Annotated in this window: 45 protein-coding genes (1 of these 45 cut by a window edge); 15 read left to right on the forward strand and 30 right to left on the reverse strand. The window is 52.0% G+C overall.

What is annotated here, in order from left to right; genetic code table 11:
- The 4 genes from OGW16_RS16680 to OGW16_RS16695 all read right to left on the reverse strand — a co-directional run.
- A protein-coding gene (locus tag OGW16_RS16680; RefSeq protein WP_047409173.1) for a CheR family methyltransferase crosses the window boundary here: on the reverse strand, nucleotides 1-474 show its beginning. Its footprint begins 939 nt before the window's first position; only the first 474 of its 1413 coding nucleotides appear in the window; it begins with the start codon at nucleotides 472-474; its stop codon lies beyond the left edge, outside the window.
- On the reverse strand, nucleotides 471-1538 hold the full coding sequence (locus OGW16_RS16685; protein WP_043017363.1) for a chemotaxis protein CheB: 1068 nt from the start codon (nucleotides 1536-1538) through the stop codon (nucleotides 471-473). Before OGW16_RS16685 ends, OGW16_RS16680 begins: the two co-directional genes overlap by 4 nt.
- Complete coding sequence (locus tag OGW16_RS16690; RefSeq protein ID WP_047409170.1) at nucleotides 1535-3625, reverse strand: methyl-accepting chemotaxis protein; 2091 nt, start codon at nucleotides 3623-3625, stop codon at nucleotides 1535-1537. Before OGW16_RS16690 ends, OGW16_RS16685 begins: the two co-directional genes overlap by 4 nt.
- Nucleotides 3626-3687: 62 nt before the next feature.
- On the reverse strand, nucleotides 3688-5880 hold the full coding sequence (locus tag OGW16_RS16695) for a sensor domain-containing phosphodiesterase (RefSeq protein WP_181231127.1): 2193 nt from the start codon (nucleotides 5878-5880) through the stop codon (nucleotides 3688-3690).
- Nucleotides 5881-6491: 611 nt separating this feature from the next.
- Between OGW16_RS16695 and OGW16_RS16700 the strand changes: the two genes are divergently transcribed.
- The 5 genes from OGW16_RS16700 to OGW16_RS16720 are packed head-to-tail and all read left to right on the forward strand — an operon-like array spanning nucleotide 6492 to nucleotide 13125.
- On the forward strand, nucleotides 6492-8684 hold the full coding sequence (locus OGW16_RS16700; protein ID WP_100194774.1) for a putative bifunctional diguanylate cyclase/phosphodiesterase: 2193 nt from the start codon (nucleotides 6492-6494) through the stop codon (nucleotides 8682-8684).
- The gene (locus tag OGW16_RS16705) at nucleotides 8677-9609 is read left to right on the forward strand and encodes a transporter substrate-binding domain-containing protein (RefSeq protein WP_181231126.1); all 933 of its coding nucleotides are present in this window, start codon (nucleotides 8677-8679) and stop codon (nucleotides 9607-9609) included. Before OGW16_RS16700 ends, OGW16_RS16705 begins: the two co-directional genes overlap by 8 nt.
- 16 nt (nucleotides 9610-9625) lie before the next feature.
- Entirely contained in the window at nucleotides 9626-10486 is an 861-nt protein-coding gene (locus tag OGW16_RS16710; RefSeq protein ID WP_233602720.1) for a transporter substrate-binding domain-containing protein, read from the forward strand.
- 56 nt (nucleotides 10487-10542) lie between these two features.
- A complete protein-coding gene (lapG, locus tag OGW16_RS16715) occupies nucleotides 10543-11181 on the forward strand; it encodes a cysteine protease LapG (RefSeq protein ID WP_052128084.1) in 639 nt (212 codons plus the stop codon).
- 9 nt (nucleotides 11182-11190) lie between these two features.
- The gene (locus OGW16_RS16720; RefSeq protein WP_286518633.1) at nucleotides 11191-13125 is read left to right on the forward strand and encodes a bifunctional diguanylate cyclase/phosphodiesterase; all 1935 of its coding nucleotides are present in this window, start codon (nucleotides 11191-11193) and stop codon (nucleotides 13123-13125) included.
- Nucleotides 13126-13208: 83 nt separating this feature from the next.
- Here OGW16_RS16720 and OGW16_RS16725 read toward each other — a convergent pair whose 3' ends face one another.
- Together OGW16_RS16725 and OGW16_RS16730 are read right to left on the reverse strand one after the other, a co-directional pair.
- Complete coding sequence (locus OGW16_RS16725) at nucleotides 13209-13484, reverse strand: hypothetical protein (protein WP_075145710.1); 276 nt, start codon at nucleotides 13482-13484, stop codon at nucleotides 13209-13211.
- Between the two features lie 62 nt (nucleotides 13485-13546).
- Nucleotides 13547-22636 (reverse strand): retention module-containing protein, encoded by a 9090-nt coding sequence (locus OGW16_RS16730; protein ID WP_286518634.1) that lies wholly within the window; start codon nucleotides 22634-22636, stop codon nucleotides 13547-13549.
- A 332-nt stretch (nucleotides 22637-22968) separates the two neighbouring features.
- Between OGW16_RS16730 and OGW16_RS16735 the strand changes: the two genes are divergently transcribed.
- The 3 genes from OGW16_RS16735 (at nucleotide 22969) to OGW16_RS16745 (ending at nucleotide 27954) form a co-directional block, all read left to right on the forward strand.
- Complete coding sequence (locus tag OGW16_RS16735) at nucleotides 22969-24312, forward strand: TolC family outer membrane protein (protein ID WP_075145708.1); 1344 nt, start codon at nucleotides 22969-22971, stop codon at nucleotides 24310-24312.
- A gap of 89 nt (nucleotides 24313-24401) precedes the next feature.
- Entirely contained in the window at nucleotides 24402-26594 is a 2193-nt protein-coding gene (locus OGW16_RS16740; protein ID WP_286518635.1) for a type I secretion system permease/ATPase, read from the forward strand.
- The gene (locus OGW16_RS16745; protein WP_075145706.1) at nucleotides 26581-27954 is read left to right on the forward strand and encodes an HlyD family type I secretion periplasmic adaptor subunit; all 1374 of its coding nucleotides are present in this window, start codon (nucleotides 26581-26583) and stop codon (nucleotides 27952-27954) included. The genes OGW16_RS16740 and OGW16_RS16745 overlap by 14 nt, the downstream gene beginning before the upstream one ends.
- 41 nt (nucleotides 27955-27995) lie before the next feature.
- Here OGW16_RS16745 and OGW16_RS16750 read toward each other — a convergent pair whose 3' ends face one another.
- The gene (locus tag OGW16_RS16750; protein ID WP_043017374.1) at nucleotides 27996-28601 is read right to left on the reverse strand and encodes a helix-turn-helix domain-containing protein; all 606 of its coding nucleotides are present in this window, start codon (nucleotides 28599-28601) and stop codon (nucleotides 27996-27998) included.
- Nucleotides 28602-28940: 339 nt separating this feature from the next.
- Here OGW16_RS16750 and OGW16_RS16755 point away from each other — a divergent pair, with 339 nt between their 5' ends.
- The 3 genes from OGW16_RS16755 (at nucleotide 28941) to mutS (ending at nucleotide 33126) form a co-directional block, all read left to right on the forward strand.
- Nucleotides 28941-29840, forward strand: a complete 900-nt coding sequence (locus OGW16_RS16755; RefSeq protein ID WP_227093582.1) for a winged helix-turn-helix domain-containing protein — start codon at nucleotides 28941-28943, stop codon at nucleotides 29838-29840.
- Complete coding sequence (locus OGW16_RS16760; protein WP_043017376.1) at nucleotides 29840-30352, forward strand: YqeJ family protein; 513 nt, start codon at nucleotides 29840-29842, stop codon at nucleotides 30350-30352. Before OGW16_RS16755 ends, OGW16_RS16760 begins: the two co-directional genes overlap by 1 nt.
- Before the next feature lie 206 nt (nucleotides 30353-30558).
- Nucleotides 30559-33126, forward strand: coding sequence for a DNA mismatch repair protein MutS (mutS, locus tag OGW16_RS16765; protein WP_286518636.1), 2568 nt, complete (start codon nucleotides 30559-30561; stop codon nucleotides 33124-33126).
- A gap of 120 nt (nucleotides 33127-33246) precedes the next feature.
- On the opposite strand, the gene OGW16_RS16770 is transcribed toward mutS, so the two are convergent.
- The 5 genes from OGW16_RS16770 to OGW16_RS16790 form a co-directional block, all read right to left on the reverse strand.
- Nucleotides 33247-33399 (reverse strand): Hok/Gef family protein, encoded by a 153-nt coding sequence (locus OGW16_RS16770; protein ID WP_043017378.1) that lies wholly within the window; start codon nucleotides 33397-33399, stop codon nucleotides 33247-33249.
- Nucleotides 33400-33701: 302 nt separating this feature from the next.
- Entirely contained in the window at nucleotides 33702-34244 is a 543-nt protein-coding gene (locus tag OGW16_RS16775; RefSeq protein WP_047409081.1) for a hypothetical protein, read from the reverse strand.
- Between the two features lie 90 nt (nucleotides 34245-34334).
- Nucleotides 34335-34571 carry a non-oxidative hydroxyarylic acid decarboxylases subunit D gene (locus OGW16_RS16780; RefSeq protein WP_038633131.1) on the reverse strand — a complete coding sequence of 79 codons (237 nt, stop codon included), beginning with the start codon at nucleotides 34569-34571 and terminating at the stop codon, nucleotides 34335-34337.
- Nucleotides 34572-34581: 10 nt separating this feature from the next.
- Nucleotides 34582-36009 carry a non-oxidative hydroxyarylic acid decarboxylases subunit C gene (locus OGW16_RS16785; RefSeq protein ID WP_003825816.1) on the reverse strand — a complete coding sequence of 476 codons (1428 nt, stop codon included), beginning with the start codon at nucleotides 36007-36009 and terminating at the stop codon, nucleotides 34582-34584.
- Nucleotides 36009-36602 (reverse strand): non-oxidative hydroxyarylic acid decarboxylases subunit B, encoded by a 594-nt coding sequence (locus tag OGW16_RS16790; protein ID WP_043017381.1) that lies wholly within the window; start codon nucleotides 36600-36602, stop codon nucleotides 36009-36011. The genes OGW16_RS16785 and OGW16_RS16790 overlap by 1 nt, the downstream gene beginning before the upstream one ends.
- Before the next feature lie 157 nt (nucleotides 36603-36759).
- Between OGW16_RS16790 and OGW16_RS16795 the strand changes: the two genes are divergently transcribed.
- Nucleotides 36760-37164, forward strand: a complete 405-nt coding sequence (locus tag OGW16_RS16795) for a MarR family winged helix-turn-helix transcriptional regulator (RefSeq protein ID WP_080626161.1) — start codon at nucleotides 36760-36762, stop codon at nucleotides 37162-37164.
- Between the two features lie 142 nt (nucleotides 37165-37306).
- Here the strand turns inward: OGW16_RS16795 and rpoS are convergent, their stop codons facing one another.
- From rpoS to cysD, 12 genes are all read right to left on the reverse strand, one after another.
- Nucleotides 37307-38299 (reverse strand): RNA polymerase sigma factor RpoS, encoded by a 993-nt coding sequence (gene rpoS, locus OGW16_RS16800; RefSeq protein WP_000081498.1) that lies wholly within the window; start codon nucleotides 38297-38299, stop codon nucleotides 37307-37309.
- Between the two features lie 62 nt (nucleotides 38300-38361).
- The gene (gene nlpD, locus OGW16_RS16805) at nucleotides 38362-39444 is read right to left on the reverse strand and encodes a murein hydrolase activator NlpD (RefSeq protein WP_286518637.1); all 1083 of its coding nucleotides are present in this window, start codon (nucleotides 39442-39444) and stop codon (nucleotides 38362-38364) included.
- Between the two features lie 163 nt (nucleotides 39445-39607).
- Entirely contained in the window at nucleotides 39608-40234 is a 627-nt protein-coding gene (locus OGW16_RS16810) for a protein-L-isoaspartate(D-aspartate) O-methyltransferase (RefSeq protein WP_003034172.1), read from the reverse strand.
- On the reverse strand, nucleotides 40228-40989 hold the full coding sequence (gene surE, locus OGW16_RS16815; RefSeq protein WP_003825728.1) for a 5'/3'-nucleotidase SurE: 762 nt from the start codon (nucleotides 40987-40989) through the stop codon (nucleotides 40228-40230). Before surE ends, OGW16_RS16810 begins: the two co-directional genes overlap by 7 nt.
- Nucleotides 40970-42019 (reverse strand): tRNA pseudouridine(13) synthase TruD, encoded by a 1050-nt coding sequence (gene truD / locus OGW16_RS16820; RefSeq protein ID WP_043017385.1) that lies wholly within the window; start codon nucleotides 42017-42019, stop codon nucleotides 40970-40972. Before truD ends, surE begins: the two co-directional genes overlap by 20 nt.
- Nucleotides 42016-42495: a 2-C-methyl-D-erythritol 2,4-cyclodiphosphate synthase gene (ispF, locus tag OGW16_RS16825; RefSeq protein ID WP_003034167.1), complete on the reverse strand. Its 480-nt coding sequence runs from the start codon at nucleotides 42493-42495 to the stop codon at nucleotides 42016-42018. Before ispF ends, truD begins: the two co-directional genes overlap by 4 nt.
- A gap of 66 nt (nucleotides 42496-42561) precedes the next feature.
- Nucleotides 42562-43257 carry a 2-C-methyl-D-erythritol 4-phosphate cytidylyltransferase gene (ispD, locus tag OGW16_RS16830; RefSeq protein ID WP_047409074.1) on the reverse strand — a complete coding sequence of 232 codons (696 nt, stop codon included), beginning with the start codon at nucleotides 43255-43257 and terminating at the stop codon, nucleotides 42562-42564.
- A gap of 18 nt (nucleotides 43258-43275) precedes the next feature.
- On the reverse strand, nucleotides 43276-43587 hold the full coding sequence (ftsB, locus tag OGW16_RS16835; protein WP_003034163.1) for a cell division protein FtsB: 312 nt from the start codon (nucleotides 43585-43587) through the stop codon (nucleotides 43276-43278).
- A gap of 215 nt (nucleotides 43588-43802) precedes the next feature.
- The gene (locus OGW16_RS16840; RefSeq protein ID WP_043017387.1) at nucleotides 43803-44126 is read right to left on the reverse strand and encodes a DUF3561 family protein; all 324 of its coding nucleotides are present in this window, start codon (nucleotides 44124-44126) and stop codon (nucleotides 43803-43805) included.
- A gap of 47 nt (nucleotides 44127-44173) precedes the next feature.
- On the reverse strand, nucleotides 44174-44779 hold the full coding sequence (cysC, locus tag OGW16_RS16845) for an adenylyl-sulfate kinase (protein WP_043017388.1): 606 nt from the start codon (nucleotides 44777-44779) through the stop codon (nucleotides 44174-44176).
- Nucleotides 44779-46206 carry a sulfate adenylyltransferase subunit CysN gene (gene cysN, locus OGW16_RS16850; protein WP_087052059.1) on the reverse strand — a complete coding sequence of 476 codons (1428 nt, stop codon included), beginning with the start codon at nucleotides 46204-46206 and terminating at the stop codon, nucleotides 44779-44781. Before cysN ends, cysC begins: the two co-directional genes overlap by 1 nt.
- Nucleotides 46207-46215: 9 nt before the next feature.
- Nucleotides 46216-47124 (reverse strand): sulfate adenylyltransferase subunit CysD, encoded by a 909-nt coding sequence (gene cysD, locus OGW16_RS16855; RefSeq protein WP_286518638.1) that lies wholly within the window; start codon nucleotides 47122-47124, stop codon nucleotides 46216-46218.
- 254 nt (nucleotides 47125-47378) lie between these two features.
- On the opposite strand from cysD, the gene OGW16_RS16860 reads away from it, so the two are divergent.
- Nucleotides 47379-48422 carry an aminopeptidase gene (locus tag OGW16_RS16860; protein ID WP_047409063.1) on the forward strand — a complete coding sequence of 348 codons (1044 nt, stop codon included), beginning with the start codon at nucleotides 47379-47381 and terminating at the stop codon, nucleotides 48420-48422.
- A gap of 45 nt (nucleotides 48423-48467) precedes the next feature.
- On the opposite strand, the gene cysH is transcribed toward OGW16_RS16860, so the two are convergent.
- From cysH to cysJ, 3 genes are all read right to left on the reverse strand, one after another.
- Nucleotides 48468-49202 carry a phosphoadenosine phosphosulfate reductase gene (cysH, locus tag OGW16_RS16865; protein WP_043017391.1) on the reverse strand — a complete coding sequence of 245 codons (735 nt, stop codon included), beginning with the start codon at nucleotides 49200-49202 and terminating at the stop codon, nucleotides 48468-48470.
- Between the two features lie 83 nt (nucleotides 49203-49285).
- The gene (gene cysI, locus OGW16_RS16870; RefSeq protein WP_047409056.1) at nucleotides 49286-50998 is read right to left on the reverse strand and encodes an assimilatory sulfite reductase (NADPH) hemoprotein subunit; all 1713 of its coding nucleotides are present in this window, start codon (nucleotides 50996-50998) and stop codon (nucleotides 49286-49288) included.
- On the reverse strand, nucleotides 50998-52797 hold the full coding sequence (gene cysJ, locus OGW16_RS16875; RefSeq protein WP_080626160.1) for an NADPH-dependent assimilatory sulfite reductase flavoprotein subunit: 1800 nt from the start codon (nucleotides 52795-52797) through the stop codon (nucleotides 50998-51000). The genes cysI and cysJ overlap by 1 nt, the downstream gene beginning before the upstream one ends.
- A gap of 438 nt (nucleotides 52798-53235) precedes the next feature.
- On the opposite strand from cysJ, the gene queD reads away from it, so the two are divergent.
- Nucleotides 53236-53598 (forward strand): 6-carboxytetrahydropterin synthase QueD, encoded by a 363-nt coding sequence (gene queD / locus OGW16_RS16880; protein WP_043017394.1) that lies wholly within the window; start codon nucleotides 53236-53238, stop codon nucleotides 53596-53598.
- A 91-nt stretch (nucleotides 53599-53689) separates the two neighbouring features.
- On the opposite strand, the gene queE is transcribed toward queD, so the two are convergent.
- The 3 genes from queE to OGW16_RS16895 form a co-directional block, all read right to left on the reverse strand.
- Nucleotides 53690-54361, reverse strand: coding sequence for a 7-carboxy-7-deazaguanine synthase QueE (gene queE / locus OGW16_RS16885; protein WP_043017395.1), 672 nt, complete (start codon nucleotides 54359-54361; stop codon nucleotides 53690-53692).
- Between the two features lie 71 nt (nucleotides 54362-54432).
- On the reverse strand, nucleotides 54433-55122 hold the full coding sequence (locus OGW16_RS16890) for an N-acetylmannosamine-6-phosphate 2-epimerase (protein WP_047409050.1): 690 nt from the start codon (nucleotides 55120-55122) through the stop codon (nucleotides 54433-54435).
- Nucleotides 55122-56678: a maltose/glucose-specific PTS transporter subunit IIC gene (locus OGW16_RS16895; RefSeq protein ID WP_075146365.1), complete on the reverse strand. Its 1557-nt coding sequence runs from the start codon at nucleotides 56676-56678 to the stop codon at nucleotides 55122-55124. The genes OGW16_RS16890 and OGW16_RS16895 overlap by 1 nt, the downstream gene beginning before the upstream one ends.
- Nucleotides 56679-56843: 165 nt before the next feature.
- On the opposite strand from OGW16_RS16895, the gene OGW16_RS16900 reads away from it, so the two are divergent.
- Entirely contained in the window at nucleotides 56844-57668 is an 825-nt protein-coding gene (locus OGW16_RS16900; protein WP_213733568.1) for a MurR/RpiR family transcriptional regulator, read from the forward strand.
- Nucleotides 57669-57671: the final 3 nt, after the last annotated feature.

The raw sequence follows: 57671 nt of genomic DNA on the forward strand, positions 1-57671 counted from the left end.
GACGCCACGAAACGAGTAGCTTGAATAGCAGGCGTTACGGGCTTTTGCGAGGATTGCCGGGTCAATATCACAGCCGTAAATTTCAATACGCTGCGCCATCGCGCCGAGGAATTTCTCATGCAGCTTGATAGCCAGCGAGTAGGCTTCTTCCCCCGAGGAGCATCCGGCACTAAGAATACGCACCGGGCCGCTACGCTGTTGCAGCAGACGTGGGATCCACTTGTCACAGATTAAATCCAGCGTATCGCTTTCACGGAAAAAATAGGTTTCGTTAATCGTAATCAACGTAATGAAGCTATCAAACTCGTTCTGCGAGATACGCAGTTGCTCGTAGTATTCATAGTAATCACTGATTTTTCGCTCAGCCATTCGCCGACTCAGCGCCGTTTTCAGCAGTGCTTCCATGGCGTTATCGAAGTGTAAACCGACCCGTTCTTTGATCAGACGGGCATAATCAGGAAGATTGGGGATCATGGCAATTTACTCTCAAAGCGCCCGTGACACGCCATTGCAAGCAACACTTTGGCAAGGCCATCCAGTGGGATCGTGCGGTGTATCAGCTGCTTGTCGATCGCGTTCTTATTCATACCAAATACCACCGAACTCTCTTCGTCCTGCGCCAGCGTTCTGCCGCCTCGCCGGAAAATAAGCTCGATGCCGCGACAGCCATCGCTGCCCATCCCCGTCATAATCAGTCCGACGGCTTTTTCGCGAAACACTTCAGCCACCGACTCCAGCAACAGATTGCAACTGGGATGGTAAACGTCACTTTCCTGTCTGGGGATCGCCGCCAGACGCTGGTTGTTTTTGACGATCAGATGCTGCTCCGGCGGTAATATATATACATACCCGGCCTGTACCCGATCGTCTTCCTGCGCCAGTCGTACCTTCAGCTCGGTCACGCTGTCCAGCCAGCGCACCATATCTTTTGCGAAACCATCAGCTATATGCTGGGCGATTAGCACCGGACACGGGAACGTACCGGGGAGTTCCTGCAATAGCTTACTCAGCGCCTGCGGCCCGCCCGTCGAGCAGGCAATCGCCAGCACAAAAGGCCAGTCCTGCGGCGACTGTGCGGCATCCGTTGTCGGTCGTGCAGTTGGCATCACCGGTTCACCTGGATGGCGTAATCCCTTGATATGACGAATAACTTTCACGCCAACCAGCAATTCTACTTTGCGATGCAGGGCGTCCGTTGATAGCGGGAAATCACTGCTATGATGCAGCACCGCCAGCGCACCGCGTGAAATGTAATCATCATCCCATTGTTTTTCTGGGCAAAATCTCATGACCAAAATGGGGATGGCGCTGGTTGCCATAATCGTTTCGACAACCTCGACGTTATCGGCGCTTGAGGTATCCAGCGTCAGAATCAGCAGATCGGGCATCAGCTGTTGCAACAACCGAATCGCCAGCCGGCGATGGGCTGCTTGCCCCACCACCTTAATATGCGGGTGATCCTCCAGTTGCCTGACCAGCTCATTACGCGACGCGCTGCCCAGGTCGAGGATCAGCACCCGAATGTTGCCGCTATTCATGCTTCTGCTTCCGTCAGAGTGAATGAGGACGACGCCTCTTTCAGCGCTTTCGACAACTGCGTCATGTCCTGGCTGACAACCAGAATGTCTTTGATGGACTGCGAGGTATAGTTACTGGCAACGACAATCTCTCGCAGCGCCATAACCACCTGATTACTTGCTGTTTTCTGCTGCTGGGTAGACAGGGATATTTGCAGCGCCGCCGTCGAGGTTTGCTCTGCAGTCACGACGATATCATTCAGATGCTCGGCGCTGACTTTGCACGCTCTGGCGCCCGCTTTGATGCTCTCGCCGCCTTTTTCGGCGTTCAGCACCAGGCGATTGATTGCGTTTTGGATCTCGCTGATCTTATTCTCAATCTCAACCGTCGATTCCGTTACCGAGTCGGCCAGACGGCGGATTTCAGCTGCCACCACCGAGAAACGCTTACCGGCTTCCCCGGCGCTGGCCGCTTCCAGCGCGGCGTTAAAGGCGATCAGTTTCGTTTGATCCGCGACGCTGTTAATGATTACCATCACGCGACTGATTTCCGTCGACTTATTGCCGAGCATCATGATTTCACGCATGTTTTGCTGATTGTCGGTGTCAATATCCGTCATGCGCATCAGCAACTGCGACATCGATTCTGAACCTTTATTACAGTCATCAAGGGTCTGATTGGCGATATCCACAACCGCCCGCGAATGTTCAGCAATTTGCGTGGAAGACGCTGACAGTTCCTCCATGGTAGAGGTAATTTCAGCCACTGAAGAAGAGGTTTCCACGCTGGTTGACGCCTGACCATCTACCGCCTCGGTGATGTGCAGCGACGCCTGATGCACCGAATTCGCATGAGAAACCATACCACCGACCAGCGAGTGCAAACGCTGGCGCATCGTTTCTACCGCGCTCAGCAACTCGCCAATCTCATCGTGATGATCGACCTGCACATCCACCGTTAAGTCGCCTTCAGCGATACTCTGCGCAATCCCCAATACGCGGTTTAAGCGCCGGGAAATCAGGAAGCGGCTGGCAACGGCAATCAGCAATAAAATGATGGGCAGCAGCAGCGCGGTGAATAACAGCAGACCGTTACGCACCAGATTGCTGCTTTTGGCGACATCGTCAACGTAGTTGGTCGTTGCGATTATCCAGTTAATCCCTTCAACGTATTCATAAACGGCGACTTTGGTTTTCGGCAATGCGCCATAACCGCTCACCCAGTTGTAATAGGTGATGCCATTTTTATGTTCGAGCATATCGGCAAATAGCTTAAAACCATTGGCATCAGTAATATTAATGGCCTGCTGGTTGTTCAATGAGGGATGGACCAACATCCGACCCGGTTCAAATCCGGCATCCAGTACGTAGGCATAGCCATCTTTGCCAATATGCACATTCAGCAAACGCTGAATAATCGGTTGCAGACTTTGTTTGACGTCAAAACCTACCGCAACCGCCCCAACCACCTGGCCATATTTATCGGCAATCGGTTCATAGTGACTAATAAACTGCTTACCAAATAGCGTCACTACGCCGGAAAAAGGTTTATTCTTCAAAAGTAACGGTAATGCCGGGTTGTCGCGCCCCAACGCCGTTGCGGTTGCCGTATTGCCTGAACTTGCCAGCAAGGTGCTACTAACGCGCACAAACTGCTCGCCTTGCAGAATAAACGTGCTGGCAAATACGCTGGTTAATTCGGTGAAATGCGCGTTGGTGTTCGGGTTACTCAGGACCGCTTTTAATTCAGTAGAGTCCATGTAACGCAGCGGTTTATTAGCAACGTTTTGGTAGTTGTTGATATAAACATTGCTGTAATGCTCCGCATCGCGTGTCACTCGCTGGAATTCGTTAGATATGCTGTTGTGGAATATACGCGTGTTGGTCTTAATCATCTCCAGCGCATTGACCTGCAGTTGTCTGGAAAGATAAGACGATAATATAAAAGAGGCGCCAATCAGCAATGTTGCGATACAAACCACCAGAATCATGCCGAGCTTCATCGCTACACCGGGATGGATATTGTGTAGCCAGGATAGCACCCGAACGCGCGGCCCCACACCGCTGGCACCCGCCGTTCGATTTTTCACTTTAATAATGTCACTCATATTTTTTATTCTCTACCTGAGAAGAAATGACTCTTTTTGGTCATAAGAAGTTCGCGCTCTGCTTATTCCAGCGAAAGCAGCGGCGTAGGCTTGCCAATGTGATATCCCTGTAACCACCCCACATCCATTTTTTCCAGACACGCCTGAATCGTAGCGTTTTCAACAAACTCGGCGACAACCTGCATATTTTTCATTTCGGCAACGCGGCAGAATGACTCGACGATGTAATAGCTGATTTCACTTTCGGTGATCCGTCGAATAAAAGAGCCATCGATCTTCAGAATGTCTGCTTCGATATTCATCAGGCGGGCATGACTGGCAAACCCGGTACCAAAGTCATCAATGGCTACCCGACATCCCAGTTGGCGTATTAAACGAAGCGTTTCCACGGTTTGCTCTTTGTCTGAAAGCGTATCGGCTTCCGTTATCTCAAAAATAATTCGCTGCGGCTCCACCGCGTAATCGTGCAGGAGCTGGGTGAACTTCGCGATAATATTGGAGCGACATACCGTCACCGGCGCCAGGTTGATGGAAAAACAGCGCTGCGGATGGTTACGCATAAATTTCAGGGTATTTTCGATAACCCAGAGATCGATATCAGGCGCCAGCCCCGCATCATGAGCAACCGGCAGAAAGCTGTTCGGAGGAATAAATTCCCCCCGTTCGTTGAGCATGCGGATCAATATTTCATGATACGGCGCTTCACCATTGGTACTGACGATTGGCTGCGCCATCAGCACAAACGTGTTGTTATCCAGCGCATTTTGCAGCGCGGTGCGAATTTCCGTTTTATCGACAATGTGGTTGCCGAGGATCCGGCTATGCTGCGCCTCAATGTTTTCCGGCCTGCCGTTGGTCAGCGATAAACCCGCCACCATGCCCAGCTTCCCCACCAACTGATAAATGTCATCACTGAGATCGTTAATCAGGCAATAGCCCAAACCGCTGCGAAAACCCAGCCGATGGTTATTGTAAAAAAGCCGAAAACTATTGGCCGCCTGGTACAAGTCGCATAGCCGTTCCCAGGTACTATTTTCAAGCCGAATCAGCAGATCGTAACCCGCGTGGTAATAGACTTTCTCGCTTTTAACCAGGTGTTGGCGCAGATGGTCGGCGAGGATCTTCTGATAGCGGGCGCGAAAATGAAAGCCATAGCGGCGCGAAAACAGCTCCAGCTCCGGAATTTGTATCAGGCACACCGTCGCGTGCTCAGTCGTAAACAGCTCCGTCTTCAGCGCACGCAGATTCGCCATACCCGTCATCGGATCGGTCAGGCCGAGCAGAAGCGCCTGGTTAAATCGCTGGCGGGTAAATTTGGCCAGCACTCCCATGATCACGATGGTAAGCGTAAAGACAAAGATCAACGTTGAAACCAGCGCCTGATGCTGAATGAAGTCCACATCGCTGGCGATATAACTGTCGTTATGTTTGCCTAAAATGATCACCACGATGGTCCACACCAGCATGGTGAACAAATGACCAATTTTAATGGATCCCCACAGCATTAACGGGAACAGCAAGATCAGGCTATAGAGAGAGAAAAAGACGTTCAGATTGTCCGGTGATGTTAAAAAGAACATCAACAAAAAGAGTAAGGCGCACCATGAAATAGCGCCAAAGGCGCTGATATTGCCTTTACATTGTGCAGCAATTGCCCGCCAGAAAGTCAGCAGGAAAGATGGTCGACGGATGATTCGATAAATTTTGTAAAATAAAGGGATACCCGTCAGACAGCCGTTGATGCTCCCCTGAACGCGTACCAGCATACCCAGACTTAACGCCGGAAAGTTATCCACATCTGGTCGTTGGCCATGGGTGACAATCATCGCAAAAAGTTTACCCAGCACCAGATACAGCAGGACGTTATAGCCACACAGCCAGACCAGACGATTAAGGCTGATTTTGATACGACCAAAGCTAACGCAACTGCGTCTGCCCGTGACTCTGCGGTAAGCGGCGTAGCTTAAAGTTGCAGCTAAGATCAGGCACAACGCATCTACCCGTTGGTTTTGCGGGCCGATCGCAAACATGACGATAAGGAACAGAACAAATCCCGGTATCACCCGAAAACCAAACAAGACTAATGCGGCAGAAAATACGGCCAGTTTGAGATCGTAAACTGTTAAAATAGTATTATTGATAATACTGTAACCGTTAAGATATTGTGCCAGCGGGTAAAAAAGGCCAGGTAACGCAAGTGGCAGACACCATTCCCGAATGTTTTTTACCGTGTTTGTATTTATTATTGCGTCCAAATCAATTTATCCGCTATGCACTATACCAATAGGACTTTAATCCAGACTCGAATGTCACAAACAAATCCTTTTGGGTCAGTCGATGCACCATAGCAAAATTGTCAACATTGACCGCGCACTGAGAAAATAAAATAAGGTTCTATATTGAAGTGAGCATCTTATTCATATCAAATCAGGAAATAAATACCCATTTATAGACAAAAATGGACATCCCGCAGGGATAATGCCACGTCCTTCCCTGATAAAATAAAAGCTAATTCATTGATGCCACGTAAAAAAACAAGAACTCCAGTGAAAAGCCATTAGCACCTCCAACCAGTGTGCACAAAAAAGCTTCGCGGACAGCATTAATGTCAACATTAATATGTTGTCGAGGGCATAACGAAAAATGTATTTTTATGCACACTTTTGCCTGTTGACGAAAAGAGCAGCGTTATCTATATTCGCATACCGTATTTTTGTCATTACTCACCATGGTTCAATGTTATTTATTTGTTACGTCATTACGTTTCACCTCTTTCATCTACTTGTTTGCAACAATAATATTCCATTAAGTAATAACAGAAATTAAATTTAGTATCGCGTAATCTTTTCAGGAATTAACATAATCCGTGACAAAGTCTCTGTTTTCCCTTAAAGCAATAAAAGGGTGGCAACATTCCATCACTGGCAAAATAACGCAGTTCTTGCTGGCGGGTATCGTTATTGCTTTTAGCGCTGGCGCCTTTACTAACTGGAGCCTGATAGACAACTTTTCTTATCAGCAGTGGGTACAGCGAGCTGAAGCAAATGCGCAGATTATGACCTACATCATCCGTAGCGTGTATACCACCGTTTCGGTTGAGACCAGCGATGCGGGGCAGATATCCCGCATCGTCTCCGACAGACAGATTGGCGATACCGACTCCATCCTGCAAACCGGTTATAACCCGGTAGACGTCCTGGCGCTGGCGTCAGTTCAGACGCACAGCCCCACCTGGCTGTTTCTCTATACGCCGGAGAAAGGCTTCGTTGGCATCAATAACAAATCAGAAGATGGCGAAGGGATTATCTCCTTCTCAGGCCGCCTGCCGCGCGATGTGCTGGTCAATTACTATGTTGGTTTCGCCCAGATTAATGGCGAAGAGTGCTTTATCAGCGCCGTACCTATTTTGACGCCTTCTGGTGAGATCCTCGGGAGCCTGATAAGCAGCATCGGTAAAAAAAGCGAGTTGTATGCCACCTACGACGCGATGCTTAAAAAGAGCAGTATCATTTTTGTTCTGATTTTACTGGTGACGCTGGCCCTGGTCACAATGTTTATGCGCCGCCTGTTCCGTCCTGTTCCGCTGCTGATAAACTCCCTCACCCGCATCGCCCATGAAGAGACGGATTGCATAACCCCCTATCTTGATCAGGATGACGAAATTGGGCATCTGGCCGGGGCCATTGAAAAACTGCGCGTCGCGATGAAAGAGCGTGGCTATCTGCAACGCATGCATGAAATGTCGCAGAAGATGGAGCATATGGCCCATCATGATTCACTCACCGGATTACCCAACCGCGTTTCGTTCGGCCAGGCGTTGGATAAGCGCGTTAGTGAACTGCATCTGGAGGACAGAGCGTTCAATCTGCTGTTGATTGACCTCGACAACTTCAAGCCGGTGAACGATACCTTTGGCCATAAAGCGGGCGATGAACTGTTAATCAGCGTTGCCCAACGTCTGCAGTTATTGCTGGGTCCCAACGATATTGCGGCGCGTCTGGGCGGTGATGAATTCGCCATCCTGCAACATGTCGACGACAACGCCATCAAAGAAGCGAATCGGCTGGCGAAGCGTATCATCCGCGCGCTGAGCACCCCGTTTACCTGGAGTTCTCATACTTTTTCTATCAGCTGTAGCATCGGTATTACCACCGCGCCCAGGCAGGGGAATACTACCTCAACGCTCATGATCAATGCCGACCTTGCCATGTACGCGTCTAAACATCATGGCCGGGGTTGCTACCACTTCTTCGAAGACGGCATGGTGATGATGCAAACCCACAGCCTGTTCATTAATCAGGAAATTATCGATGGTATTGATAACAAGGAGTTCGAACTTCATTACCAGCCGATTATTAATCTGCAAGATGAAAGCGTCTATGGCTACGAATCGCTGATCCGCTGGAATCACCCCACTAAGGGACTGATTTATCCCGATTATTTTATCAATATCGCCGAAAGCTCCGGCCTGATTGTGCGTTTAGGCGAATGGATTATTCGCCAGTCCTGCGAAGCCGCAGCCAAATGGCCAGAGCATGTCAGAGTTGCCGTTAATATCTCGGCCTACCAGTTGCACAGCCCCGGACTGGTTGACGTGATTAAAGATGCGTTACGCATCAGCCAGATCTCAGCGGAACGCCTGGAAATAGAAATCACCGAATCAGAAAAACTGGATAAATCGATCGCCTTACCCGTACTGAAAGAGATCCGTTCTCTGGGTATCGAAATCGCGATGGACGATTTAGGAACCGGCTACGCAGCGCTGGACTATCTGCTGATCTATCCCTTCACGCGTATCAAGATCGCGCGCACGTTGGTCGATAAGCTCCAGCAGGATAATGCCAGCCAGTATTTGATTGTGATGCTGATTCAGTTTGCCCATAAATACAATATGTCGGTTACCGCTGAAGGGGTGGAAACCGCACAGCAGCGCGACATTTTGCGCGCCATTGAATGCCAGAATGTACAGGGCTATTTCTTTAGCTATCCGCTGCGTGAACGTGAGGTACTTGCCGCGTTTGCCGCAGAGGTCAGTGAAGAAGGACTGTGCCATGTCTGACATCTTGCGCCTGGCAAAACGCATGCTGATGGCGGTTGCCCTGCTGATGGTTGGGGCTACGCCATGCTTAGCGGGAACTCAGTTGCAACTGCACACGCTGGAGCAGATCGCGACTACAAAAACCATTACCCTTGGTTATCAGGATGATGCGTTTCCTTTTTCCTGGCAGAACGGCAACCGCCCTGCGGGTTACTCTATCGATATCTGCAACAGTATCGTCAGCGCGCTCAAGACAAAACTTCAGCTTAAAAAGCTGAATGTAAAGTGGGTAAAAGCCAATTCAGCATCGCAGTTTGTACTGATTAAAAACCACATGGCAGACATCATGTGTATACCTGCCTTTTATTCGAAAAGTCGCCACACTATTAGCGAATTTTCACTGCCGTTTTACTTTTCAAGCACCCGCTTTGTGATGCGTAAAAATGAAAGTAATGACAGTCTGGCAGAACTTTCGGGACATAGCGTGCTGGTAAAAAGCGGTACGATTTACGTTGAACAACTGCAAAAAGTGAATGCCGCTAATGACCTGGATATTAATATTCAGCTCGATACCAATAACATTACAGCCTTCAATGAACTGAAGAACGGCGAGTATTCTGCGCTGATCTCCAGCACCGTTTTACTGAAAGGGATGATTGCGCAAACACCTAACCCTGAAGACTACGAACTTTCCAACATTGCGCTTAGCGCTCCACTACCGGCAGGCTTGTTACTGCCGTTACACGATAAAGAATTTAAAGAATTCGTTGATGCCACGCTTTCTTCCCTGATGACCAGCAACGAATTTACTGCGCTGTACAATAAATGGTTTCTGTCTCCCATTGCCCCGCAAGCTATTAATTTAAACATCCCCATGTCAGACAACCTGAAAGCATTAACCGCAGCTAAAAAGAAGATCAGTTTTGATTATGAAAAATATAATTAATCGTGAGATGACAAGGATGAAGCGCACGGTGCAATGGCTGTTGTTACTGGCAGGCATCGTCATTTCCCCCGCGCTGATGGCGCAACAGAACGCTGCGACGCTCGACCACATTCAGAACAGCAGCGTGCTAAACGTGGGTTATCGCCAGCTGCCGCCGTTCTCTTTTACAGACAACAGTGGCAAGGTCACGGGGTATACCATCGCGGTATGTAACATGATTGCCGATAAGTTACGCCAGTATCTGAAGCTCAACAAATTAACCATTCATTATATTCCCGTGAATTTTGCCGAACGCTTCTCCGCATTAAACACGCGTAAAATAGATATGGACTGTGGCGTAAATACCAATGCGCCGGAGCGAACCTCCAGCGTGTCGTTTTCTGACAACTATTACACCGCAAAGATGCGCATCATCTCTTTGCGTAAAAATAATATCCAGTCAATTGCCGATCTTAAAGGACGCACGGTGAGTCTGACCGGAAGCTCAAAAGATTTGCTGGAATTTAATAAAGCAAACAGAGAGCAACATCTTAATATTTCAACGATTACCAGCACTACCATAAAGGGTGCATTTGAGAAGATGGCGCATAATGAATCCGCCGCGTTCTTTGTTGATGATATTCTCGCCTGGCCGCTGATTAATCATAGCGAGCAACCCGAACTGTTCAGCGTCTCAGCACAGAGCATCGGTAACGATATGCACTATGCCATTATGATGAGGAAAAACGATCCGCAGTTTGTGGCGTTTGTTAATGGTACGCTGAAGGACTTTTTTGCCTCGCCGACCAATATGCAATTACGCAAAAAGTGGTTGTCTCCCTGGACCTGCGAAAAGATGAAAAATCCATCGCCAGGCAGTTGCCAGCATAACCATTGAACATTATCAGCAACAGCTTACGCCACCGCCTGCTTCGCCTGTGGAAAATCCCCGGGATGCTGCTGTTGCTGCTATCGGTCCATTCGCTACGTGCGGCCTGGGATTTTGCCAGTATTCAGCAGAAGTCTGATGCGCTTTACGGCCCGGCAACGCCAGAGGCGCAACAACGGATCCGCGCCTGGCAACAGCTTTTGCTTACGTTGCGCAGTGCCGACGAGCAAACGCAATTACGCGCCGTAAATCAATTCTTTAACGATAAAATCCGTTATACCGAAGACATTGATGCCTGGCACAGCGTGGATTACTGGGCCACTCCCATTGAGTCGCTGCGCAAAGGTGAAGCGGATTGTGAAGACTACGCGATCGCCAAATATTTCACCCTCCGCCAGTTGGGCGTCTCCGAAGACAAGCTACGCATCACTTACGTTAAAGCCCTGCGCTTAAACCGCGCGCACATGGTGCTGACCTGGTACGCCACCCCTGAGGCGATTCCTCTGGTGCTCGACAGCCTGACCAGCACGATTTCACCTGCTACGCAGCGCATGGATTTATTACCCGTCTACTCCTTTAACAACACTGGCCTTTGGCTTCCCGGCAATCAGAACAATAAACGTGTTGGGGACAGCAAAAGGCTATCTCGCTGGCAGCAAGTTTTCACCAAAATGCGGGAAGAAGGCTTCCCGATGGATAAATAGGAATCGCCCGTGTCTCTTTTTAAACAGTTACTTCTGGCAATCTCTCTCTTTATGATGGTTGTATTCAGCGGCAATTTTATTGTGACGCTGGAGAGTTCCCGCAATCAATCCAATAACCAACTTCTTTCACATGCCCAGGATGCGGCAACGGCGCTGGGCGTTTCGCTGACGCCCAACGTCAACGACCCGGCAATGATCGAGCTGATGGTGAGCTCTATTTTCGATAGCGGTTACTACAAAAAAATCCGCATCGTCGACCTGGCAAACGGCAAAATGATGCTTGAGCGCAGCGCTGCGTCATCTATTCCCGACGTCCCCGGCTGGTTCGTTGATCTGGTGGATGTCACTCCGCAAACCGGTGAGGCAACGATTATGCGCGGCTGGCAGCAGGCTGCACGGGTTGAAGTGACCAGCGATCCTATCTTTGCCGTACAGCGTCTGTGGGACAATACCCTGGGTAATCTGTTGTGGATGCTGTCCTGCAGCCTCGCCTGTTTAATCGCCGGTAGTCTACTGCTGCGCAAGCTGCTACGCCCGCTCAATTATCTGGCAAAGCAGTCGGAAGCGATTACCCGCCGCGAGTTTCTGACGCTCCACGAGTTACCCAAAACGCCAGAATTGCGCCGCGTTGTGGGCGCTATGAATTTGATGGCTGCGAAGCTCAAGTCGTTATTTGAAGAACAAGCTATCTACAGCGAACGTCTGCACAATGAGGCTTATCTCGACAGCCAGACTGGAATTGCCAACCGCCGGGCGTTCGATATGCAGCTTCAGGCGCGGCTAAGCGACGCCGATACCGCGCCGGGATATCTGTTGCTGGTCCGCATTCAGGATTTGGGCGGTCTGAATCAGCGTTTTGGCGGACCACATACCGATAAGCTGTTGCTCAATATCGCCAACCTGCTGAACGCGCATAAAGAAAAATATGCCTCTCTCGACAGTACGCTGGCCCGAATTCGCGGCGGTGAGTTTGCCCTGCTATGTCCTGGCGTGACCCACGGTGAAATGCTGGACTTGTCCCATTCGCTCGGCCAAAAGCTGACGGCCTTTTACGCCACCGGGATGTCAGACCAACAGCCGGTGGCCTACACCAGCATGGTACCGTTTAGCGCCGGGGATAACGCCCAGTCATTGCTGATTCAGGCCGATCGCCTGCTGGTAGAAGCCGAAACGCGCACCGATCATCAGGTCGTTCCCACCGCAGAGGTACCTGCGAGTACAGAAGATCAGCATTTGTGGTTTGTTCGTCTGGAGCATGCGCTGGAAAACCAGCAGTTCCAGTTGGTTTATCAGCCGGTGGTCGATTGCCGCCAGCCCGACAAAATTCTGCATTACAAGGTGCTGTCGCGCATCATTGATGAACAAGGTAATACCCTTACCGCCGGTCGATTCCTGCCGTGGATCCACCGCTTTGGCTGGAGCCAACGCCTCGATAAAGTGATGCTGAAACTGACGTTGAATCAGTTGAAAACCGCGCCCGGAAAATTGGCATTGAGTATCTCCGGGAGCTCTGTCGCCAGTGCGACCGCCATTGCTGACCTACTCACTCCACTGCGCTATTCACCGAAATTAGCCAGTCAGTTGATTCTGGAACTCGATGAGAACCAACTGCCAGGCCCTTATCAAATGGCGGCGTTTGTTAAAGCCGTCAGTCAGCACCGCTGCGCGCTGGGTCTGCAACACTTCGGTAGTCGTTTCGATATGATCGGCCATCTGTCACAGTGGGGACTTGCTTACCTGAAAATCGACAGCAGCTATATCCGCAATATTGATGAAGAAAACGATAAGCGTTTATTTATTGAAGTGTTATGCTGCGCCACGCGCAGTATTGACTTGCCGCTCATTGCCGAACGGGTTGAAACACAAGGCGAACTGAAGGTATTGCAGGAGTTAGGGATTGATGGCGCAATGGGCCAATTATTAGGTGAACCCGCGCCGCTGTGATAAAAGCAGGCAGTCTTGAGACGCTTGTATATTGCCGGATGGCGCTTCGCTTATCCGGCCAACAAACTCACTGCCTGCGTCAGCTAAAAAATACGATCATCACCGCCTAGTAGTTGTTCTAACCCGCCAAGTTCCTGGCGCGCATTCGCACGATTCAATAATTTAACCTGCGCCATCGGCGGGAGATCGGTAATGGCAATCACGCCTTTACGCATCAACAGGTAAATCAGATCGTCGAGCACGCGCACCATCTCGAGGTCGCTTTTTTGCAACGTCGCTAAAGCCTGCTGGTTGCCATTTTCCGGGCTTTTTGCCCCGCCTTCTGCCTGCACGTTTGCAGCAGATGAATCAGAATTCATATCAATGCCTTTTCATTTTGCAAGATGCTGCTGCCCTGTTTACGCAGGGCAGCAGGCAATCGTTAGTGGGTGTGGTTTTGATCGGGTTTAGCAATCAGGTGATCTAACGAGTAGGTCGGAGAATGCATCTCGCTACTTGCCGGACCAGACAGCGCGGTATCTATTCCATGCGCCACTTTTGCCGGACTGGCGATCAAGTGATGATCGCCGCCGCTTTGAATGTACTTCGCAATATCTACGCCTTCATGCAGTTCGCGCGCCAGATCGCTGAGATCGACTTTTTCGAGTACGCCCTTCGCCTTATCGTCAGCGCTTAGCACGGCTGTCGCCTGGCCGTGCCCGGTTGCTGCTGGCGCGTAAGACAGAGACAATGCATTGTCATCGAACAGGTTATGCAGCGCATGTTGCATCGCAGCATGATTCCCTTTATCCACCGTATGTCCTTTCACTGGCGTGGGATCGTCCATCGTCACGTTCAGCGTTTGGCTATAAGGCGTAGTATTGCCGTGGTCATCATGCGCCTCAACCAATACGTTTACCCGGTTATGACCTGCACGGAATGCGGAGGTATCGGCCTCAATGTCATAGGTCAGCCCATTATTGCCCTGATGAAGAATGGCATCGTACTGGTGACCATTTACCAGCGCTTTAATATGCTCGCCATCATGCACATCACCGCTCACGCTGCCGGTAATATGCGTGACGGTATGCTGTGATTCCGCGCGTGAGATATGGTTATCCCCGGTAACTTTATCGACGATAAGCGTGGCGTCTGCCTGTTGATCAACCGAATAGCTGTGGGACGTTGTCTTTGAATACGGATTGCCCGGCGCATCATGGCCTTTGACCTCCACCGAAAATGTGGTGTTCACTTCCATGACATGACTGTCCACATCAACGTGATAAACCCGATCGCCATTGCTCAGCGTATCTACCGAACCGGTAAATTCCTGACCGCCAATGTTTAATTTGATCGAATCCCACACATCCACATCACCGCCAAGATGCCCGGTTACCCTCACCGTCGCGCCCTGGAGTTCCTGATAATTGAGAACGTTATCCTGGGTGACATTATCAATATCCATCGTTCCCGCAGCGGCCCTGTCGATGGTAATGGTCTTATCGGTATGGATTTCATCACGGTTACCGGCGTCGTCATGGGCGATAACGTGAGCGAGAATCTTTTGATCGTGAAGCAGGTCAATCGTACTGGCATCTACGCTAAAGACCTTCTGACCGCCGCTATTTTTCACATCAGCGACCAGATCTTTACCGTTAACTGTGATAGTCACCTGATCGCCGACGTCCACATCCCCGGTCACATAGCCGCTGATGGTGGTTTTCGCATGCTGAGTTTCCTCATTATTCAGCACATCATCAACTGACACCTTATTCAGCACGATGCTGGCATCGACATGCGTGTCGATAGTGACCGTTTTGTCGTTCACGGCATGCATTGGGTTCAACGCCGAATCCTGTCCTTGCACACTCACATGGATAGTTGGGTCGTTTTGCAGTCCTGTCGTGCTCACCATCGCTTTGTAGCCCAGCTGTCCGTTCATATGCGGCAGCTCAATGACTCGCGTATGTACCGTGACGCCATCGACGAGAATGTCGACTTTATCACCGAGATGCACATCGCCATCCACCGTACCACTCACCTCAACGCTACCGCCTTTCACTTCATCAGCATTGATAATATCGTCGCCGCCGACGGTGTTGATGGTCACACTGCCGCCTGCCGTTTGATCAATCGAATAGCCCTGCTTGAAACTGGCTGGCTGCACGTTACCGTGATCGTCATATCCTGTAACGGTGGCGACAATGGCGCTATCGGCCAGCAGGTCTTGGGTGTAGATATCCACGCTGTAGTGATGATTATTATCGACAGTCGCCGCATAAGGGTTGCCGTTAACCGTCAGCGTCACCTTATCGCCCGGGTGCACATCTCCTGAGACCGACCCCGTTACGGTCATCTTATGCTGCTGCGACTCCTGCGCATTAAGCACATTGTCATCGGCAATTTTATCAATCGTCACGCCAGCATTAGCGCTCAGATCGACCACGACATGGCTGCTGGCGGAGGCACTGCCCTGATTGCCATGAGCATCCGTCGCCAATACCGTCGCGACAACATCCGGATCATTATGCAGGTCGTTGATACTAACCTTCGTCGACCAGGCCCAGTGACCGTGTTTATCATCATGTTCTAACGCGGTCAGCGTATTGCCATTAACCTGCAGGCTCACCACGCTCCCGTCATGAATCCCTTCACCGCTTACCGTACCGCTGATGGTGGTTTTACCGCTTTGCGCTTCCGCCGCATTGATAACATCATCACCGGCAATCTTATCCATCGTTATCTGCAGCGGGTTATCCGTGTCGATGGTGATGGTTTTCTGCACCGAGTCTGTCGCAATCCCCGCCGTAACAGAGACATCAAACGTTGGATGCGCCTGCAGTTCACTCGTCGGCACATCCACTTCGTATGCCAGTTGCCCCGGCATCGTCGGGATAGTCATGACGTGCCCGGAGTACTGCACATTATTGATGGTGACAATAACATCGTCCCCGGCCTGAACGTCGCCGGTGACCAGACCTCGGATTGCCGTGGTTCCTTTTTGCGCTTCATCGTGGTTGAGAACGTCATCGCCCGCCACTTTATCAACGGTGAGATGCACGGTCGGTTGGTGCGGCGGTGTGGTGCCAGTACCTGTTGTCGACGGGGTGTGCATACCATAAGGAGTATTGGCTGGAACAGCGATATTGCCTAACCATGGAAGGTCAATAAACTTATGTTCTACCGCCGTTGCCGTATTGCCATGATCATCATGAGTGGTGATGGATACCGTGATATTACCGTCATCATGCCAGGCCCCTGAAACAACATTAAACGTGTAACCCAGCTTTCCATCCGGCAGCGTGATCACATTGGTTTGCAACTGGCCGCCGCCGACATCGACCGTAACCACATCGCCAGACTGTGCGTCTGGATCAACATGCCCCGTTACCGTGATGAATTCGGGACGTCCGTGCGGATTGAGGCTTTGACCCCCCTGAGACATCGCAGAGTCAATCGTTATCCCGGCATCTGCAACGGTATCAACCATCACAGGCATGTCATCGTGCCCGTGTGCAATATTGCCTGCGTCATCTTTTGCCGTTACTTCGGCATGAATCTTCGGATCCATAAGCAGATCCAGAGTCGACACCTTAGTGCTGAAAGCCCGCTGGCCGCCGTGATCTTCCACCTGCGCATAGTAGATCTGATGATTGATGGTCAACTCAACGGTATCGCCGATTTTGACATCGCCTCCCACCGTACCCGTAACCGTCGTTTGCGGATTAAGGGCTGCGTCGTGGTTAATCACCCCACCACCGCTACCGGTGAAGATCGGATCAATATGCACAATCGCGTCAATCTTATCGTCAATGACCACGGTACTGTGCACATCTGCCGTCGCGTTATTACCTGCCGCATCGGTAGTGGTGATGGTTGCAGTAATATGCTGATCGTTTTGCAGCCACTGGGTATCCACCTTAATGGCGTAACCCAACGTTCCCAGATTTGGCAGGTCCACCACGGTGGCATCAACCGTATGGCCACCAATATTCAGGTGCACCACATCATTAATTTTTGCATCGCCACCGACCGTACCGCTGACGATCGTCGTGGTTTGCCCTAATTCAATCTGATTCAATACATCATCGCCCGTTACCGGATCGATAGTGATTGAGGCTTTCGCTTCAGCGTCCAGCGTAACCGTATGATGCGCTGTAATTTGCGCATGGTTCAGGGCATCGTCCGTGATATCCATGGTGACGTCGATATGCGGATCGGCAACCAGATCGGCCGTGGCAACGGGAACGTGGAAGCCCATCTGCTGATTACCGCGATCCTCCACCACGCCAGAATAGTTGTGTCCATTGATGGTCATGGTGAACGGATCGCCCGGATGAACTTCACCGCTCACCGAGCCGCTCACTATCGTAAAGCCATGCATTTGCTCAGCAAGGTTCAGCGTATTATCCGGCGTCACGGCGTCAATGGTTATCTGCGCATCGACACGGGTATCGATAATAACGGTGGTTTCTGCATTGGCCGTAGCCGGGTTGCCCGCGCCATCGGTGGTGCTCACCGTCGCGGTTAAATGCGGATCGGAGATCAGGTCGGCAGTACTGACTTTAATGCTGTAGCCGAGAACCCCGCCTCCTACGTCACTCACTTTCCCCGTCAGGACGTGACCATTCACAGTAAGGTAAACGACGTCATTGACATGAACATCCCCAGCCACTTTCCCGGTTACATAGGTGAATGGCTGTTTTGATTCATCGCCATTAATCATATTGTCGCCAGTGACGGGATCAATTGTCAGCATGGCTTTCGCATGTAAATCAACCACCAGATCGTGCGATATCTCCGCTTTCTGGAAATTATGCACATTATCTTCGCCGACTACGCGGGCCACGATATGCGGGTCTTTGACCAGATCGCGGCTCAGAACGTCCAGCTTATATCCCAGCGCATTGTTATGCTCCGGGAGTCGCTGAACGGTTGTTTCGTAGGTATGTCCATGTACGATAACCTGAACTTTATCCCCGACATGCACATCGCCGCCCCCAACCGTCCCCATCACCTCAGTGAGGTGTTTCGCGGCTTCTGCGCCGTTCAGCTTGTCATCGCCCGCCACCGTATCAACGGTAATTCTGGCCCCGGCATGGTTATCAATATGGACGTCATGGGTTGCGGTGGTAATGACCTCATTTTTAACCGCATCGTGGGAGATAACCGTGACGCTCACGGTCACATTTTTATCCTGGAGGCCTTTATTATCGCTGAACGCCGTTGATTTGACCGGGACCTGATAACCTAAGTGACCGCCCCCGAGATCAATCACCTTGCCGTTAAACGTCTGGTGATTGATTTCTACGATCACCGCATCGCCAACCTGCGCATCACCGCCGACCTTACCGCTGATGAGCTGCATCGGCGTATCCAGCTCAAGATGGTTAAGGTTGTTGTCATCAGTGACGCTATCAATAGTGACGGTGCTTTGCGCTTGCGTATCCAGCGTAACGGTTCGATGCTCTACCGCTACCGCCTGATTGCCCGCAGCGTCGTGGCTAACCAGCGTCACCATCACGTCGTTGCTGCCTTCCTGCAACACACCTGTTGGAACAAACACGTCGTAGCGCAGAACGCCGTGATCGTTAACCACCGTGCCGCTAAAGTCCTGATTTTGCCCCTGCACGTGAACAGTCACCACGTCATCCGCTTTGGCATCCAGACCTTTCGCGATACCGCTAATCAGCGTCGGCATGCGGTTTTCAATGGCGTTCACCACATCATCCGATGCCACTACATCAGTCGTTACCTCGTTTTTGGCAAAATTATCGATGTGAATTTTATGGCTATCGGTAGCGATGGCAAGGTTACCCGCCGCATCATGAGAGGTGACAGTGACATGCACATCGACATCCGTTAACACATGGACGCTATTGTTCGCAAAGGCTGATGAGTCCACATCAATGCGGTAACCCAGATGCCCGTGACCAAGGTCAATGACCTGGCTTGCGTACTGATGACCATTAACGTCCAGTTGAATGGGATCGCCAACTTTCGCATCTTCACCATCGACGATGCCGGTAATGCGCTGTGTTGCCGCAGACAGTTCCTGGAAATTAATGACATTGTCCGTGGCAATGTTATCCAGTGAGATAGCGTTTTGCGCATGAGTATCAACCGTGATAATCCGGTGCGACTCACTGGTCACTGCGTTGCCCAGCGCGTCATGGCTCAGCAGGGTCGCAACTACCGCATTCTTACCTTCATGCAAGGTTCCATGCGGCAGAACCACTTCATAGCGTAGCTGACCGTTATCGTTGACCACCGTGCCGTTAAAGTCTTGCCCATGAACGCTTATTTTTACCGCATCCCCCTCCCGGGCATCGCCACCGGCTACGATACTAATAATGGTGGGCATCCGGTTTTCACTGGCGTTGACCACATTGTCCGTCGCCACTGCGTCAATCTTGAGGGTGTTTTCCGCGTAGTTATCGATATGAACTTTATGGGAATCGGTCGCGATCGCCAGGTTACCCGCGGCGTCATGAGAAGTCACCATTGCGGTAATTTTCACATTCGTCAGCACATGACCGCTGTTATCGGCGAATGCAGACGAGTCTACATCGATGCTGTACCCCAGTTTTCCGCGGCCAAAATCAATCACCTTACCGCTGTACTGATGGCCGTTTATCTCCAGTAGGACCGGATCGTTGACCTTCGCATCTTCACCGCCAACAAAACCGGTAATCGTCTGTTTAGCCGCCGTTAGCTCTTGATAATTCAACGCATTATCTACAGTGACGTCATGTATACGGACAGTATTATGCGCCTGCGTGTCCAGCGTGATGGTGCGATGCGCCAGAGCGGTAACTTCATTCCCCACCGCATCATGGCTGACAAGCGTTACCGCCACCTCATTTTTGCCTTCCAGCAAGGCCGTCTTCGGCAGTGCAACTTCATAGCGCAACTGGCCGTTATCATTAACGACCGTTCCGGTATAGTTTTGCCCACGCATGCTAACAGTGACCACATCGCCTGCTCTGGCATCACCGCCGGCTGCACCGCTAATCAGCGTTACCATGCGGTTTTCAATGGCGTTGACTACGTCATCCGTCGCTACCGCGTCGATGCTGACCTGGTTGGTGGCAAAGTTATCAATGTGCACGTTGTGGGTGTCGGTGGCGATCGCCAGGTTACCCGCCGCATCGTGAGAGGTAACCATGACCTTCACTTCCACATTACCGTCAATCGGTACGCTGTTGTTGGCAAAGTCTGAAGTGTCTACCGTGATACGGTAGCCCAGCGTATTGTTGCCTAAATCGATAACCTCCCCGCGGTACTGGTGACCGTTAATTTCGAGTTGAACCGGATCGCCAGGTTTAGCATCTTCATTGCTGCCGATGGAGCCGGAGATGACCTGGTTACGTGAGTACAGCTCACTCCGATTCAGGGTGTTATCGCTGTCTACATCATTAATTGTCAGAGAGTTGTGCGCCTGAGTGTCCAGCATGATGGTACGGTGCGCGATCGCCGTTACTTCGTTACCTGCCGCATCGTGACTGACCAGGGTCACCACCACATCGTTTTTACCTTCCAGCAGCGTCCCTTTCGGTAATGCCACTTCGTAACGCATCTGGCCGTTATCATCGACCACCGTTCCGGCAAATTTAAGCCCCTGCACGCTAACAACAACCGCGTCGCCCGCTTTGGCATCACCGCCCGCCACGCCGCTAATCAGCGTGGTCATACGGTTTTCAATAGCGTTGACCACATCGTCCGTCGCTACCGCGCCAATGTTGACCTGATTAGTCGCGAGATTATCAATGTGTACGCTGTGAGTATCGGTGGCAATCGCCAGGTTGCCCGCCGCATCGTGAGAGGTGACTGTAACCTTCACTTCCACGTTACCATCAACCGGCGTGCTGTTATTTGCAAAGTCAGATGAGCTCACCGCAACACGGTATCCCAGCCTGTTATTGCCAAGGGAGATAACCTGAGCGTGGTACTGATGACCGTTAATCTCCAGTTGCAGCGGGTCGCCAACTTTGGCGTCTTCGCCACTCACTGTGCCGGAAATCACCTGATTGCGCATATACAGCTCTACACGATTCAGGATGTTATCGTCGGTCACATTGTCGATGGACAGCGCGTTATGCGCCTGAGTATCCAGCACCACAGTGCGATGCGTTACGGCGGTGGCTTCATTACCTACAGCGTCATGGCTGACCAGCGTCACCTGCACATCGTTCGCACCTTCCTTCAGGGTTGCGGAAGGCACCACAATTTCATAGCGTAGCTGACCATGATCGTCGAAAACCGTGCCGTGAAACGCTTTGCCCTGAATAGTCAGCGTTATCGGATCGCCCGCTTTCGCATCACCGCTGGCAACGCCTGAAATAACGGTCGGCATACGAAACTCATTGGCGTTGACGACATCATCATTCGCCACCGTTTCAATGGTCACGGCATTTTGCGCAAACAGATCGTTGTTGACGTGATGATCGGTAGAAACCGTGGTGCTGTTTCCGGCATCGTCGACAGAGGTTAACGTGGCGTGAATATTCGGGTCATTCAATAATCCCTGAGTCAGCACCGGGATGGTATAAGTCAGAGTCCCTGTTCCCGGGTCGGTAACAACGCCGGTATATTCCCGGCCATCGACCAGTAAGGAAATGAGATCGCCAGGCCTTGCATCACCGCCGACAATCCCGTGGATTAACGTTTGCGGTTGGCGTGACTCTTCGAAGTTTATGAGGTTATCCGGCGTGACATTTTCAACGCTAATGCTGATATTTGGTCCAGTAATATCAATCAGCGCATGGTCAAAACTTTCCGCCGTCCGTCCCGTCACATCGGTCGCGATTGCCACAACTGTTACATTTCCAGGTACCAGTCCTGCCAGATCGGTAGCAATATTCCAGTGCCCGTTGTTAACCGGAACAGTTACGGTGAATGTGTTTTTTTGGCTATCGGTGAAGGTAAGCGTGACGTGATTTTGATTACTGGTGCCACTTAAATGGGTCTGGTGAAATTCGCTTTTGTTAATAAAATCATCGTTGCCGGCAAACTCGGTAATTTGCACTTCTGGCGGGAAAATATTCGCGGAGCCCTCGGTCACGCCTCCTATCGGCAGATTGATATCCCAGCCCGGACTACCGAGACCTTGAGTGTTAAAACCTGCTGTCGGATCAACCACCTGCCCGGTCAATTCAAGCTGCACCAGAGTATGACCGCCTCCGCCGCCCTCTAATGTTATCGGCGCTTCATTACCTGCAGCGGTGGCTTCCAGCACCTGCGTCGGATCAGCGCCTTCGGCAATGGCTTTTTGTGCGGCGGCAATATCCTGGGCACTACTCTCCGGGTTATGGCTGGCCTGTAACCCATGCTCGCCCCAGTGGCTGTTACGCCCGATATCCAGCGTTTTTCCGTCAGGTAAAGAGACGCTTACCGCGCCGCTGGCGCCGGTCACAATTTCTTCACCGCTATATACCCTGTCGCCTTCATGAACCTGTCGTTGTGCGCCATTGGCATCAACAACGTAAACCTGTCCAATGATTGCTTTGATCACACCGAGTAATTTGCTCACCGTAACCTCACTTAAATATCATCATTATTTTTATAAACTCGCTAATATATTAACGAACAAATATCACATTAATTTAATGTAAACATTAATATCTCAATGTAGAAAAAAACACATTTTATTGAATGCAATTACATGAGACTTGACTGGCAAATGAATATAATAAAAAATAACCAAAAATAAAACACGATGTGACAAAACATGTCGTCGAATAGCTGATAACAGCCATTAATTAAGATAATTCATATTTGTTAATTAATATAACGCATTTGTAAAAATGGATGATAGCGACGACAACTGGATGTCATAACCGTGAGATATAAGGCATTCATGTCATGAAGAAGTTTTTAGTTTTTCTGCTTTCGTGCTTTTCAATAAATGTAGCAATTGCAGAAGACTTACAAAATACCGTTAAAGAAGCATTAGCGAATCATCCAGAAGTTAATGCCGCAATAAATAGCCGTTATTCCTCAGAGCAAGAACTGCGGGCGGCACAAGGCGGCTATTTACCGTCCCTGAATCTGAACGCAGAAGCCGGGCGCAAAAATGTTGATGATGCGACTACCCGCGCGGCAGGTCGCAATAACGGTCTGACTCAATCGCCTAACGAAGCGACGCTCAGCCTTGAGCAAAATGTGTTCAACGGTTTTGCCACCAATAGCGAAGTGGCGCGGCAAAAAGCGACCGTTGACTCGCGCGCCTACGGCGTAATGAACACCAGCGAAAGTACCGCTTATGCCGTAATTCAGGCCTATTTCGATGTGCTGCAACGCGAAGAGTTTGTGCGCCTTGCAGAAGACGATCTGGCGAATCATGAGCGCATTTACGACCAGATAAAACTGCGTACCGATCAGGGCGTTGGTCGCTCCGGAGACTTTATGCAGGCCGAAGCGCGTCTGGCCCAGGCGCGTAACAATCTGCTGACCGAGCAGACCAATCTGGAAGACGCGAAAACCACCTTTGTCAGCGTAACGGGCATGGATCCGCAGGGCTTAAGCCAGCCAGAGAGCATTGACTCTCAGCTGCCGACCTCGCTGGAAGAAGCCAAAAGCCGAATGGAGAAAAATAATCCATTACTGAAGTCCGCCAATGCGGATATCGAAGCTGCGCACCAGCAATATGAGGCCTCGAAATCAACTTTCTACCCACGCGTAGACGTAGAGCTTTCCCGCGGGATTAGCAACAACACCGATACCACCCGCGCACACACCGAAGAATGGGAGGCGATGGTTAAACTGCATTACAACCTGTACCAGGGCGGCAGCGACAAAGCCAATATGAACTCCCGCGCTTATCTGCACAAGCAGGCTCAGGATGTGCGCAATAACACGCTTCGCCAGTTGAATCAGGAGCTGCGCCTGGCCTGGACAGCGCTGCAAAACGCACGCGCCCAGCTTCCTTCTGCAGAAGAATATGCCGACCGAAGCGTCAAAGTGCGCACGGCTTATCAGGATCAATTCAGTCTTGGCGAACGTACCCTGCTGGATTTACTCGATAGTGAAAATGAAGTGTTCTCCTCTAAACGTCGCCTTGTTGAATTACGTTATCTGGCAATGACCAGCGGCTATCGAATTAGCGAACGCACCGGTGAATTAATGAATATTCTAAAAATCACACCGCCGCCGTCAGGGCAACCGGTAGATTCTGCAGAAGAAAATAGTTTACCGGAACTTAATTAATAATTATTAATACCCATTAAATCTCTGACCTACATGCTTATTATAAGCTTGCTATTATTTAACCGTGTACGGTCAGAATGGTTGCGAAAATGAGTGCACAAGCCGAATTATTAAATGACGTCCCCGAGAATTATGTTCCGCCAGGTTCTCAATATCACGACCCACGTAGCCATAATGACGATCCGTTATTAGATAGCTTACTTATTCTGTGTTCTCTGCATGGTAAACCGGCGAGTCGTTCAACACTCAGCAGCGGTCTGCCATTAGAAAACGATCGGCTCACGCTGAATATATTTCCACGCGCGGCGGCAAGAGCCGGTTTGAAAGCGCGAGTCGTCAGGCGCACGCTCGATAAAATTCCGGCAATGTCTTTGCCAGCAGTGTTGTTATTGAACGCTGGCGGAACCGGCGTATTGTTAGCATGGAACGATGACGGCAGCGCCCGCTTTATGCCCAGCGAAAGCGAAGGTGGAGAAATTTGCGTCGATTTAGCCACGCTTGAGCGCAACTATGCGGGTAAAGTCATTTTTGCGCATCCGCGTCATGAATTCGATTTGCAGGCGGAAGCCTTCCTGCCACGTACCAAATCCTGGTTTAAAGACACGCTGAAGCTATCACGTTTTCTGTATATGGATGCGGTACTGGCCAGCCTGCTGATCAACCTGATTGCGCTCGGCACGCCGCTTTTTACCATGAACGTCTATGACCGCGTCGTGCCAAACCAGGCAACGGTCACGTTGTGGGTGTTGGCGGTGGGGATTTGTCTGGCCTTTATCTTTGATCTGATCCTGAAAATGCTACGCGGTATCTGTTTGGATCTTGCGGGTAAAAAAAGCGATCTCATCATCTCCTCGACCCTGTTTGAACGCATTACCGGCATGGAGATGAAAGAGCGCCCTGCGCGGGTGGGGAGCTTTGCGCAAAACATTCATGAATTCCAGTCGCTACGTGATTTCCTCTCATCGCTCACGCTGACGACGATTATCGATCTGCCCTTCACCCTATTGCTGCTGATCGTTACCGGCATTATCGGCGGCGCGCTGACATGGATCCCGATACTGACATTGCCGATTGCCTTGCTGTGTAGTTGGGCGCTGCAAAAACCGGTCAACGACGCGGTGGCAAAAACCATGAGCCTCGCCAGCGAACGTCAGGCATTGCTGATTGAAACCCTGGGCAGCCTGGATGCCATCAAAGTGAACAATGCCCAAAGTGAACGCCAGTTCCAGTGGGAACAGACGCTGGGCAGCCTGAGTCGTCTGGAACTGCGCGTCAAAACCTTGTCCAGCCTGGCAAGCAACCTCACCGGCTGGTTCCAGCAAATTTCGGGCGTGGTGATGATCATCGCCGGGGTATACATGATTATCGGCGGTAAGCTGAGTATGGGTGGTTTGATCGCCTGCTACATGCTCAATGGTCGCGCTCTGATGCCGCTGGGCCAGCTTACCGGCCTTATCGCCCGCTATCAGCAGGCGAAGCTCACCATCAAAAATACCGAGAGAATGATGTCGCTGGCGCAGGAGCGTCGCGCGGATGAAAATCCGCTCAAGCGGGAACAGTTACAGGGCAGCATTGAATTTCGCGATGTGGATTTCAGCTATCCGGAACAACAAACCCTGTCGCTGCACAAAATAAACCTGACCATTCAGCCCGGTGAGCGCATCGGCATTATCGGACGCAGCGGTTCCGGTAAAAGTTCACTGAGTAAACTTATCGTCAATTTGTACCAGCCGAGCGCCGGGAATCTGCTGATCGACGGTATCGACTCTCGTCAGTTGGATGTGAACGATCTGCGCCACAGCATCGGCTACGTGCCGCAGGACATCCAGTTGTTCAACGGCACGCTGCGCGACAACCTGCTGTGCGGGGCGCGCTATGTCGACGACGAAACCATGCTGCGAGCGGCAGAACTGGCAGGCGTCAACGATTTCGCCCGTCTGCATCCTGACGGCTATAACCTACAGGTCGGTGAGCGCGGCTCTCAGCTTTCCGGCGGTCAACGGCAGGCGGTGGCGCTCGCGCGCGCGCTGCTGTTGGATCCCCCTCTCCTGCTACTGGATGAACCCACCAGTTCGATGGACAACACCAGCGAAGAGAAGATCAAACACGCGCTGGCTCCCTGCATCGCGGGAAAAACGTTATTACTGGTCACGCACCGCGCCTCCATGCTGTCGCTGGTTGACCGTCTGATTATTGTTGATAAAGGACGCATCATCGCAGACGGCCCGAAAGCGGTAGTGATGGATGCGTTGAAAAAGGGGCAGATTAATGCATCTCGCTGATTTCCTGGCTCGAGCCCGCCGCTACTTACAGCATTACTTTCGCGGCCGTGATGAAAATCAAACCGACAGTATTAATGAGGTCAGCCAGGCCATTATTGATGACGCCCCGAGAGTAATACGACTGACGCTGTGGACGATCCTCGCGCTGGTGGTTTTGTCTTTCGTGTGGGCCGGCTTTGCAAAAATTGATGAAGTTACGCGCGGCGAAGGTAAGGCAATCCCTTCATCTAAGCTGCAAAAAATACAGAACCTGGAAGGGGGGATTGTCACCGAGCTATATGTGCATGAAGGGCAAATCGTTAACGCCGGAACCCCATTACTGCACCTCGATGACACGCGTTTCGCCTCCAACGTTGGCGAAACTGAAGCCGATAAGCTCGGTCTGCGCGCCAAGGTAGAACGCCTGACGGCGGAAGTTGAGAACCGCGACTTTATTATTTCCCCAGAGATAGCCAGCCAGGCGCCGGATGTCGCCCGGGGAGAAACCGAGCTGTACAACAGCCGCCGGGAGCAGTTTCACAACGAAATATCCGGGCTCGAAGAACAGCTGGTGCAGAAAAAACAGGAGTTGCGCGACTTTGAATCGAAGGAGGATCAGTTTAAGCACAGCCTTGGGTTAATCCGTCAGGAAATCAAAATGTCCGAACCGCTGCTCGCCTCAGGCGCCATTTCAAAAGTCGAACTGCTGCGCCTGCATCGTACCGAAGTAGAAACCGCCGGGCAGCTCAATTCTATTAGCCTGTCGCTGCCCAAGGCCGCATCAGAAATTAAAGAGATTGAGAATAAAATCGGTGAAAGCCGTGGCCGTTTCCAGAGCGATGCGCTGGCCCAGCTCAACGAGGCGCGTACCAATCTGAGCAAAACCCAGGCCAGCGTAAAAGCGTTAGAAGACCGGGTGAATCGGACCATGGTCACCTCACCGGTGCGCGGTATCGTTCAGCAGGTGATGGTGAACACTATCGGTGGCGTCATTCAGCCGGGCAGCGACCTGGTGGAAATCGTACCGCTGGATGACAAGCTGTTAATCGAAGCCAAAATACAACCGCGCGATATCGCCTTCCTCCATCCAGGCCAGCATGCGATGGTGAAATTTACCGCTTACGATTACACCATCTATGGCGGTCTGCAAGGCGAAGTGGTGCAGATAAGCCCAGATACCGTGACCGACAAGCAGGGGCGAAGCTTTTATGTTGTGCGCCTGCAAACGGACAAAAACTACCTGGGAACAAAAGAGCATCCGATGCTTATCATTCCCGGCATGGTGGCGAGCGTCGATATTCTCACCGGTAAGAAAACGATTCTGAGCTATTTGTTAAAACCGATTATTCGCGCACGCGCGGAGGCACTCAGAGAACGTTGATCGGTTGTGCTCCCTTTCATTATTGTCAGGGAGCGCAGAAATTATAACGGCATGCAAAAGGAAAGTTTTCCGCGATTCAGGGTGATTTTCCCGTCATTAACCAGCTCCTGTAACACCTTATGGATGGCGCTACGTGAGATATGATTGCGGGTCAAAATAAAGGTATACACGGACGTTTTCTCTCGGACATCGGGCTGCATTGCCCAGATATATTTCACGTGTTCAATAATCTGCTCGCGAATAGTGCGGTGCGATTGCAACGCCTCGCGCTGGAAATAACGTTGAAGATGGTGCGTTAAGATATCAAACGCCTGCTTCCATAAGTTTTTAGCGGTAAACAGAAGATCGGCGTTTTGTACGCTCATCGCCCACATCTCGCAATCGGTGTCACAACGTAAATAGTGTCCGGCCACTTCCGTACGCATTTGTGGCAGACCGAGAATAGCCGGTGCAGAAATACTCACCGTGACTAAATCATTTTCCACGCGATAAACAGAGACAGTCCCTTTCTCCAGAAATAAGATATTGCCATCAATCTTCAAATCAATACGCTGACGTTTTTTACGTAACGACAGCCAGGCATTATCTGACTTCTTCATTTCATCGCCAACGAGCACTACAGCATTTTCAATTTCTTTCTGGAACATAGGACTCTCTACCGCAAATTAAGGCTTTGTCAAATGAGGATAAATTTACTTAGCACGAAAAATAAATGTCAGCCTGCAAACAAGCTGACATTTATTCCCTTCTACATCTACCACCAACATTCCCTGGTGCCGTTGACGCGTTCAGGCTTCTGCTCTTTTCGCGTGGTGGTGCCAGGCAGTATAGGGCGCTGTCCATAAAGAATTAATGGCAATCATCTTTGTCGATATTTTTTCATCTTTCTGTTCTTTGCAACATAGCCAAAAAGATACAATCAATTGATTTATATATGGTTTATTTTCATTAAAAAGTTATCATTGTTGTTATATTATGATACTAAATTGAAACACTTAGCGGTTCTCGCTGTAGAGTCGGGTCCATACTGGTGGTCTTTATGGGCAAAGTGGTATCATGACTCACCAACCGCCTGGCGCATCAGCAAGAGTAGAGACCTTATGTCTGAGACTGGCAATGTCAGTTATCTGATTGAAAAAATAATAATATTTACGCCAGCGACGCAATGTCTGGCGCGGGTAGATCAACCCAATCAACGGATAAAACTCAAACACTCGGCGTCATTATGTCTTTTATTACTTATTCAACATCGCGGGCAAGTGGTTTCACAAAACGAACTGCTGGAATTCGGCTGGGGTAAAAATCACCGTCAGGTGAGCTTCAACGCCTTTTATCAAAGTATTCTCTCTTTACGTAAAAGTCTGCTACAACTAGAGCTGGAACAACCGCTTATCACCACGATCCCCCGCAAAGGGCTAATCATTCAGGATGAATGTGATATTCAGGTGATTGAAACACCAGAAGACAGCCCTTCTTCTACGGTTGAACATTTAGCACCGGATGTCGCCATCGAAGAACTATTGCCTTGCGCACCGCGTCAACCTTTGATGACTACTGCAGAAATGGTAATGCTGACCATTACCCTGATAATTTGTGTGCTTATATTGTATCCGTGGCAAACCAGCGATAACTATTTCTCTGGCTATATCACTGTGGGCAAAGCCCCCACTGACTGTCAGTATTATTTTAATAACGATGCCAGTAATTTCTCTCGACATACCGCGTTTATCGATAAAAATCCGGGGCTGTGTCAAAGCCATAAATTTATCTATATCACCACCTATCCTGAATCCAAAAAATTGTCCGTGCTTGTGTGTCGCTCACCGATGAAAGCCAGGCAGGAAAATGCCTGTCAGTCGGTTTATTACCCACGGTATGATAGCTAATGAATTTTTATCCCAGAACGTCCCGCATTCAGACAGGTATTATCCTGCTGCTTTGTTTTGTTACGCTAATTGTCGCCGTCGTCTATCGGTACAGCAAAAACAATGGCGAGTTACATAATCTTACCTGCCGTTCAGCTATCGAGATTGTACGCAATACCACTTCGTTCCGTGGCATCATTGATATAAAAACCGGCGGCAGCAAAGGTATTGTTAATATTGATGGCATTATCAAAGATGCCGAAAATAATGAGCAGACCGTGCAGCGCATGGTACTTTTTACACAATCCAGCTACGGCTCAAGCCCGGTCTGGATTTCGCAGAAAATCCAGATCTCTAATCGTGAAACGGCACCCGCCACTCTCATTCAGGAATTACTCCCCGACTTTTTCCTGACCAACACCAGCGTATCTAACGTCGATTTTTTTGCGCTGAATAGCGAGACGTATCTGATTACCAAAGAGGGGATCCCCTATCTCTACTGCCAGAACTATGCGTTGCCGGAAAATGAATAATCAATAAGGGTTCTGACGGCAAAACCTACGGGTGAATCTCAGTCGTTGTCGGTGATAAGATAGGCCATTCTGGTCGAACCAAGGCTCGTCGTTACTGCCCTTCAGGCGGCTTTCGAATGACAAATTTGTGGGTTTATGTGAGTTTCCAGGGGCTCACGTGAGACTGCCCAGGTACCCAAAAAGATTAAAAAAAGAGCAAAAACAATATGAAAGAGTCACTTGATACGGACTTCACTAACCATACGCCCATGATGCAGCAGTATCTCAAGCTGAAGGCTCAGCACCCGGAAATACTGCTGTTTTACCGCATGGGCGACTTTTACGAACTGTTTTATGACGATGCGAAACGCGCGTCTCAGCTGCTTGATATCTCCCTGACCAAACGCGGTGCATCTGCGGGCGAGCCAATCCCGATGGCGGGCATTCCTCATCATGCCGTAGAAAACTACCTCGCCAAGCTGGTCAATCAGGGCGAGTCCGTTGCTATTTGTGAGCAAATTGGCGATCCGGCGACCAGCAAAGGTCCCGTTGAGCGCAAGGTGGTGCGTATTGTCACGCCAGGCACCATCAGTGATGAAGCACTGCTGCAGGAACGCCAGGACAACCTGCTGGCTGCCATCTGGCAGGACAGTAAAGGTTATGGTTACGCAACGCTTGATATCAGCTCCGGGCGTTTTCGTGTCAGTGAACCTGCTGACCGCGAAACCATGGCCGCAGAATTGCAGCGCACCAACCCCGCGGAACTGCTGTATGCCGAAGATTTCGCCGAAACCTCACTGATTGAAGGGCGTCGCGGCCTGCGTCGTCGCCCGCTGTGGGAATTCGAAATTGATACCGCCCGCCAGCAGTTAAACCTGCAGTTTGGCACGCGGGATTTAATCGGCTTTGGCGTGGAAAACGCGCCCCGCGGACTTTGCGCTGCCGGTTGTCTGTTGCAGTACGTAAAAGATACCCAGCGCACCTCGCTGCCGCATATTCGTTCCATCACCATGGAGCGCCAGCAGGACAGCATCATCATGGACGCCGCCACTCGCCGCAATCTGGAAATTACCCAGAACCTGGCAGGCGGCTTTGAAAACACGCTGGCTTCGGTACTCGACTGCACCGTAACGCCGATGGGTAGCCGTATGCTCAAGCGCTGGCTGCATATGCCGGTGCGCGACACTAAAATCCTCACCGAGCGCCAACAGACCATCGGCGCGCTGCAGGATACCACCAGCGAATTACAACCCGTACTGCGCCAGGTCGGCGACCTGGAACGTATTCTGGCCCGCCTGGCCCTGCGTACCGCGCGCCCACGCGATCTGGCCCGGATGCGTCATGCTTTCCAGCAATTACCGGAACTGCGCGCACAGCTGGAAAACGTAGACAGTGCCCCCGTGCAAATGCTGCGCGAGAAAATGGGTGAGTTTACCGAGCTGCGTGAACTGCTGGAACGCGCCGTGGTGGAAGCTCCGCCGGTGCTGGTACGCGACGGCGGCGTCATTGCCCCGGGCTACAACGAAGAGCTGGACGAATGGCGGGCGCTGGCTGATGGCGCAACCGACTACCTCGACAGACTGGAAATCCGCGAACGCGAACGCACCGGTCTGGACACGCTGAAGGTCGGGTTTAACGCCGTACACGGCTACTATATTCAGATCAGCCGCGGGCAAAGTCATCTGGCGCCGATTAACTACGTGCGTCGCCAGACGTTGAAAAACGCCGAACGCTACATTATTCCGGAACTGAAAGAGTACGAAGACAAAGTTCTGACCTCAAAAGGCAAAGCGCTGGCGCTGGAAAAACAGCTGTACGACGAACTGTTCGACATACTGCTGCCGCACCTGGCTGATTTGCAACAGAGCGCCAGCGCGTTGGCGGAACTGGACGTACTGGTCAACCTCGCGGAACGTGCTTATACCCTGAATTACACCTGCCCGACCTTCACCGACAAGCCTGGTATTCGTATTACCGAGGGACGTCATCCGGTGGTGGAACAGGTGCTGACCGAGCCGTTTATTGCTAACCCACTTAACCTCTCGCCTCAGCGACGGATGCTGATCATCACCGGCCCGAACATGGGGGGTAAAAGTACCTATATGCGCCAGACCGCGTTGATTGCTCTGCTGGCCTATATCGGCAGCTACGTTCCGGCGCAGAAAGTGGAGATCGGGCCTATCGATCGCATCTTTACCCGCGTTGGCGCGGCGGATGATCTGGCATCCGGTCGCTCTACCTTCATGGTAGAAATGACCGAAACCGCCAACATTCTGCACAACGCCACCGAGAACAGCCTGGTGCTGATGGATGAGATTGGACGCGGCACCTCCACCTACGACGGCCTGTCGCTGGCGTGGGCGTGCGCAGAAAACCTGGCCAATAAAATCAAAGCATTAACATTATTTGCCACCCACTACTTCGAACTGACTCAGTTACCGGAGAAGATGGAGGGCGTAGCAAATGTGCATCTGGATGCGTTAGAGCACGGCGATACCATCGCCTTCATGCACAGCGTACAGGATGGCGCGGCGAGCAAGAGCTATGGCCTGGCGGTCGCAGCCCTGGCAGGTGTGCCGAAAGAGGTTATTAAACGCGCACGGCAAAAACTGCGTGAACTGGAAAGCATCGCGCCGAATGTTGCTGCGACCCAGGTCGACGGCACACAGATGTCGCTGCTATCGGTTCCGGAAGAAACATCACCCGCCGTTGAAGCGCTGGAAAATCTCGATCCGGATTCGCTAACGCCCCGCCAGGCGCTGGAGTGGATCTACCGACTGAAGAGTCTGGTGTAACGTTGTAATGCCCGATGGCGCCTGGTTTATTGGGCCTACAACAACTGGCGCGAACTTCGGGAATGGGTGCGAGAGGACAAAACCAGACCATCAGGACGCGGGGTTCCCCCCGCGTTGTTGCTACTTCTTCGGTTCGTAAGCGAGAACAGCTTTAAACTCCATATTACGCTCTTTGATACTTAACTCGCACAGCGAATCTCGTACCATTAACGTAAATCCCAGCACCGTGAAACACAGCACTACAATCGCCACCAGGGCATATTTTGTCAGCATGTCTTGCCTCCCTGCAAAGAAGAGACTAACATCCAAATGGTCTAGGTTTGAACGCTAGCCTCAGGTTGATAGAACTATCTCCTGGGGCTTTTGTCTTTCCGGGACCTTGCAAATGCTCAAAGCTCAGAAAGCCTCAAGCACCCGCCGCTATTCTATTCCAGGCGCCATCTCCTCGAACAATTTAAGCCATTTGCTACGAGCCTGCTCGCAAAATAACGAACCCCGGATATTCCGAGGCTAAATATTAGTGCGTTGTGACGCTGCGCTTATCGGGCCGACATGAACTACCATTTCCAGGCCCCTCAGCGTTGCGCCATCGGCGTACAAGTCTGAAGAATGACGCCAGAAATAGAATCTTTGCTATATTGCCTGACCGTATAGCTCGGCGGTTCACTAACGGTAATATCTGTATAATTAGCGTACGTAACACGTTGTTCCCGAAAAAGTTCACGCACTGTATTCGCCATTTCAGGATTTCCAGGAAAATCGACCCGCAGGGTTGAAAGATCGAGCTCACTACGTATTTTTCGCTGCTCTTCCTGGATATTTTCTTCCGCCGAAACAGACACATACATATAGGGCTTTTCTGCATTAACGATTGAATAGGTTATCGCACTATCATAATAGAGGTGATGAAATTGCCGACCCGTTATCGTCATTACGGACATAATCTGTACTGGAATTGTGCCATCCCCACTCTTAACGTCCATGTGGGCCTGACATTTAATAACAGAGCCAACGGACCCGCTATTATAGATTTGCATGATTTGTTCATGTGATGCGCTTTGCGCGCCAGAACTCATTCCCAGTAAAGATAATAAAACGACTCGCCGATAGAGTGACATATTTCTGAAAACATCCTTGTTGTCATGCTGCAAAAAAGAACTTAAGCAATTGTATACCGGGTAAGGCGAAGCCGCACCCGGCTATGTTGATTAGCGCTTATCTTCCGCCAGCAGCGGCGGGATACTCGGCACCATCGGCGCATCATCAATATCTTTTTGCGTCATGCGAAACGCTTGCGGGTAGTGCTCGCGGCTGGTGCGGCGTAGCGGTTCGGTATTACGCCAGGTGTACAGACAATGCTGGCACTGATATACCGTCCAGACGCCTTTCACCGGCGAGTTTGCCATCACTTCAATATGTTCATCGGCACAACGTGGACAAATCATCTGCTACTCCTTATTTACGGTTGGCCAGCATGGCGGTCAGCTTTTCAGCCCAGGCTTTCGTTTCCGGTAAATCGCATACCGGCTGGCTGTAGTGCCCACGGTTATCCGGCGCAACCGGCGTGGTCGCATCAATAATTAACTTGTCGGTAATCCCCGCCGGGCTGGAACCCGGATCAAGTTCCAGCACCGACATATTCGGCAGTTGCACCAGATCTCCCGCCGGATTGACCTTCGAAGACAGCGCCCACATCACCTGCGGCAGGTTGAACGGGTCAACATCCTCATCAACCATAATCACCATTTTCACGTAACCCAGGCCATGCGGCGTCGTCATTGCGCGCAGCCCCACCGCGCGGGCAAAGCCGCCGTAGCGTTTTTTGGTGGAGATAATCGCCAGCAAACCGTGGGTGTACATGGCGTTTACCGCCTGCACTTCCGGGAATTCAGCTTTCAGCTGTTGATAAAGCGGTACGCAGGTTGCAGGACCCATCAGGTAGTCAATCTCCGTCCACGGCATCCCCAGATACAGCGATTCAAAGATCGGTTTGGTGCGATAAGAGACTTTATCGATACGCACGACGGTCATGTTACGTCCACCGGAATAGTGACCGGTAAACTCACCAAACGGACCTTCGATTTCACGTTTACGGCTTTCAATGACCCCTTCAAGGATCACTTCTGACCCCCAGGGTACGTCAAAGCCGGTGAGCGGTGCGGTAGCGATTGGGTACGGACTTTCACGCAGCGCTCCCGCCATTTCGTATTCCGACTGATCGTACTTCAGCGGCGTGGCTCCCATCAGGGTGATGATCGGATCGTTACCCAGCGTGATGGCGATCGGCAGATCTTCACCACGTTCTTCGGCTTTATGCAGATGCAGCGCAATATCGTGCATCGGCACCGGTTGCAGACCAAGCTTGCGCTTGCCCTTGACTTCCATACGATAGATGCCGACGTTCTGTTTGCCAAAATTGTCAGGATCCAGCGGATCGCGCGACACCACGCAGGCTTTATCAAGATAAAAACCCCCGTCGCCATCGTTGAGGCGAAACAGCGGCAGAATATCAAACAGGTTGATCTCATCACCATCAACACAGTTTTCAGCCCACGCAGGGTTGGCACGACGCTCCGGCGTAACCGGAAATTTATCCCAACGGCGGATAAACTCATCAATCTGTTTTTTCACCGGGGTATTTGGCGGCAGACCTAAAGAGATGGCGTGATTCTGCCACGAGCCGATGGTGTTCATCGCCACGCGGGCGTCGGTAAATCCACGAATATTGTCAAACCACAGCGCCGGGGCACCGTCGCCAATACGCCCGGTTGCGTTGGCCGCCGCCGCCAGATCCGGCTCGGCGTTGACCTCTTCACTGATTTTCAGCAGTTGCCCCTGGTCGTCCAGCGCCTGCAAAAAGCTGCGCAAATCATCAAATGCCATTATTCATTCTCCTGTGCAAAATTCTGCGCCTGTCGTAATCCCTGCCAGCGACGGGCGTTGGGGTGTTCCAGACCAAACTGATCGAGCACGCGAGCCACAATGTGCTGCGTGATGTCATCGACCGTTTGCGGGTGGTTATAAAACGCGGGCATCGGGGGAACCATCGCGACGCCCATGCGGGAAAGCGCGAGCATGTTTTCCAGATGAATGGTGCTAAGCGGCATTTCACGCGGCACCAGTACCAGCTTGCGCCCTTCTTTCAGCACCACATCAGCGGCACGCCCTACCAGTCCTTCCGCGTAGCCTGCACGAATACCGGCCAAGGTTTTCATACTGCAGGGGATAATGATCATGCCGTCAGTACGAAACGACCCGGAGGAGATGGTTGCCGCCTGGTCTGCCGGGTTGTGGCAAAAATCGGCCAACGCAGACACCTCGCGGACGCTGTACGGCGTTTCCAGTTCAATTGTGGTTTTGGCCCACTTTGACAGCACCAGATGAGTTTCCACCCCCGGCATTTCCCGCAGCGCCTGCAGTAGCGACACGCCAAGCGGTGCGCCGGTTGCCCCGGTCATTCCTACAATCAGTCTCATGCAATCCTCAAGTTTGTTCGTGTACGAACATTTTATCAAAATACTCCCTCGATGCATTTCGGGCAAGAGCAACTCGCACTGATTGCTAAAGCAGCAATGGTTAAACTATGACGCGTTACCCGTTATGATAGAGACTGACAGAAATCCCGGAGTTCTCATGCGGTTACGAAATACAGCCTTCCACCTTTTACGCCAGCTTTTTCAGCATCATACGGCTCGCTGGCAACATGAATTACCGGATCTGACCAAACCACAGTATGCGGTGATGCGCGCCATTGCCGAACAGCCCGGCATTGAGCAGGTTACCCTGACCGAGGCAGCAGTCTGTACCAAAGCGACGCTTGCGGAAATGCTGAGCCGGATGGAAAAACGCGATCTGGTCAAGCGTGAGCACGATCCAGCGGATAAGCGTCGGCGGTTTGTTTATTTAACCGCGCAAGGAGAGGCATTACTGGCCAGCGCCACTCCGTTAGGCAATAGCGTGGATGAGGAGTTTCTGGGGCGATTATCCGATGAAGAGCGTGAGCAGTTCACTCGTCTGGTGAGTAAGATGATGAACTAATCTGCCGGATGGCGACATAAATGTCTTATCCGGCCTACAAAGTCCAGCTCCCCGTAGGCCTGATAAACGCAGTGCCATCAGGCAACAAACATAGAAAAAGGCCAGTCCCAATGAGACTGGCCTTTCTTGATAGAACTTGTGCTTACTCGCGGAATAGCGCTTCGATATTCAGCCCTTGAGTCTGCAGAATTTCACGCAGACGACGCAGACCTTCAACCTGAATCTGGCGAACACGTTCACGAGTGAGACCAATTTCACGGCCCACATCTTCCAGTGTCGCAGCTTCGTACCCCAGCAGACCAAAACGACGTGCCAGCACTTCACGCTGTTTGGCGTTCAGTTCGAACAGCCATTTGACGATGCTTTGTTTCATATCATCGTCTTGCGTGGTGTCTTCCGGACCGTTTTCCTTTTCATCGGCCAGAATATCCAGCAACGCTTTTTCGGAATCGCCACCCAGAGGGGTGTCTACCGAGGTAATACGCTCGTTGAGTCGGAGCATACGGCTGACGTCATCAACCGGTTTATCCAGTTGTTCAGCAATCTCTTCTGCGCTCGGTTCGTGGTCCAGTTTATGCGACAACTCACGCGCGGTACGCAGATAGACGTTCAGCTCTTTTACAATGTGAATCGGCAGTCGGATCGTACGGGTTTGGTTCATAATCGCCCGTTCGATCGTCTGGCGGATCCACCAGGTTGCGTATGTTGAGAAGCGGAACCCGCGTTCCGGGTCAAACTTCTCGACTGCACGGATAAGTCCCAGATTGCCCTCTTCAATCAGGTCCAGCAATGCCAGACCACGATTGCCATAACGACGAGCAATTTTCACCACCAGACGCAGGTTACTTTCAATCATGCGACGGCGGGATGCGACATCCCCACGCAGTGCGCGACGCGCAAAATAAACTTCTTCTTCGGCTGTTAACAGTGGTGAATAACCAATCTCACCAAGGTAAAGCTGAGTCGCGTCCAACACACGCTGTGTGGCCCCCTGCGATAACAGCTCTTCTTCAGCCAGGTCGTTATCACTGGGTTCCTCTTCACTCAAGGCTTTTTCATCAAAAGCCTCTACTCCGTTCTCATCAAATTCCGCATCTTCATTTAAATCATGAACTTTCAGCGTATTCTGACTCATAAAGGTGGCTCCTACCCGTGATCCCTAACGGAACTAGCACGTGAAAGCCTGGTTCCGCCGAATTATCGCTGCGGTAAATAACGCAGCGGGTTTACGGATTTCCCCTTGTAACGAATTTCAAAATGCAAGCGTGTTGAACTGGTTCCGGTGCTACCCATGGTAGCTATTTTCTGCCCCGCCTTGATTTCTTGTTGTTCCCGGACCAGCATCGTATCGTTATGGGCGTAGGCGCTCAGGTAATCATCGTTATGTTTGATGATAATAAGATTACCGTAACCACGCAGCGCATTACCGGCATAAACGACGCGTCCATCTGCGGTCGCGACAATAGCCTGTCCTTTGCTGCCTGCAATGTCGATCCCTTTATTGCCACCTTCGGTAGCCGCAAAGTTTTCGATCACTTTGCCGTCAGTCGGCCAGCGCCAGGTAGAGATTGGCGAGCTTGTCGACGTTGAGCTTGCAGTTGATTCGGTTGCGCTAACTGCTGGAGCCGTTACAGGCGCTGTGACCACGGTCCCAGCAGGCTTGTTGTTCGGCAACATTTTATTAGCACTTTGTTCACCTGAATCCTCAGAATACGTAATTGTTGGTTTCGAAGCAACAGCAACGGTGGAATTTTGTGCAGGGTTGGTCACAACTCCTTGCTGTGCTGCATCCGCCTGGGTGATGGCATTTCCACCGGTAATCGGTGCGCCAGACGCGTTGCCCACTTGCAGAGTTTGACCGACATTCAGGCCATACGGGGCCGGAACGTTATTGCGTTGTGCGAGGTCACGGAAATCGTTCCCGGTGATCCAGGCAATATAAAAAAGGGTATCGCCTTTCTTAACAGTATAGGTACTGCCGCCCGTGTAGCTACCTTTCGGAATATTCCCATACTTACGGTTGTACACAATACGACCGTTTTCCATCTGTACAGGCTGCTGTGCGACAGGCTGGATTTGCGTTGGCTGCGTGGTTGGTTGCTGCACCGGCTGGATCTGTGGCGTCTGCTGTACTGTCGACGTCGAGCCCATTTTAGGCGGAGGTGTAATCAGCATGCCGGAACTGGTGTTCGTAGATGAACTGCCGGCAACGGAGCTGACTGGCGCTGGTGGATTCGAGGTGTTAGAACAACCTGCCAGCCATAATGAAACCAGTGACAATGCCGCAATACGGCGAACGGTAAATTTTTGGCTTCCCGCGCTCATTTATCCCCCAGGAAAATTTGGTTAAAACCAGTGACGTAATCACCGTGCAAAGCATCGACACGATACGCTGACTAATTCCAGAATATCCAGGAAAACTCCAGGTATTCAGAGCCAGTATCTACGCAAGCTCCCCCTTCACAAGGGGAACGAAACGTACGGCCTCCACGGTATCGATAATAAATTCGCCTCCCCGACGACGCACCCGTTTTAAAAACTGGTGCTCATCGCCCACGGGTAAGACGAGAATGCCGCCCTCATCCAGCTGCATCATCAATGCGGTTGGGATCTCGGGCGGCGCTGCCGTTACAATGATAGCGTCAAACGGGGCTCGCGCCTGCCAGCCTTGCCATCCATCACCATGACGGGTCGAAACATTATGTAAATCAAGCTGCTTGAGGCGACGACGTGCCTGCCACTGCAAACCTTTAATGCGCTCAACGGAGCATACATGATGCACCAGGTGCGCCAGAATCGCCGTCTGGTAGCCAGAGCCGGTACCAATTTCCAGCACCCGGGACTGCGGCGTTAGCTCAAGCAGTTCAGTCATCCGCGCAACCATATAGGGCTGCGAAATCGTCTGCCCCTGGCCAATCGGCAGGGCAATATTGTCCCAGGCCTTATGTTCAAACGCCTCATCAATGAATTTTTCACGCGGCACGGCGGCGAGCGCATCGAGAACAAGCTCATCTCTGATGCCCTGTGCACGTAATTGTTCAAGAAGAGTGTGTACGCGTCTGCTTACCATTGCGTGTCGGCTCCCACGCTGTCTAACCAGTCAGAAACCACCTCATGCGCGCCGTATGCGGTTAAATCGACATGCAGCGGCGTGATGGAAACATAGCCTTCATCGACGGCGGCAAAATCCGTATCCGGCCCGGCGTCGCATTTTTCACCCGGCGGCCCGATCCAGTACAGCGTATTACCGCGCGGATCCTGCTGTGGAATCACCTGATCCGCCGGATGGCGACTGCCGCAGCGGGTGACGCGAATTCCTTTAATTTGATCCAGCGGTAAATCCGGCACGTTGATATTCAAAATGCGACCGGTGCGCAGCGGTTCACGGCTCAGCGCCCGTAAGATACGACAGGTTACTGCGGCAGCAGTATCGTAGTGTTTATGCCCATCGAGCGAGACAGCCAGCGCAGGGAACCCCAGATGACGACCTTCCATCGCCGCCGCAACGGTACCGGAATAAATAACATCATCACCCAGATTAGGACCCGCGTTAATACCAGAAACGACAATGTCCGGACGCGGACGCATTAACGCGTTTACGCCCAGATAGACGCAATCGGTAGGCGTACCCATTTGTACGGCGATATCGCCGTTATCATAGGTAAACGTGCGAAGTGAGGATTCCAGCGTCAGCGAGTTAGACGCGCCACTGCGGTTACGATCCGGGGCAACCACCTGTACGTCAGCAAACTCACGCAGCGCTTTCGCCAGCGTTTGTATACCGGGTGCGTGGACCCCATCATCGTTACTCAGCAATATACGCATAATCACCCATTGTGTTAATAAGTTCCCTTACAACACTGGTGGCGAAGCTACCTGCCGGTAGCCAGAAGCGTAACTCAACGGTTACGTCATCCCACCAGTTCCAGCTTAATTGTTGTGGATACAGCAACATAGCGCGACGCGACGCGTCAACTTTCTCGCGCAATAACAGAGACTGCAGCGCGGTTTCATCAGCAATAGCGGCTTCTTCAAACGCCAGCGCGTCGCGCTGAGTTCCCCACTCACCGCTGCCCGGTAATGCTGCTGTTACCATCAATTCTTTCTCATCGACGCGACGCTGTAATTCAGTTTGTTCTTCCAGTGTGGCGACAAACCAGCTTCCACGTCCCGACAATTGTAGCGCATCGCCGTCAACAACTTGATTAAAGTCTGTTTTTTTCAAGCGTTCACTGACTATCTGATTAAACAACGCGCTACGGGCCGCCGACAACCAAAAACTGCGTTTATTGCGATCGCGCACCGGCGCATCGCTTTGCGCCCAGCGCAGCGCCCCTTGCAGGTTGCTGCCGCCGATACCAAAACGCTGAGCGCCAAAATAGTTCGGTACGCCGCGCTCGCCAATCGCCTGTAAACGCGCTTCAACGTCATTGCGCTCGCTCACTTCACGCAGCACCAGCGTAAATTCGTTGCCCTTCAGCGCCCCTAAACGCAGCTTACGCTTGTGGCGCGCGTACTCCAGCACTTTACAGCCTTCAAGCTCAAATTTGCTTAAATCAGGCATCGCATTGCCGGGGACGCGTGCGCACAGCCACTGTTCCGTAACCGCATGTTTATCTTTCTGCCCGGCAAAGCTTACTTCACGGGCGTGAATTTTCAGGAACTTCGCCAGCGCGTCAGCCACAAAACGGGTATTACAGCCGTTTTTTAGGATGCGCACCAAAATGTGCTCGCCTTCGCCATCCGGTTCGAAGCCTAAATCCTCGACGACGACAAAGTCTTCCGGATTCGCTTTCAGAACGCCATGGCCCAGTGGTTTGCCATGGAGATACGTCAGATCTTCAAACGCAGTCATTTCGTTGCCTTAATGAGTAACGCCACCGCTTCACAGGCAATCCCTTCCCCACGCCCGGTAAAACCGAGTTTTTCCGTGGTGGTCGCTTTCACGTTAACATCATCCATATGGCAGCCGAGATCTTCGGCAATAAACACGCGCATTTGCGGAATGTGCGGCAGCATCTTCGGCGCCTGAGCAATAATCGTCACATCCACATTACCAAGCGTATAGCCTTTGGCCTGAATACGCCGCCAGGCTTCACGCAATAATTCACGGCTATCTGCACCTTTAAAGGCCGGGTCGGTATCCGGGAAGAGTTTACCGATATCCCCCAGCGCCGCCGCGCCCAGCAGAGCATCAGTTAGCGCATGTAACGCCACGTCGCCATCAGAATGCGCCAGCAATCCTTTTTCGTATGGGATGCGTACACCACCAATGATAATTGGGCCAACTCCGCCAAAAGCGTGTACGTCGAAACCGTGTCCAATTCGCATTATGCCTTCTCCTGATATACACAGCATCCTGCAGGCTGCCTCGTTGCAGCGTGAAGGATGAGGTGTCTAGATAGTTCGGGTCAGATAAAATTCCGCCAGCGCCAGATCTTCCGGGCGAGTGACTTTGATGTTGTCAGCGCGTCCTTCAACCAGTTGCGGATGAAAGCCGCAATATTCCAGCGCCGAGGCTTCGTCCGTAATGGTTGCGCCTTCGTTGAGCGCACGGGTCAGGCAGTCGTGCAACAGCTCACGAGGAAAAAACTGTGGCGTCAACGCATGCCATAAATCGGTGCGATCGACCGTATGAGCAATGTCTGTTCGGCCCGGCTCCGCGCGCTTCATCGTGTCGCGTACGGGCGCCGCCAGGATCCCGCCGGTGCGGCTGGTCTCACTTATTGCCAGTAAACGGGCTAAATCATCCGGGTGCAGGCACGGACGAGCGGCATCATGCACCAGTACCCAGTTGGCTTCCCCTGCGGCTTGCAAACCGGCAAGGACAGAATCAGCACGCTCGTTGCCGCCATCCACTACGGTAATTTGCGGATGCGCAGCGAGTGGAAGTTGGGCAAAGCGGCTGTCGCCTGGGCTGATAGCGATGACGACTCGCGTCACCCGGGGATGAGCCAGCAGCGCATCAACCGAGTGTTCAAGAATGGTTTTATTGCCAATAGAGAGGTACTGCTTAGGACACTCTGTTTGCATTCGGCGGCCAAACCCGGCAGCCGGCACCACGGCGCAAACGTCCAATAAAGTGGCTGCCATGTTAAATCCCTGGACGGTTTATCGATTGTTTTGCCCTGCAGTCTGAGCGCGTTTAGACGCGTCAGGTACCAGACGATAAAAGGTTTCGCCCGGCTTAGTCATGCTGAGTTCGTTACGCGCGCGCTCCTCGATAGCCTCTTGTCCACCATTGAGGTCGTCAATTTCGGCAAAGAGCTGATCGTTACGCGCTTTAAGTTTCGCGTTTGTAGCTTGCTGCGCAGCAACATCATCGTTGACGCGACTATAGTCATGTATGCCGTTCTTACCGAACCACAGCGAATACTGCAGCCAGACTAATAAAGCCAGCAACAGCAGCGTTAGTTTACCCATCCTGCCCCCTGAAAAACGGCATTAACATCCCATAACTTCCGCAGACGACTTTACATCAACGGGCGGGAATGCCGCGACAACGCGGGCAAATGTACCACATTTGCCCGTTGTTACGTATACCCCGTGTAAGGAGAACATAATCTCATTGTTGGTTACGGTTTGAATTATGGCCAGAGAGTGAACAACCGCGGCGATTATGCGAAATTGACGTGAGCTTAACCCAATAACCACAAAAATAGTGCTCCAAACATAGCCCCAACCACCAGCAGGGTACAGGTAATGCTCAGCAACAACCGTCCTTTTAATAGCGAGTGCAGGGCAATACCCGCGACGATCGCCACGGGCAACAATGCGAGGAAAAAGGGCCAGGTATAAATAAAGAAAAACAGTGTATTAGGGCCATACATCAGACACGGAAATCCCAGCGCCAGCAACCACGCTGCAAATCCGACCACGGCCCCCGGAAGTGACCAGGTGGTTTCGTCGTCGGCAGCGAAGGTATCTGACTCTGTAATAGTAATGTTATGGCTGTTACGCATATCTAATCCTGTGACCGTGACTGACCGGGCATACAAGCTCGGGTGTCTCAGGATCTGATAATATCTTCCTGCCTCAGCAGGTCTAATAATTGGGGTACCAAATTTGTTACCAATTGTTCACCATCAAGATGAATCTCTGGCGATTCAGGCGCTTCGTATACTGAGTCAATTCCGGTAAAATTGCGCAACTCCCCCGCCCGCGCTTTTTTATACAGCCCTTTTGGATCGCGTGCTTCACACGTTGCTAATGGCGTATCGACAAAAACCTCAATAAAACGCCCCTCTCCCACGCGCTCACGGACCATTTGTCGCTCGGCGCGATGCGGAGAGATAAAAGCGGTCAACACCACCAGACCGGCATCGACCATCAGGTTAGCCACTTCGCCAACCCGACGAATATTCTCCTTGCGGTCGGCATCGCTAAACCCGAGATCGCTGCACAGACCGTGACGCACGTTATCACCATCCAGCAGATAAGTGCTCACCCCCAACTTATGCAGCGCCTCTTCCAGCGCCCCTGCTACCGTGGATTTACCGGAACCAGACAGCCCGGTAAACCACAGCACAACACCACGATGACCGTGGCGTTGTTCCCGCTGTTGCGGTGTAACAGGATGGGCATGCCAGACGACGTTTTCGTCATGCAACGCCATTATTTGCCTCCCAGCAGATCGCGCGCACCCCAGTGTGGGAAGTGGCGACGCACCAGCGCGTTAAGCTCCAGCTCAAACGCGCTGAACTGAGAAGCCGCGACGTGCTCCTGGACGATTGGCTCACGCACCAGGCCCGCGCCAACGGTAACGTTGGTCAGGCGATCAATGATAATCAGCCCACCCGTAACCGGATTCTGCTGATAGGTATCCAGCACCAGCGGCTCGTCAAAGGTCAAATTAACCAGACCGATGCCGTTTAGCGGCAGCGCTTCAACGTCACGTTGAGTCAGGTTATTAATATCGACCTGATACTGCACGCTATCAACGCGTGCGCGAGTCTTCTTGCCTGCAACTTTGATGTCATAGCTCTGCCCTGCCGACAACGGCTGCTCCGCCATCCACACCACATCAACGGCAGCGCTTTGTACCGCTGGCAATGCTTCACCGGCATCAAGCAGCAGGTCGCCCCGGCTGATGTCGATCTCATCTTTCAGCACCAGGGTGATTGCTTCGCCTGCATGCGCTTCCTGTAAATCGCCATCAAAAGTCACGATCCGCGCCACGCTGGACTCAACGCCAGACGGCAACACTTTGACGCGTTGCCCGACCTTCACGCTACCGGAGGCCAGCGTCCCGGCATAACCACGGAAATCCAGATTCGGTCGGTTCACATACTGCACCGGGAAACGCATCGGCTGAGTATCAACAATGCGCTGGATCTCAACGGTTTCCAGCACTTCCAGCAGCGTTGGACCGCTGTACCACGGCATGCTGGCGCTTTGCGAAGCCACGTTGTCGCCTTCCAGTGCAGAAAGCGGCACAAACCGGATATCCAGGTTACCCGGCAGTTGTTCAGCAAAAGTAAGATAGTCTTCGCGAATGCGATTAAATGTCTCCTCGCTAAAGTCCACCAGATCCATTTTGTTGATCGCCACCACCAGGTGTTTGATCCCAAGCAACGTAGAGATAAAGCTGTGACGACGAGTCTGATCCAGCACGCCTTTACGCGCATCGATCAATAGGATCGCCAGATCGCAGGTCGACGCCCCGGTCGCCATGTTACGGGTGTACTGCTCATGTCCGGGAGTGTCCGCAATAATAAATTTACGCTTCTCGGTAGAGAAATAACGGTAAGCCACGTCGATGGTGATGCCCTGCTCGCGCTCGGCCTGCAAGCCGTCAACCAATAACGCCAGATCGAGCTTTTCGCCCTGAGTACCGTGACGTTTACTGTCGTTGTGCAGCGATGAAAGCTGATCTTCATAAATCTGACGCGTGTCGTGCAGCAGACGGCCAATCAGGGTACTTTTCCCGTCATCCACGCTACCGCAGGTTAAAAAACGCAGCAGACTTTTGTGTTGCTGGGCGACCATCCAGGCTTCAACGCCGCCTTCATTAGCAATTTGTTGTGCAAGTGTCGTGTTCATGGCGGCTCCTTAGAAATACCCCTGACGTTTCTTCAGCTCCATGGAGCCCGCCTGGTCGCGGTCAATCACGCGCCCCTGACGTTCACTGGTGGTTGAGACCAGCATCTCTTCGATGATTTCCGGCAGCGTCTGCGCATTCGACTCCACCGCGCCTGTCAGCGGCCAGCAACCAAGCGTACGGAAACGCACCATGCGCTTTTTAATCACTTCCCCAGGTTGCAGATCGATTCTGTCGTCATCAATCATCATCAGCATGCCGTTGCGTTCCAGCACCGGACGCTCCGCCGCCAGGTATAGCGGCACGATGTCGATATTTTCCAGCCAGATGTACTGCCAGATATCCTGTTCAGTCCAGTTAGAGAGCGGGAATACGCGAATGCTTTCGCCCTTGTTAATCTGCCCGTTGTAGTTGTGCCACAGCTCCGGGCGCTGATTTTTCGGATCCCAGCGATGAAAACGATCGCGGAAAGAGTAAATGCGCTCTTTAGCACGCGATTTCTCTTCGTCGCGACGAGCACCACCGAACGCGGCGTCAAAACCGTATTTGTTCAGCGCCTGCTTCAACCCTTCGGTTTTCATAATGTCGGTATGCTTGGCGCTACCATGGACAAACGGGTTGATGCCCATCGCCACCCCTTCCGGGTTTTTATGCACCAGTAGTTCACAGCCGTAGGCTTTCGCCGTGCGGTCACGAAACTCGTACATCTCGCTGAATTTCCAGCCGGTATCAACGTGCAACAGGGGGAACGGCAGCGTACCAGGATAAAACGCTTTGCGCGCCAGATGCAGCATTACGCTGGAATCTTTGCCGATGGAATACATCATCACCGGATTAGAAAACTCGGCGGCCACCTCACGAATGATATGGATGCTTTCCGCTTCCAGTTGCCGCAGGTGGGTAAGTCGTTTTTGATCCATAACCGTTCCTATGTAATGCCGTTATTTTGCTAACGATGCTCAGATAACCTGACTATAGGGAGGGCAAGGAGGCGAATGAAATTACGAATTGGAATGAGTAGTTCCTCAAAGGAATAACGATCTGGAAAAGCAAATATCAAAAAGTGCTTAAGCTACCGAATTTAGGGCATTTAGGAGCAAATGAAATTGTTTTACCTCGATCACGGTTTCATACTAGCGGCTGAAAATTTTTGCTTGGTATTTAAGGACTCACTATGTTTTCCGCATTGCGCCACCTGACTACCGCCCTGGCGCTCGGCGCGTGCTTCATCCTTCCCGCACAGGCAACATCCTCCAAACCTGGAGATATCGCAAATACCCAGGCTCGATATATCGCAACGTTTTTCCCAGGCCGCGTGACGGGATCTCCGGCAGAAATGTTATCTGCTGATTATATACGTCAGCAATTTCAACAGATGGGCTATAGCAGCGATATTCGGACGTTTAATAGCCGTTATGTTTATACCGCTAAAGATAACCGTAAAAACTGGCATAACGTAACGGGAAGCACCGTTATTGCAGCACATGAAGGTAAAGCGCCGCAGCAGATTATTATCATGGCGCACCTCGACACCTACGCCGCACAAAGCGACGCCGATTCAGATGCCAATCTGGGTGGACTAACCCTGCAAGGTATCGACGACAACGCCGCCGGTGTTGGCGTGATGCTGGAACTGGCGGAAAAACTCAAAAACGTGCCGACGCAATACGGCATCCGATTTATCGCCACCAGCGGCGAGGAAGAAGGCAAACTGGGCGCGGAGAACATTCTGAAGCGAATGAGCGCTGCAGAGAAGAAAAACACGCTGCTGGTTATCAACCTCGATAACCTGATTGTCGGCGATAAGCTCTATTTCAATAGCGGTAAGAAAACCCCGGAAGCGGTGCGAAAATTGACGCGCGACCGGGCGCTGGCTATCGCGCACAGTCGCGGTATCGTTGCCAGCACCAATCCAGGTCTGAACAAAGACTATCCGAAAGGCACTGGATGTTGTAACGATGCAGAGGTCTTCGACAACGCGGGCATTTCCGTTCTCTCCGTTGAAGCGACCAACTGGAACCTGGGCAAGAAAGATGGCTATCAACAGCGCGCCAAAAGCGCCTCGTTCCCGGCAGGCAACAGCTGGCACGATGTGCGACTGGATAACCAGCAGCATATCGATAAAGCGTTACCGGGCAGGATAGAACACCGTAGCCGCGATGTGGTACGCATTATGCTGCCGCTGGTAAAAGAACTGGCAAAAGCGGGTAAATCCTGAAGAAGTGGTCCGGTAGGATGTAAATCTTACCGGACCACTTTCCTGTTACCCTTCGTGCAGTCCGCACTCGCGCTTCAATCCGAAGAACCGCGTCTCTTCTTCCGCCATTCCCGGCTCCCATTTGCGGGTGGTGTGGGTATCACCGACTGACAGATAGCCCTGATCCCACAACGGATGGTACTTCAGGCCGTGTTTTTGCAGATACTGGTAAACCGTACGGTTATCCCAGTCGATGATCGGCAGCACTTTAAACACGCCGCGCTGGATAGCCAGCACCGGCAAATGCGCGCGACTGCCCGACTGCTCGCGGCGCAGACCGGCAAACCAGGTTTGCGCATGCAGGTCCTGTAGCGCCCGGTTCATCGGCTCGACCTTGTTGATGTCATTGTATTTCTCAATGCCTTCAACGCCCTGCTCCCACAGTTTGCCATAGCGCGCTTCCTGCCAGGCGGCACTCTCTTTTGCCCGGTAGACTTGCAGATTAAGCTTGAGCTTGTCCGTTAACTCATCAATAAACTGGTAGGTTTCCGGGAACAGATAACCAGTATCGGTGAGGATCACCGGGATATCCGGGCGAACCTGATTTACCAGGTGCAGGCTTACTGCTGCCTGGATCCCAAAACTTGATGACAGTACATATTCACCAGGCAGGTTTTCCAGCGCCCACGCCACGCGATCCTCGGCGCTCAATTTTTCCAGTTGATCGTTGGTTTGCGCCAACGCCATAACGCGTTCAACTTTCGGCAGCTCGTTCAACGCGTTGAGATCGAGTTTGGACATAAATTCCTCGCTGTTTGCCTTGCCTGATGGCGCTACGCTTATCAGGCCTACAAATTCAGTAGACCCGATAAGTCAATTTCACATTATTCCCAGAAATCCCGGGCAGGATCGAGCACCGGGCGAATAATGCCCGCACGCACCGTAAAGTCACCGAAGCCTTCACCCGCTTCGCGCTCTTTCGCCCAGCGCCCAATCAGTTCATCCAGCGATGCCAGAATTTCCGGCTCGGTGATGTTCTCTTTAAACATCCGGGGAATGCGAGTTCCGATGCGATTGCCCCCCAGATGCAGGTTGTAACGTCCGGGTGCTTTACCCACCAGACCAACTTCCGCCAGCATCGCGCGGCCGCAGCCGTTCGGGCAGCCGGTAACACGCATGACAATGTTTTCATCACTCAGGCTGTGCTTCGCCATCAGCGTGTCGATGTTGTCGATAAACGTTGGCAGGAAACGCTCGGCTTCCGCCATCGCCAGCGGACAGGTTGGGAACGAGACGCAGGCCATCGAGTTTTCACGCTGCGGAGTTACCGCGTTCATTAAGCCACTCTTCTGCGCAATCTTTTCGATCTTCGCCTTTTCACTCTCAGGAACACCGGCAATGATCAGGTTCTGGTTCGCGGTAATGCGGAACTCGCCTTTGTGGATCTTCGCGATCTCAAGCAGACCGGTTTTCAACGGTCGGCCCGGATAATCGAGGATGCGTCCGTTTTCAATAAACAACGTCAGATGCCATTTATTGTCGATCCCTTTCACCCAGCCGATACGATCGCCGCGACCAGTGAACTCGTACGGACGGATCGGCTCAAACGTGATCCCCGCCCGGCGCTCAACTTCAGCTTTAAAGGTCTCAACGCCTACGCGTTCCAGCGTGTATTTGGTTTTCGCGTTTTTACGATCGGTACGGTTACCCCAATCACGCTGCGTGGTCACCACAGCCTCCGCCACGGCCAGCGTATGCTCAAGCGGCAGATAACCAAACTCGCTTGCCGTACGGGCATAGGTTTTCTTGTTGCCGTGCTCAATCGACAAACCACCGCCCACCAGCAGGTTAAAGCCCACCAGCTTGCCGTTTTCCGCAACCGCCACAAAGTTCATGTCGTTGGCGTGCAGATCGATGTCGTTCTGCGGCGGGATTACCACGGTAGTTTTAAACTTACGCGGCAGATAGGTTTGACCGAGGATCGGCTCTTCATCGGTGGTCGCGACTTTTTCCTGATCCAGCCAAATCTCTGCATAAGCGCGGGTGCGCGGCAACAGGTGCTCGGAAATTTTCTTCGCCCATTCATAGGCTTCGGCGTGCAGCTCAGATTCATACGGATTCGAGGTGCACAGCACGTTACGGTTCATGTCATTGGCGGTCGCCAGAGCGTCAAGCCCGACTGAATGCAGCATCTGGTGTACCGGTTTCACGTTCTTCTTCAGAATGCCGTGAAACTGGAATGTCTGACGGTTGGTCAGACGAATGCTGCCGTAAATGGTGTTGTCATGGGCGAACTTATCGATCGCCTGCCACTGTTTGGTGGTGATCACCCCACCCGGCAGACGACAGCGCAGCAGCATGGCGTGGCGCGGCTCCAGCTTTTGCTCGGCACGTTCGGCGCGGATATCGCGGTCATCCTGCTGGTACATACCGTGAAAACGGATCAGCAGGAAGTTGTCGCCTTTAAAACCGCCGGTCAGACCGTCATTTAAATCTTCGGCAATGGTACCGCGCAGGTAGTTGCTCTCAACCTTCATGCGCTCAGCATCAGTCAGTTTGCCTTCGACCACCAATGGTCCTGGATGTTTTTCGCTCATTAGTAGACATCTCGCTGATAACGGCGCTCAATGCGCAGCTCACTTAAAAATTCATCCGCCGCTTCGATATCCATACCACCGAATTCGGCAATCACTTCCAACAAAGCCTGCTCAACGTCTTTCGCCATACGATTGGCGTCGCCGCAGACATAAATGTGGGCACCGTCATTAATCCAGCGCCACAGTTCCGCGCCCTGTTGGCGCAGTTTATCTTGTACGTAGACTTTTTCTTTTTGATCTCTGGACCAGGCGAGATCGATACGGCTCAGTACGCCCTCTTTGACGTAACGCTGCCATTCCACCTGATACAGGAAATCTTCGGTAAAGTGTGGGTTGCCAAAAAACAGCCAGTTTTTGCCTTCGGCTCCGTCAGCCGCACGCTGCTGCATGAATGCACGAAACGGCGCAATACCGGTGCCAGGTCCAATCATAATCACCGGCGTCTGCGGGTTCGCCGGCAGGCGGAAGTTATCGTTGTGTTCAATGAACACGCGAACTTCACCTTCTTCATCTACACGATCGGCAAGGAAGCTGGACGCGCCGCCTGCGCGGGCACGACCTTCAATGTCATAACGCACCACACCCACGGTAACGTGCACTTCGCTTTCCACTTCCGCCTGGGAAGAGGCAATGGAGTACAAACGCGGCGTCAGCGGGCGCAGCAGATCAACCAACGCCTGGGCATCCAGTTGCGCCGGGGAGAAACGCACCATATCGACGATGGGCGTGGTTGCGGCGTAATGCTGTAACTGCGCTTTGTCACCCACTAACGGCAGCAAAGTTTCGCTGCGAGTCAAGGTGGCATAATTTTCTACGATATTGCCGGTGTTGACCGTCAGTTCGAAGTGCCACTCCAGTGCTTCGGCGAGCGGCAGGGTTTTGCCATCAACCGTGACCGGTTCATCCCCTTTCAGCCACAGCAGTTCTACCAGCTCTTTGACCAAAGCCGGATCATTTTGATACCAGACACCCAATGCATCGCCCGGCTGATAGCGCAGGCCGGAATCGCCTAAATCAATCTCAATATGGCGCACGTCTTTTTCAGAGTCGCGGCCGGTAATTTTCTGATTCACCGCAAGCGACGCCGTCAGCGGTGCTTCTTTGGTATACGGACTGGTGTGTACTTCGTTTACCGCGCCGCTCGCGGCAACTTGCACAGACGATGCCGCAGGCGCACGTGCTTTCAGGACATCAACCAGACGGGCACGCCACTGGGCAGCCGCGGCCTGGTATTCAACATCAGCGTCGACGCGGTCAAGCAGACGTTCACCGCCCAGCTCGGCCAGTTTCGTATCAAAGTCTTTTCCTGACTGACAGAAAAACTCATAAGAGGTGTCGCCAAGACCAAACACGGCAAAAGCGGTGTTATCGAGCTTCGGCGCTTTTTTCGAGAACAGGAATTTATGCAACGCCACGGCTTCTTCCGCCGGTTCACCTTCCCCTTGCGTCGACGCCACCACGATCAGCAGTTTTTCATTGGCGATTTGTTTGAATTTATAGTCGCCAGCGTTGATGAGAGTGACGTTGAGCTTCGCGGCGATCAGATCATCGCGCAGGGCTTCCGCCACACGACGCGCATTACCGGTTTGCGAGGCGGAGATAAGCGTAATGCCCGGCATTTGAGCGGCAGGCGCTGGTGACGCCGTATTGCTGCCTGGCTGCTGATTCAGCACGCCCCAGAAATAGCCAGAAACCCACGCAAGCTGTGCGGGAGTGAAATCGGTCGTGGCCGCCTGAAGGCGTGCCAGTTGCTCCGGGTTTAGCGGTAGCAAAGCGGAAGGTGGGGCCTGTGTCGTCATGCGTTGTCATGTTCCAGTAAGCAAAGCTGTTTTTCGTGCCCAAATAGCACCAAAAAAAGAAATGAAAATACTCTAAATAATTCGAGTTGCAGGAAGGCGGCAAGTGAGCGAATCCCAGGAGCTTACTGAAGTAAGTGACTGGGATAAGAGAGTGAAGCCAACGCACATGCAGCTCGAAGTATGACGAGTATTAGGTTAACGGTGGTGATAGTAACAACTAAAGAAGTGATGGAAATAACAAATAACCAAATGGACTAACCTGTTTTAGTTATAGTTATTAACAGCAAAATCGATTTAATAAGCATTTGATATATAAATAGTTATTGAACATTATCTTTATGAATGGATTGTTCTGATACTCTGCGCCCTTTTAACTAATGATAAAATTTGCTCTTTACGGTACCCTACGCCGGTTTTTCGCATTCTTGAGAGTAAATAATGTCCACCACCTTGTTTAAAGATTTCACCTTCGAAGCCGCTCACCGCCTGCCACATGTACCGGAAGGGCATAAGTGTGGCCGCCTGCATGGTCACTCATTTATGGTGCGTCTTGAAATTACCGGTGAAGTCGATCCGCATACCGGTTGGATTATGGATTTTTCTGAGTTAAAAGCGGCGTTTAAGCCGACGTACGATAGGCTTGATCACTACTATCTGAACGATATTCCAGGCTTAGAAAACCCAACCAGTGAAGTGCTGGCAAAATGGATTTGGGATCAGGTAAAACCGGTTGTCCCTCTGCTGAGTGCCGTAATGGTGAAAGAGACCTGCACAGCGGGCTGCGTGTATCGCGGCGAATGATTGTAGCCTTGACGGATGGCGAAACGTCTTCTCCGGCCAGCAACGAACAACAAACTCTGGCCGGGTAAGCGAAACGCTCCCGGCACAGTTATCAGGCAATATTCAGATATTTATGGGTTTGCATCGACAGACGCCAGTTTCGCGCAATACAGGTATCAATGCACAAACGCGTCGCATCCTCTTTCTGGCTGATTGGCTGTAAGGCGATGATTCGTGGTTTGTCGTCACTCAACGTTGCCAGCAGTTCATCCAGCGCTTCAATATCGCGAACGCGACCAACCGGATGTTTGATTTCATTCGCGCGCTCCAGCGCCTGCGACAGCACATCATAACCACCGCGCATATTCACCTTCGGCGATACGGTTACCCAGGTATTCGGCGTACAGCGTACTTCGTGGGTACCACTGGTCTCAATCTGGCAGCTAAAGCCGTTCTTTTCCAGCAGGTCAGTCAGCGGCATCAGGTCATGAATGCAGGGCTCGCCGCCAGTGATCACCACGTGACGGGCGGTATAGCCCTGACGCAAAATGACCGCCAGCAGATCTTCGCTGCTCGCCGCGCCCCATTTGTCGCTCTCTTTAGTCTTGGCCAGGATGCTGTACAGGGAGACTTCCCGATCCTCAAGCTTATCCCAGGTGTGTTTGGTATCGCACCAGGCACAGCCAACCGGGCATCCCTGTAAACGAATAAAAATGGCGGGGACGCCGGTAAAGTAGCCCTCGCCTTGCAGGGTCTGGAACATCTCGTTAATCGGGTACTGCATAGCGCTCTCAATATGGGGATAAACGATAATTATCGCAGATCCCCGCCAAAGTATCATGCCCCATCGATGCTTTACGAGGCGATCGCCGCGACAAAGCGTGCCGTTATCTGCTGCGGACGCGTTATAGCCCCCCCAACCACCACGGTATGAGCGCCTAATGCCAGACAACGTGCGGCGCGTTCCGGGGTATCGACGTTTCCTTCCGCTACGACCGGTATGCTGACCGCAGCCAATACCTCACGTAAAAAACCACAGTCGTTTTCCGCCAGCACATGCCCGGCAGTGTCAGCGGTATAGCCGTAAAGCGTGGTGCCCACGCAGTCAAAACCCAGACGCTCAGCTGTCACCGCCTCGTTTACGGTGGCGATATCCGCCATCAGCAGTACGGACGGGTATCGAGCGCGGATTTGCGTGACCAGCTCTTCCAGCGTTTGTCCACCAGGGCGCGGGCGCGCTGTCGCATCCAGAGCAATAATTTCCGGTCCAACTGTCATTAGCTCATCCACTTCCCGTAGAGTAGCCGTAATAAACACATCACTGCCCGGATAATCGCGCTTAATAATCCCAATCACCGGCAGGGAGACGCTCTCTTTGATCGCGCGAATATCCACCACACTGTTCGCACGGATACCTACCGCACCGCCCTGGGCTGCCGCCAGCGCCATACGCGACATAATAAACGAACTGTGCAGGGGCTCATTTTCCAGCGCCTGACAGGAGACGATTAATTTACCTTTTAGGGAATCCAGTACAGTTTTCATTACGATAAGATCTCTTCGACTTCGTTTTTAATGATGGTGACATGCGGGCCATAAATCACCTGAACACCGTTACCGCGAATAATTACGCCACGCGCTCCGGTCGCTTTCAGCGTCGCTTCATCTACCTTGCTGCTCTCTTTCACCGTCACGCGTAAGCGTGTGGCGCAACAGTCCACCTCTTCCAGATTATCTTTGCCTCCCAGCCCGGCGATCACTGCCGCTGCTCGCTCACTTTGCGGCAGGCTGGATTCCATCGGAGTTGCGTTTTCACGGCCAGGCGTTAGCCAGTTAAAGCGGTTAATCAAATAGCGGAAGGTGAAGTAGTAAAGAAAGAACCACGGTACCCCCACCAGGGGGACGTACATCCAGTTGGTTTTAGCTTCCCCCTGTAGCACGCCAAAGAGGAGGAAATCGATAAGCCCACCCGAAAAGGTTTGCCCAATAGTGATATGTAAAATATGAGCCATCATAAACGCCAGACCATCGAAGAAGGCGTGAATGACGTATAACACGGGCGCCACAAACAAAAATGAGAACTCGATAGGCTCAGTGATCCCCGTCAGGAAAGAGGTCAGGGCCGCAGACAACAGCAGGCCAGCAACAAGCTTTCTGTTCTCCGGCCTGGCAGTATGGTACATCGCCAGGCATGCACCAAGCAGGCCAAACATCATGGTGATGAAGCGCCCGGACATAAAGCGCGAGGTGCCCGCATAGAACTGCTGCGTATTCGGATCGGCAAGTTGGGCAAAGAAAATCCGCTGCGTACCTTCAACTAACTGGCCGTTGACGATTTCGCTCCCGCCCAGCGCCGTCGTCCAGAAGGGCAAATAAAAGATATGGTGTAACCCCAATGGGCCGAGCATACGCAGGATGAAGCCGTACAGCAGCGTCCCCAGATAGCCTGTCGCATCAACCAGACCACCCAGTCCAAAAATGAGTTTCTGGAAATGCGGCCAAACCACCGTCATGACCGCCCCCACGACTATCGCGGCAAGGGAGCTAATAATCGGCACAAAGCGCGAGCCGCTGAAGAAACCAAGGAACTGAGGGAGTGAGACTTTATTGAAACGGCCATGCAGCGCACAGGTAACCAGGCCAATCACCACCCCACCAAACACACCTGTTTCCAGCGTCTGAATGCCCAGCGTCATCCCCTGGCCTACGGCACCGGGATTCTCGTGTGCCAGCGTTCCGTTGAGCGTCAATAAGGCATTAATGGTGGCATTCATCACCAGAAATGCCAGCAATGCCGCAAGCCCGGCGGTGCCTTTATCCGTTTTCGCCAGTCCTACTGCGACACCCACCGCAAAGAGCACCGACAGGTTGGCAAATACAATAGAACCTGCGCTGGTCATGATTGTGAAGATTGCCTGTAACCAGTCAACGTCCAAAAACGGATAAGCCGTCAATGTGTTTGGATTCGACAGCGCGCCGCCGATCCCTAGCAACAGCCCCGCGGCGGGCAATACCGCAATCGGCAGCATGAACGATTTGCCGAACCGCTGTGCCTTTTCAAACCATGCCCCCGACGAGGCGCCGCTAAACATTTGCATCATTTTTTCATCTCCCCGATTGATGATGAAAATTTTTACCATATTAATTTTTAAAAGTGAAAATTATCATCAAAATCCAGGAAGCCGATCATACTTTTTTAAAATGACTGGCATCTCTCCCCTGCTTTCCGCCACACTATCAGCAGAGAAACGCATTAAGGATTTTGCATGTCAGAAAATGAAAACCTGCTGCTGAGATTGCGCCAGAGCGTTGACGGATATAGCCGAACACAGCAGAAGCTGGGAGAGTTTGTGCTCAGCGATCCGGCAAAAGTTGTCTACCTGACGATTACCGAACTGGCGCGTGAAAGCGACACCAGCGAGGCGAGCGTTACGCGTCTGTGCCGTACGCTGGGGTGTAAGGGCTACAACGAATTCAAGATGGCGCTGGCACTCGATCTCCAGCAAGAACAGCCGGTAGAGCACTGCGGGGATGAAATTGACAATGTGGTCAATGAATCGGTGCAAGCATTGCAGGACACTGCAAAGTTACTCGACAGGACATTACTTGAAGCCGCCGCCCTTGCGTTGCATCAGGCTCAGTCAGTACAGATTTATGGCGTAGCGGCCAGCGCCATTCTGGGGGAGTATTTACATTACAAACTCCTGCGTCTCGGCAAACCTGCACAATTGTTCAGCGACATGCATCGTGCAGCCATGAATGCCACGACGCTTAACAAAGACACGATCGTGGTAGCGATTTCCAGTTCTGGCTCGACGCGCGATCTGCTGCACGTCGTTAAACTGGCGCGTAAGCAAGGCGTGCGCGTGCTGGCGTTGAGTAATACGCCGCGCAGCCCGTTGGCTTCGCTGAGTGATATTCAACTGGTCGCAGCCAAACCTGAGGGTCCGTTGAGTGCTGGCGCGCTAAACGCCAAGGTGGGAGTGATGCTGTTGGTAGAACTGCTCACCACATCGCTGATTGCGCTGGATGAAAAGTACAGTGATGTGAGCCAGCGAACCGCCAGCGCGACCTTACCACTGCTGCTTTAAAGA

The sequence above is a fragment of the Citrobacter sp. Ce104 genome (assembly GCF_030334595.1).
GTDB classification, from domain to species: Bacteria; Pseudomonadota; Gammaproteobacteria; order Enterobacterales; family Enterobacteriaceae; genus Citrobacter; species Citrobacter europaeus.

Coding starts and splice junctions, on each gene's coding strand:
- OGW16_RS16860 (WP_047409063.1), top strand. CDS start 47,379: ATGTTTTCCGCATTGCGCCACCTGACTACCGCCCTGGCGCTCGGCGCG.
- OGW16_RS16750 (WP_043017374.1), bottom strand. CDS start 28,601: ATGTTCCAGAAAGAAATTGAAAATGCTGTAGTGCTCGTTGGCGATGAA.
- queE (WP_043017395.1), bottom strand. CDS start 54,361: ATGCAGTACCCGATTAACGAGATGTTCCAGACCCTGCAAGGCGAGGGC.
- cysN (WP_087052059.1), bottom strand. CDS start 46,206: ATGAACACGACACTTGCACAACAAATTGCTAATGAAGGCGGCGTTGAA.
- ispF (WP_003034167.1), bottom strand. CDS start 42,495: ATGCGAATTGGACACGGTTTCGACGTACACGCTTTTGGCGGAGTTGGC.
- OGW16_RS16840 (WP_043017387.1), bottom strand. CDS start 44,126: ATGCGTAACAGCCATAACATTACTATTACAGAGTCAGATACCTTCGCT.
- mutS (WP_286518636.1), top strand. CDS start 30,559: ATGAAAGAGTCACTTGATACGGACTTCACTAACCATACGCCCATGATG.
- cysI (WP_047409056.1), bottom strand. CDS start 50,998: ATGAGCGAAAAACATCCAGGACCATTGGTGGTCGAAGGCAAACTGACT.
- OGW16_RS16790 (WP_043017381.1), bottom strand. CDS start 36,602: ATGAGACTGATTGTAGGAATGACCGGGGCAACCGGCGCACCGCTTGGC.
- OGW16_RS16890 (WP_047409050.1), bottom strand. CDS start 55,122: ATGAAAACTGTACTGGATTCCCTAAAAGGTAAATTAATCGTCTCCTGT.
- ispD (WP_047409074.1), bottom strand. CDS start 43,257: ATGGCAGCCACTTTATTGGACGTTTGCGCCGTGGTGCCGGCTGCCGGG.
- cysH (WP_043017391.1), bottom strand. CDS start 49,202: ATGTCCAAACTCGATCTCAACGCGTTGAACGAGCTGCCGAAAGTTGAA.
- rpoS (WP_000081498.1), bottom strand. CDS start 38,299: ATGAGTCAGAATACGCTGAAAGTTCATGATTTAAATGAAGATGCGGAA.
- lapG (WP_052128084.1), top strand. CDS start 10,543: ATGCTGCTGTTGCTGCTATCGGTCCATTCGCTACGTGCGGCCTGGGAT.
- OGW16_RS16725 (WP_075145710.1), bottom strand. CDS start 13,484: ATGAATTCTGATTCATCTGCTGCAAACGTGCAGGCAGAAGGCGGGGCA.
- OGW16_RS16705 (WP_181231126.1), top strand. CDS start 8,677: ATGTCTGACATCTTGCGCCTGGCAAAACGCATGCTGATGGCGGTTGCC.
- OGW16_RS16780 (WP_038633131.1), bottom strand. CDS start 34,571: ATGATTTGTCCACGTTGTGCCGATGAACATATTGAAGTGATGGCAAAC.
- OGW16_RS16775 (WP_047409081.1), bottom strand. CDS start 34,244: ATGTCACTCTATCGGCGAGTCGTTTTATTATCTTTACTGGGAATGAGT.
- OGW16_RS16690 (WP_047409170.1), bottom strand. CDS start 3,625: ATGAGTGACATTATTAAAGTGAAAAATCGAACGGCGGGTGCCAGCGGT.
- OGW16_RS16795 (WP_080626161.1), top strand. CDS start 36,760: ATGCGGTTACGAAATACAGCCTTCCACCTTTTACGCCAGCTTTTTCAG.
- cysD (WP_286518638.1), bottom strand. CDS start 47,124: ATGGATCAAAAACGACTTACCCACCTGCGGCAACTGGAAGCGGAAAGC.
- truD (WP_043017385.1), bottom strand. CDS start 42,019: ATGACTGCGTTTGAAGATCTGACGTATCTCCATGGCAAACCACTGGGC.
- OGW16_RS16685 (WP_043017363.1), bottom strand. CDS start 1,538: ATGAATAGCGGCAACATTCGGGTGCTGATCCTCGACCTGGGCAGCGCG.
- OGW16_RS16895 (WP_075146365.1), bottom strand. CDS start 56,678: ATGATGCAAATGTTTAGCGGCGCCTCGTCGGGGGCATGGTTTGAAAAG.
- OGW16_RS16810 (WP_003034172.1), bottom strand. CDS start 40,234: ATGGTAAGCAGACGCGTACACACTCTTCTTGAACAATTACGTGCACAG.
- OGW16_RS16785 (WP_003825816.1), bottom strand. CDS start 36,009: ATGGCATTTGATGATTTGCGCAGCTTTTTGCAGGCGCTGGACGACCAG.
- OGW16_RS16710 (WP_233602720.1), top strand. CDS start 9,626: ATGAAGCGCACGGTGCAATGGCTGTTGTTACTGGCAGGCATCGTCATT.
- queD (WP_043017394.1), top strand. CDS start 53,236: ATGTCCACCACCTTGTTTAAAGATTTCACCTTCGAAGCCGCTCACCGC.
- cysC (WP_043017388.1), bottom strand. CDS start 44,779: ATGGCGTTGCATGACGAAAACGTCGTCTGGCATGCCCATCCTGTTACA.
- OGW16_RS16740 (WP_286518635.1), top strand. CDS start 24,402: ATGAGTGCACAAGCCGAATTATTAAATGACGTCCCCGAGAATTATGTT.
- surE (WP_003825728.1), bottom strand. CDS start 40,989: ATGCGTATATTGCTGAGTAACGATGATGGGGTCCACGCACCCGGTATA.
- OGW16_RS16760 (WP_043017376.1), top strand. CDS start 29,840: ATGAATTTTTATCCCAGAACGTCCCGCATTCAGACAGGTATTATCCTG.
- OGW16_RS16770 (WP_043017378.1), bottom strand. CDS start 33,399: ATGCTGACAAAATATGCCCTGGTGGCGATTGTAGTGCTGTGTTTCACG.
- OGW16_RS16745 (WP_075145706.1), top strand. CDS start 26,581: ATGCATCTCGCTGATTTCCTGGCTCGAGCCCGCCGCTACTTACAGCAT.
- OGW16_RS16900 (WP_213733568.1), top strand. CDS start 56,844: ATGTCAGAAAATGAAAACCTGCTGCTGAGATTGCGCCAGAGCGTTGAC.
- ftsB (WP_003034163.1), bottom strand. CDS start 43,587: ATGGGTAAACTAACGCTGCTGTTGCTGGCTTTATTAGTCTGGCTGCAG.
- cysJ (WP_080626160.1), bottom strand. CDS start 52,797: ATGACGACACAGGCCCCACCTTCCGCTTTGCTACCGCTAAACCCGGAG.
- OGW16_RS16735 (WP_075145708.1), top strand. CDS start 22,969: ATGAAGAAGTTTTTAGTTTTTCTGCTTTCGTGCTTTTCAATAAATGTA.